A 40,497-nucleotide genomic window follows, 5' to 3' on the forward strand; every position below is an offset into this window, starting at 1 on the left:
CGCGCCTGGCGCCACGCTCAAGCTGCACGCCAGCACGCCTTACAAACGCTTCATGTCCTCGATCAGGTCGTAGCCTTGCCCATCATCGAATCCTGAGGCGCCGTAGTCATGACCGACGTTGGCGTTACCCGGCAGGCCAGTATCAAACGTGAACCTTGCGAGGTGTCCTGCCATACGGCCAGGTCCCTGGCCGTCCAGTTTTGATCCAGGGCGTTAGGCTCACGGTGCTGCGGTAGCGCTACAAATGCTGATGTAGAAATTCGATCACGCGTCGCAAGGCCACCCGGGTTGGATGATCGGGCGGTGCATGACCTGCCGCCGTATATTCGTACGTCAGCAAGGCGTGATGGGTGTCGCGAGTGTCGTTGGGCGGTGCGTAGGTGTAGACCACTGCACGATCGCCGAAAGCCTCCTGCAAACGTTGCACGCGCGCCGCCGCGCACAAGCGGTCATCACTGAAGCGTTGCACGAGCAGTTTCGTACCGCCGCTGCCGGCCATCAGGCTGGCGTCCTGCAGATCCTTGTCGGCAACGTTCAACTCCCTCATCCAGTCTCCCGCCCCCCTGCCCGTCAGCCAGTAACCGAAGCGGAACGGAATGGCTGGCTGCGACGCCACGGCTGCCGCCACGTTGCTCTCGAGTATCAACGGAACCACGAATGCTCCAGTGACGCACATTCCGATCACCCCCATGCGAGCATGCCCATCGCGTTCACCGAGCTCACGCACCAGCGCACGCAACCAATCGCTGACCGGTGCGCGACGCCCCGCCTTGAGGTAGGCAAACTCCCTGTTGATGCACAGGGCATAGCCGCGCAGCAAGGAGCCTTTTTCCTCAGGCTTGCCGAACAGCAAAGGTAGGTAGACACGAAACCCGGCATCAACCAGGCGATCGGTGAACCCCAGGGTCTCTCGCGTCAAGCCCGGCAGTTCATGCATCAGCAGGAGCGGTTTGCCACTGCCTTTGCTGTAGACCTTGTGACGGTAATGGCTGTCGTCGAAATCGAATACCTGGAAGCCGCTCATGTCCATGCTCGTCGCCTCCGTAATCAAGGCTGTATGCGATACGTTGAAGTGACCAGCGCGCCGATGAACGTCATCAGCTGGCAACTGTAGATGCCGCCATGACCGGTGATGATCGGCGCCTTGACCCGGACGTTGAGCACCGGGTTATAGGCCGGTGTGTTCCTCGCCTCTTTCGTTCTTTCGAAGGTGAGATCAAAGAACTTCGGCTTGCCGTCCTTGCCCACCCGGTTGGCAAAGAAACGGGTGGTCGTTGAGCCCCCACCCGAGGTCGACAATGAGGCCAACTTCATCTGCCCGCGCTGCCTGGCCAGCGGGTCGATGTATTGCTCGCAGCCACTGAACGAGCCCTCCTCGACGGCACCTTCAGACTGTAGGCTCGACGAAAGCTCATGGGTCTGGTAGGGGCGGTAATGGCCAACGGCGACCGTGTTGGCAGCAAAGCCTTCGGGTACATCGCTGGCGTATTTTTGCAAGGCGGCCCTCGGCGCGCGGGCAATCCTGAACAAGGTTCCGGTTGCCTGGTCGGTGGTGCCGGTGACGATTGCCAGTACTGGCCTTTGGTCCTGCCGGTAATGGCAGCCCACGCTCAACTTGTGCAAAGTTGCCAGGCGCATGGCTTCAAAGGCCGGATTGATAAGCACGACCAGGTCGCCCACTGTCTTGAGCGGCTCTGGCGGGTTGCTGACGCATTGGGTGGTATCCAACTGATCCGGCGCATCGAACCCAGCACTCTGGGTAAATCGCTCCAGCAAGATCGGCGCGAGCGCTGTATAGAGTACGGCCGCGCCAAAGCTATGCCCAACGAACACCAGGCGGCTCTGCGTGTCCTGGGTGGCTTGCAAGCGGCTGCCATTGCGCCGGACACGCTCTTTGTCCAGGCGCAGCAGCACTTCGGTGACCGCGCCGCTGCCTACGCTGTGGGCCGTCTGCTTGCGATCCCAGAAGGTGAAGTAGTCAAGCGGCGAGTTCCACCTCAGCACTTGACCACGCCATCCCATGTACACCCCCACCACTTCGCGGGTGCAGCCATCCATCGCGGCGATATTGCGCATTGCCAGTTTGAACTCGCGCACATCCTCATCGTCAGGAGCGGCGGAATGTCGCCAGCCGTGCAAGTAGGTGACGATCAGCAGCGGACGCTTGATATGGCGGATATCGCCCATGAGTGTTTCAAATGCCGCAGGGTTGAGCAGGTTGCCGTACTCGTCGAACTCGACGAAGCCATGCCTGAAACTGGCCACTCCGTTACCACCCGGGCAGGTGGCGAGCGGCGTGGCCAGGTCATAGGCTTTGAGCGATGGTTCGGATGGATTGTACTGCTTGAGCGGGGCGCAGCCCGCCAGCAGCACGCACAAGATGGCGATCATTGTCCGCATGACATGCTCCCCGGTTGGCTACCTGCTTTTGAGCAGCGTAGCGGGGATTAGCCGGGCATGCTGGCACGTTGTCACCTTATGGCTGTAGGCGCCAAGGCACGCCGGTCTGGCATCATGTCATATTGCCTCTGGCCACTACCCAGATCTGGCCCGATCCCGCGCCGGACACTGCGCGCGGTACAGGTTCAACGCCGTATTGATGATGCCGATATGGCTGAACGCCTGGGGAAAGTTCCCAAGCATCCGCTGCCCTACCGGGTCGTACTGTTCGGCCAGCAGCCCCACGTCGTTGCACAATCCGCTGAGCCGCTCATACAGCGCCTGCGCCTGCTGCTGCCTGCCCAGCAGCACATACACATCCGCCAGCCAGAACGAACACACCAGGAACGTCCCCTCCCCCGGCGTCAGGCCATCGCTGCAGCTATCGCTGTCGTAGCGCAACAGCAGGCCGTTGCGCAGTAGCCGTCGTTCGATCTGCTCGAGGGTACGTAGAAAACGTGGGTCCTGCGGTGGCAGGAAGCCGGTCAGTGCCAGCTGCAGCAGGCTGGCATCGAGTTCGGCGGAACCATAGGCCTGAACAAAGTACTGCCCTTCGGCATCCAGCCCGCGCACGCAGACCTCACGGTGTATCTCGTCCGCCACCTGGCGATAATGCTGCCCGCGCTCGCGGTCTTCCTCGGTGGTCTCGGCCAGGCTTGCGGCGCGGTCGAACGCCACCCAGGCCATGACTTTGGAATGCACGAAATGCTGGCGGCCGCCACGCACCTCCCAGATGCCTTCATCTGGTTCGCGCCAGATGCTTTCCAGGTACGGCAATATCGACCGGGCGATGGCCGAGCCGCGTGGATGCCGCGGCAGGCCGCCCTTGATGGCCTGGGTCATGGCATCGGCCAGCTCGCCATAGATATCCAGTTGCCGCTGTTCGGAGGCCGCATTGCCGACCCGCACCGGTTGCGAGCGCTCATAGCCGGGCAACCACGGCAAGGTGAATTCCGGCAGGTCACGCTCTCCGGCCAGCCCGTACATGATCTGCATCTGCTCGGGGTTGCCCGCCACCGAGCGCAGCAGCCATTCGCGCCAGGCCTGGGCTTCGTCGAAGTAGCCGAGGTTCATCAGCGCCAGCAAGGTCATGGTGGCGTCACGCAGCCAGCAGTAGCGGTAATCCCAGTTGCGTTCACCGCCAACGCGCTCGGGCAGCGAGGTGGTCACGGCGGCGACCATGCCGCCGGTGGGCGCGTAGGTCATGGCCTTGAGCGTGAGCAGCGAACGGCGTACCAGCCCGGTATAGGGGCCGACCTCGGGGCAGCGGGCGGCGAAGGCCTGCCATTGGTCGATGGTTTGCTGCAGGTCGTGGTCGACATCGCAGCCGGGCTGCACCGGCAGATGGGAGGCCTGGTGGCACAGGCTGAACACCTGGCGCTCGCCTGCGCGCAGGCGAAAGCGGGCGACGCTGTGGTGGTCGCGGCCGTGGGTTTCGGTGCTGCTGCGCAGGATCAGGCGGTCGGGGCCGGCGACGGCGCTGAGGGTCAGGGGTTCGAGCTTTTCGACCCAGGGCACGCTGCGGCCGTAGTCGAAGCGCAGCACCAGATCCATTTCGAACGCGGTCTCACCGGCGAGGCCTTCGACGATGCGCAGCACAGCGTTGTGTTCGCCCAGGGGCATGCAATCGAGCACCCGGGCGCGGCCGCTGGCGGTGGTCCAGGTGGTTTCCAGCACCAGGGTGTCGTCGAGGTACCGACGGGTACTGTGCTCGACCGGATCGCTGGGAGCGATACGCCAGCGGCCGTTCTCCTCATTGCCCAGCAAGGCGGCGAACACCGCGGGGGCGTCGAAGCGCGGCAGGCACAGCCAGTCGATGGCGCCGTCGCGGTTGACCAGAGCGGCGCTGCGGCAGTTGCCGATGAGGGCATAGTCTTCGATATGGGCGGGCATCAGAGGTCCTCGGGCGGGGGCTTGAGGTTGGATGCCGAGGCGGGATTGCTGGTTCAATTGAGGCACCCGGTGCTGGTTGTTGTTGCCGTTGCCGTTGCCGTTGCCGTTGCCGTTGCCGTTGCCGTTGCCGATCAAGAGGCTATCGCCAAACCCCGCGAGCGACAGCTGCGCCAGCCCAGGCGCCGCCCGTACCTTCGCGACTTCAGGAGGCCGAACGCAGGCCTTGCGGAGGGAGGTGACGGGCATGGATGCCCGTCAAGCGCTGCGCCCCAGGATGGGGCGTTCAGCGCGGTCCTCCCGGGAGCAAGGCCGGAGTGAGGGGACCCGGAGCGTAGCGGAGGGCCGGATGAATGGAGCGCAGCGTTTTTTGGTTACTTTTTGTCGCGTTTGACAAAAAGTGACTCGCCGTTGAACTGACCCCCGAAAGTTGGACGCCTGACCCCAAGCGGAGGGTGTTCCATGACGAAATACGACCTAGCGCTCAAGCAAGCACTCATCGAGGAGTGTCTTTCTGCCCGGAGTGTTCATGAGGTGGCACTGAGGCATAGCCTGAGTGCATCGCTGCTGCGCCGTTGGATAAAGGGCTATGAGCAACACGGTGCTGCAGGTCTGGCTACCAAGTACAGCCACTACGACGCCCAGTTCAAGTTGAAGGTTTTGCAGTGCATCGAGCAAGACGGACTGTCAGCCCAGCAAGCCTGCATACAGTTTGATATTCGTGGCCCGAGTAGCATCAGGCAATGGAAAAGGTTGTACGATGAAGGCGGACTAGAAGCACTTCACCCGCATCGTGCCCGAGAATCCAGTATGCCCCGCAAAGCATCAGAACAACCCAACGTAAGCCCTGCTAAGCCTGCAGATGCTGAGTTGACACCTAAGCAAATGCTCGAAGAGCTGGAGTATTTACGTGCGGAGAATGCCTATCTAAAAAAGCTCGATGCCTTGATCCAAGCGGATCCACGCACTGCGCAACCAAGAAAGCGCAGGCTGTCCAAGGATTGAGGCATGAACATCGACTGGCTCTGCTGTTACGTGCTGCAGGGCTGGCACGCAGTACCTTCTATTACCAAAGCAAAGCCTTGGTGGCCGACAAGCATGCGGCCCTCAAAGAACGCATCAAGAGTGTCTATCACAGGCATAAGGGGCGGTACGGCTATCGCCGCATCACCGCCGTGCTTGGGTGCCATGGCGAGGTGATCAATCACAAGAAGGTGCAGCGGTTGATGCAGTTAATGGATCTGAAATCGCTGGTAAAAGTGAAGAAATATCGCTCCTACCGAGGTTCCGAAGGGCTTGTTGCATCTGATCTGCTCAAGCGTGAGTTCAAGGCGGAAGCCCCTAATCAGAAATGGGTAACCGATGTGACAGAGTTCAAGGTGAAAGGGCAGAAGCTGTTTCTTTCGCCTGTGATGGACCTGTACAACGGCGAAATTCTTGCCTATCAGATCAATCCGCGCCCTGAGTTCAAGATGGTGTCGGCGATGTTGGAGCAAGCTTTCGAGCGGCTGAACCCAGATGACAAACCGATATTGCACTCCGATCAGGGCTGGCAATACCGACAGCCCGCTTATCGACATATGCTGGGCAGAAAGAAAATACAACAGAGTATGTCGCGTAAGGGTAACTGCCTGGACAATGCCGCGATGGAAAGCTTCTTTGGCACACTCAAGAGCGAGTTTTTCTATTTGCAATCGTTTGAGAGTGTTGAACAACTGGCGTCAGGCCTTGAGGACTACATCGCCTACTACAACCAAGAGCGTATAAGTCTAAGACTGAATGGCTTGAGTCCGGTACAATTTCGGACCCAAGCGCTGAACCCATAGCGTACCCCGTCCAACTTTCGGGGGTCAGTTCACGTAAGGGCGAAAAGGTGACTATGCGTCGGCATCGTAAATGAATGCGCTTACATCTGTAGAAACCCACGCCGACCGACTTTGACTTTCAGAGCGTGGGTTTTGAAAGTTATACGCTCATTCATTGGCGATGGCGACGCATAGTCACCTTTCCGCCCTTACGGCGGGTAACTTTTTGAAGGATCAAAAAGTCACCAAAAAATCCTCGCTCCATTCATCCGGCCCCTACGCTTCGCTCCGGGGTCCCCTCGCTCCGTTCTTGCTCCCGGGAGGACCGCGCTGAACGCCCCATCCTGGGGCGCAGCGCTTGACGGGCATCCATGCCCGTCACCTCCCTCCGCAAGAACTCCGCTCGGCCTCGTGAAGTCGCAATTGGCGGCGCCTGAAATATCGCGCGCTTAGAAGCAAAAGCAAAAGCAAAAACAAGAGCAAAGAGCCAAAAGCTAGAAACTAGAAGCTAGAAGCTAGAAGCTAGAAGCTAGAAGCCCTGTGACAAATAATCACATTTAAAACTTGAACCAACAAAACCCATCCAAATGACAACTTAACGAAACAACCACACCCCTCAGCCTAGGCAAGCAAATTCAGGCATCTTGATCCAGATCAACAAACAGCCTCACACCCTTGATTCGCCACTTACCTGTGCTAGAAGTACTGGGCCAGTGGCTACTTACAAGGATGAGCAAACCACTGCCAGCACGCAAAAACGTATTTAATAAATACCCAAAGACAAGGATGTCATTATGAAAATCATCGGACTCTCCGGAATACTGCCATCACGCCGCGTCAGCAACCAGGACGTACTCAACCTGGTCGAGGAGCATTCCAAACACACCTTCCAGGATGACCTGCCAAAAATCTTGAAAACCATCGGCAAGTTACTGGAAAAAAGCGGCAGCGACACACGCCATTGGCTGGCAGCCGACGAGAAACCCATGCAATTGATGGAAACCGCATTCCACGCCGCCCTGGCACAGGCCAATATCAGCAAGGCCGACCTGGACCTACTGGTCTACCCCAACGTCACCCGTGGTTTCATCGAACCCGCCAACAGCACCTTCATCGCCAAGGCCCTGGGCCTGAACTGCCGAAACTTTGATGTAGTCGACGCCTGCAACGGCTGGGTAACGGCCATGGACGTCATCAACAGCAAGATGCAAGCCGGTGAAATCCGCTACGCCGCCATCGTCAACATGGAGTTCGGCATGTCGGCGGGCGGGCCGGTCATGCCCAAGAACTTCTCATTGCAGTCACCCGCCGAGCTAGCCTACAAGTTCCCCAGCTTTACCATTGGCGAAGCGGTCACGGTCACCCTCCTCAGCCACGAAGCCCCCGGTAACTTCAAGTTCTCCTACATCAACAGGCCTGACCTCAGTGACTTGTCGACGATCTCGTTGCCGGACTGGAAACTATTCTGCAACGAGGCGGACATCGAACGTATTGCCCCAACTGGCGGCCAGTACCAATTCAATTCCTATGCCGCCGCCCTGCATGAAGATGGTCGCAATGAAGCGATAAAAGTGTTCAACATGCAAAAACTCTCAGCGGAGGATGTGCATAAAGTATTCATTCATACCGGCTCGCCCAAAATGTGGGAGCACATTGGCCAGATGATCGGCATCGATCACAAGTTGCACCACGTCGGGCACAAGACCGGCAACATCATTACCGCCTCCATTCCCTTTGGCATTTTTGATGCCATGAGCCGGGGTGAAGCCGAGCCAGGGCAGTTCTGCATGGGTTGGGCGGGCAGTGGCGGGATGGTGTTCTCAGCCTTGTCATTCACGTTGTAGGGTTTATCCAAACACCTGCCGTCGTACTTGCAACGGCGGCAGGGAGTTTCTGCGACGCTCGACATCACCCCAGCGTATGCCACTCTCGCTTGTCTCGCGCCAGCAATTCATCACCAGCCTCGGGACCATCCTCGCCTGCCGGGTACTCGTGCACCACGCCTTCCCCCGTCGCCCAGGCATCGAGGAACGGCTGCACCGCGCGCCAGCCGTTCTCGATGTTGTCGGCTCGCTGGAACAGCGTCTGGTCGCCGGTGAGGCAGTCGTAGATCAGCGTCTCGTACCCCGTCGCCGGGGTCATCTTGAAGAAGTCCTTGTAGGCAAAGCCCAGCTCGACATTCTCCATCACCAGCTCCGGCCCCGGGCGCTTGGCCTGCAAGTCGAACCACATGCCCTCGTTGGGCTGGATCTGGATCTTCAGGTAGTTGGGCTTGGGCCGCTCCAACTCGCTTTCACGAAACTGCGCGTAGGGAGCCGGCTTGAAACAGATGGCGATCTCGGTATCGCGAACGCTCATGCGCTTGCCGGTGCGCAAGTAGAACGGCACCCCGGCCCAGCGCCAGTTGTCGATCATCACCTTGAGCGCGACGTAGGTTTCGGTACGGCTGTCGGCCGCGACATTCGGCTCGTCGCGATAGCCAGCCAACGACTTGCGGCCTTGCTTGCCCGCGCGGTATTGGCCACGCACGGAGTTCTTCAAGGCCATTTTCTGCGACCAGGGGCGGATGGCGCCGATCACCTTGGCCTTTTCACCGCGCACGGCGTCGGCGCCAAAGGCCGCCGGCGGTTCCATGGCGACCATGGCCAGCAACTGGAACAGATGGTTGGGCACCATGTCGCGCAGCGCCCCGGTGTTGTCGTAGAACGCCCCGCGCGTCTCGACGCCGACGGTTTCGGCGGCAGTGATCTGCACGTGGTCGATGTAATGGTTGTTCCAGAACGATTCGAACAGGCCGTTGGAAAAACGACTGACCAGAATGTTCTGCACGGTTTCCTTGCCCAGGTAATGGTCGATGCGGTAGATCTGCCGTTCGCTCATCACCTTGAGCAGGCAGGCGTTGAGCGCCTCGGCACTGGCAAGATCGGTACCGAAGGGCTTTTCCACCACCACCCGGCGAAAACCACCGGCCGACTCGTCGAGCAGGCCGGCATCGCCCAGGCGCTGGGCCACCTCGGGGAAGAAACGTGGCGAGGTGGCCAGATAGAAGATGGCATTGCCATGGCTGGTTTTATCGATGCGCCGAGCCAGGGCTTTGTATGTCTCAGGGTCGAGAAAATCGCCGGTCTGGTAGTCCAGGCGCTTGGCCAGTCGGGCCCAGAGCTTGTCGTCCAGGCACTTGGCGCTACCTTCCGCGCCCTTGTCCCGCGCCTGCATGAATGCCTGCAGACGCGCGGCAAAGTCCTCGGCCGTGGCTGGGTTGTGATCGACCCCGACGATACGCAGGTTACGGTCGAGCAGGCCGTCACGGCTGAGGTTGTAGAGCGCCGGCATCAGCAGGCGCTTGACCAGGTCGCCGTTGGCGCCGAACAGGAACAAGGTGCATGGCGGCGCTGCGGCGATGGTCGATTTGCTCATTTAGTCCTTCTTTTTCTCGACGTGACCGCCAAAGCCCAGGCGCATGGCGGAGAGGATCTTGTCACCGTAGGTGCCCTGCTGCTGGCGCGAACGGAACCGGGCGAACAGCGCGCTGGACAGCACCGGCACCGGCACCGCCTGCTCGACGGCGGCGTCGATGGTCCAGCGGCCTTCGCCGCTGTCGGATACCGAGCCACTGAACTCGCTGAGCTGCGGGTCGGCGACCAGCGCATCGGCGGTCAGGTCCAGCAGCCAGGAGGTGACCACGCTGCCACGGCGCCAGACTTCGGCGATCTCGGCGACATTGAGGTCGAAGCGCTGCTCTTCCGGCAGTTCCGGGCCGCCCTTGCTGCGCAGCAGGTCGAAGCCTTCGGCGTAGGCCTGCATCAGGCCGTACTCGATGCCGTTGTGCACCATCTTCACGTAGTGCCCGGCACCGGGCGGGCCAGCATGGATGTAGCCGTGTTCGGCACGGTCGTGCTCGCCGCTGCGACCCTGGGTCCGCGGAATATCGCCAACGCCCGGGGCCAGGGCCTTGAACAGCGGCTCGAGGCGTTCGAACACAGCCTTCTCGCCACCGATCATCATGCAGTAGCCACGGTCCAGGCCCCATACGCCGCCGGAGGTGCCGACGTCCAGGTAGTGCAGGCCACGCTTGCCCAGTTCGGCGGCGCGACGCACATCGTCCTTGTAGAAGGTATTGCCACCGTCGATGATGGCATCGCCCGGCTCGAGCAGGTCGGCCAGCTGCGCGATGGTCTGCTCGGTGATTTCGCCGGCCGGCAGCATGACCCATACCGCGCGCGGCGCCTTGAGTTTCTGCACCAGCGCACCCAGGTCGTGGGCGCCCACGGCACCTTCGCCTTCCAGGGTGGTGATGGCTTCGCGGTTGCGATCGTGGACCACAGTGCTGTGACCTGCGCGCATCAGGCGCCTTGCGATATTGCCGCCCATGCGGCCAAGCCCGATGATTCCCAGTTGCATGTGACGACGCTCCCGTAGGTTTTGCTTTACAACAGTTGAAGATTTCAGATTAGTCCAGCGTTCTTGCGCAGGGTTCAGCGACGAACGGGGCGACAACGATAAACAAAAAAGTTCCCAAGGGCCTGCAAAGAATTCAGAATGCGCGCCGCGTGAAGCGACTACGCTTCAAATTGTCACCAGCCAGCCCCGCGAGGTGTGCTCATGGGTACCCTGATGCCTGCCACTCCCACCCAGACCCTTTACGTCACCGTGCGCCGCGACGAGTTGCGCCAGTTGAAGGACGAGCGCGACCAACTGCGCCAGCAGATCGCCCAACTGCACCTGCAACTGGAGCAGGCCCGCCTGCAAGGCAAAGCCGCCAGCCACTGATTGGACGCCCCGCCGACGGGAGCTGAACGGCTCCCGCGCTCGCCGCAATGCTCCGCTTTGCGGCCCCTGTCGCCACGGTGACAGGGCAAAGCCGCCACCTTCCGCCGCAAACCCTCATATTTTGCAACATCTCGCCAACGTTTGCGCGGGCAAACGTCCCCGACAAAAATGACCAACGGGTCACTTTTTTGCCGTTTCGTCTCCTACACTGCGGTTTCGGCCCGCGTTTTGCTCGGAAATCGTGACGTAAAAAAGTCGAACTTTCCGAAATACGGGCCGGTCAGGAGCTAAGTAGGCCAACGCAAAAGGACATCCTCACGCCAGGCCCACCCACCCCAACCCGTCCACACGCCATTCGGCCAGGAACGCCGAGCGTGCCGTGCCTGCGCGCACGAATAACGGGCAAGGACCGCACCACGAAGATGCACCCACGCACAGAGAGCCAAACACACGCACCAACATCAAACACGCCAGAGCAAGGGACGGAGAGAAGTATGATCAGTGCCGCTGTCGAACCTCACGCAGAGTCATTCCATCCGGATAACCGCGAGCCGCTGCCGCCGAGCCTCGCCCCGACAGTCCCAGCACCCGGCGCGCGGCGCCAGCACAACCCGAACCGGCGCAAGATTCTCTTCGTCACCTCGGAGATCGCCGACCTGGTCAAGACCGGCGGCCTGGGCGACGTGTCCTCGGCCCTGCCCCGCGCCCTGGCCCACCTGCACGATGTGCGGGTGCTGATCCCCGGTTACCGCCAGGTGGTCGAGAGCGACAACCCCATCCACATCGTCGGTGAACTGGGCGGCCACGCCGCGCTGCCGCCGTGCAAGATCGGCCGCATGGACCTGGCCGACGGCCTGGTGATCTACGTGCTGCTGTGCCCCGAACTCTACCTGCGCGATGGCACGCCCTATGGCGCCAACAATGGCCGCGACTGGCCGGACAACCATATCCGCTTCGCCCGTCTGGGCCTGGCCGCCGCGGAAATCGCCGCCGGCGAGGGCATGGCCCACTGGCGCCCCGACCTGGTCCACGCCCACGACTGGCCCGCCGGCCTGGCTCCGGCCTACATGCACTGGCGCGGCCTGCGCACGCCGACTCTGTTCACCATCCACAACCTGGCCTACCAGGGTGTGTACAGCCGGGGCTGCAGCCCGGAACTGGCGATCCCCGACCATGCCATGCAGCAAGAAGGCATGGAGTTCTACGGCAAGCTGTCGTTCCTCAAGGCCGGCCTGGCCTACGCCAGCCATATCACCACGGTGAGCGCCACCTATGCCCGGGAAATCACCACCCCCGAATTCGGCTGCGGCCTGGATGGCTTTCTCGCCAGCAAGGCCCAGCAAGGCTTGCTCGGTGGCATTCCCAACGGCATCGACGAAAGCTGGGACTCGGCCACCGACAAACACCTGAACCACAACTTCAGCCTCAACGACTGGGACGGCAAGGCGCGCAACGCCCAACAGGTGCGCGAACTGTTCGGCCTGCAAGCCACTGACGGGCCGCTGTTCGCGGTGGTCTCGCGGCTGGTCTACCAGAAAGGCCTGGACCTGACCCTGGGCGTGGCCGACGACATCGTCGCGCAAGGCGGCCAGATCGCCATCATCGGTCGCGGCGAGCCCGAGGAAGAACAGGCCATGCGCGAGCTGGCCCTGCGGCACCCCGGGCGCATCGGCGTGCGCATTGGCTTCAACGAAACCGACGCGCGGCGCATGTTCGCCGGCTCCGATTTCCTGCTGATGCCTTCGCGCTACGAGCCCTGCGGCCTGAGCCAGATGTACGCGCAGCGCTTCGGCTCGCTGCCGGTGGCGCGCAACACCGGCGGGTTGGCCGACACCATCGAGGATGGCGTCACGGGTTTTCTGTTCGACGACTCCAGCGTGGACAGTTATCGCCAGGCACTGCGCCGGGCCTTCTATGTGTATGGCAAGAAGGACCTGCTCAACGCCATGCGCTGTTTGTCGATGACCCAACCGTTCAACTGGTGCCAGGCGGTGGAACCTTACGCACGGCTGTACGAGAACCTGGTCAGGCAGGCACAGGTGGCCCACTACTGAGGGAGCCCGAAGATGCACAGGCATGGCGCACACTTGCTGGACGCCACGTCGGCGCGCTTCGCCCTCTGGGCACCGGATGCGCGCAGCGTGGCCGTAGAGATCGAGCAGCAGCCAGCGGTGAAGCTGCTGCCCGAGGAAGATGGCTGGTACACCGGCGTCGCCCCCTGCGTGGCCGGCGCTCGCTATCACTTGCGTATCGACGATGAGCTGAAGGTGGCCGACCCAGCCTCGCGCCACCAGCCCGAGGGCGTGCATGGCCCCAGCGCAGTGCTGGACCTGAGCAGCTACCCATGGCGCCATCCATGGCAGGGTCGGCCTTGGCACGAGGCGGTCATCCAGGAGCTGCATGTCGGCCTGCTCGGCGGCTACGACGGCGTGGCCAAACTGCTTCCACGCCTGGCCGAGATCGGAGTCAGCGCCATCGAGCTGATGCCCCTTGGGCAGTTCCCCGGCGAACGCAACTGGGGCTACGACGGCGTGCTGCCGTTCGCCCCACAGCACAGCTACGGCACGCCGCAAGGCTTGTGCGCACTGGTCGACCAGGCCCATGGCCAGGGCCTGATGGTGCTGGTGGATGTGGTCTACAACCACTTTGGCCCCGACGGCAATTACTTGCCGCAGTACGCCGGCCCGTTCTTTCGCCAGGACCGGCAGACGCCCTGGGGCGCCGCCATCGATTTCCGCCAGCCGCAGGTGCGCGAGTATTTCATTCAGAACGCGCTGATGTGGCTGTGCGACTACCGCTGCGACGGCCTGCGCCTGGACGCGGTGCATGCCATCGACCAGCCGGACTTCCTTATCGAACTGGCGGCCCGGGTGCGTGCCGCGGTCGAGCCGGGCCGGCACATCTGGCTGATCCTGGAAAACGAGCACAACCAGGCCGCGCTGCTCGAGCAAGGCTTCGACGCGCAATGGAACGATGACGGCCACAACGCCCTGCACGTGCTGCTCACAGGTGAAACCGAGGGCTATTACGCGGATTACCAGGACCGACCGATTGACCAACTGGCGCGCTGCCTGGCCGAAGGTTTCGTGTTCCAGGGGCAGCCCAACCGCCACGGCAAGCCCCGCGGCGAGCCCAGCGGGCATTTGCCGCCCACCGCGTTCGTGCTGTTCCTGCAGAATCACGACCAGGTCGGCAATCGCGCCCTGGGCGAACGCCTCACCGGCCTGTGCCCGCCGCCAGCGCTGAAGGCCGCCACCGTCCTGCTGCTGCTGGCGCCGATGATTCCGCTGCTGTTCATGGGCGACGATGACGGCAGCCGCCAGCCGTTCCTGTTCTTCACCGACTTCCATGACCAGTTGGCCGACGCCGTGCGCGAGGGCCGACGTGGCGAATTCGCCCAATTCGCCACCTTTGCCGATCCGCGCAAGCGCGAGCAGATCCCCGACCCCAACGCCGAGACCACCTTCCAGGTCTCAAAGCCCCGACAGCAGAACGTGCTGGCCGGCTGGCACGGGCTGTATCAGCAGTTGCTCGACCTGCGCAGGCGCCATGTGACCCCACACCTGCCCGGTACCCGCGCCTTGGGCGCCGAGGTGCTCGCTGCCAAGGCCTTGACCGCGCGCTGGCGCCTTGGCGATGGCCAAGAGCTGCGCATCGACCTCAACCTCGACGCCAAGCCCCAGCCGGCGACGCTACCCGCCCCCGCGCAGCGCCTGTACGACAGCAGCGACAACGCCCACTCCGACTCGACCCTGGCCGCCCACAGTTGCGTGGTCAGCCTGCTGCCCCTCACCCAGGAGACGCCATGAGCGAACACCTCCTTCATCGCCTGGCCGCCCGGGTTGGCCTGGCTCGCGACTGGGTCGACGCCAACGACCGCCCGCAGCAAGTCAGCGACGCGGTGCTGCGCCGGGTGCTCGAAGGCCTCGGCCACCCCGCCGGCGACGCCGCCGCCATCAGCGCCAGCCTGCAGGCCGTCGAGCAGGCCGACTCCGCTGTGCGTTTGCCGCCACTGCTGACTGCCGATCTCGGCCAAGCGCTGGACCTGCACCGCTACTTCAATGCCGCCAGCCCTGTGCGCTGCGAGCTGGAGGATGGCAGCACGCGCGAGCTGGCCCTCGACGCCGGCGCCCGCCTGCCTGGCGAACTGCCGATGGGCTATCACCAACTGGTCATCGCCGGTCACGTCTTCAGCGTGGCCGTGGCCCCTGCTCGTTGCCACGCCTTGCAGGACGCGGTGGACCAATCGCCGCCGCGCTGCTGGGGTCTGTCAGTGCAACTGTACAGCCTGCGCCGTCCCGGCGACGGTGGCTACGGCGACTGCCTGGCCCTGGAGCAACTGGCGCGCAGCGCCGCCGAGCGTGGCGCCGACGCTCTGGCGATCAGCCCGATGCATGCTTTGTCGGCGTTCGACCAGCAACATTTCAGCCCCTACTCACCGTCCAGCCGCCTGCTGCTCAACACGCTCTATGCCAGCCCCTCGACCTTGCTGGGCGAGCGCGCAGTGCGCATGGCCGCAAAGGCCTGCGGGCTCGAGCCGATACTCGAAACACTGGAGCAACCGGCCCTGGTCGACTGGCCGCGCGCGGCCGACGCCCGCCATCGTCTGCTCGAGGCGCTGTACCAGGATTTCAGCCAGCGTGAGCACCCGCTGCGCGAGGACTTTGCCAGTTTCCGCGATGCCGCCGGTGAAAAGCTTGAGCACCATTGTCGGTTCGCCGTGCTGCAAGCCGAGGCGGTCGGCCAGGGGCTGGGCGCCGATTGGCGCAACTGGCCGCCCGCCTGGCAAGACCCCTATAACCCGGAAGTTGAAGCCCTGGCCAACAGCTACCCAGCGCGCATCGAGTTCCACGCCTTTTGCCAGTGGCTCACCGAGCGCAGCCTGCAACGGGCCCAGGACGCGGCGCGCGGTAACGGCATGGCGGTGGGCCTGATCGCCGACCTGGCCGTGGGCGCCGATGGCGCCGGCAGCCAGGCCTGGAGCCGCCAGGACGAACTGCTGGCCGAGCTCAAGGTTGGCGCGCCACCCGATATCCTCAACCGCGCCGGGCAAGACTGGGGCATCTGCGCCTTCTCTCCCGAGGGCCTCAAGCGCAATGGCTACCGCGCCTTCATCGAAATGCTGCGAGCCAACCTGGCCCATGCCGGTGGCCTGCGCATCGACCATGTGATGGGCCTGCGCCGGCTGTGGCTGATCCCCCGTGGCGCGGCGCCCAGCGAAGGCGCCTACCTGGAATACCCTCTGGACGACCTGCTGCGCCTGCTGGCCCTGGAGTCGGCGCGACACCAGGCGATCATCCTCGGCGAAGACCTCGGCACCGTGCCGGTCGGCCTGCGCGAACGCCTGGCCGACAAGGCGGTGCTGGGCATGCGTGTATTGCCGTTCGAACAACAGCCGCCCGGGCAGTTCAGGCCGATCCTCGACTGGCCAGACAACGCCCTGGCCACTACCGGCACCCACGACCTTGCCCCGCTGGCCGGGTGGCTGAAGAGCCGCGACATTGACTGGAGCCACCGACTCCATCTGCTCGACGCAACCAGCGAACTGCACTGGCGCCATGCCCGGGCGCTCGAACGCGATGGCCTGCGCCGCGCCCTGGAACAAAACTACGGGCCACAGCAGGACGATACGGCGCTGATCGACGCAGCGATCCGCTACATCGGCCATACCCGCGCGCCATTGGTGCTGGTGCCCCTGGAAGACCTGCTCGGCTGCGACGAGCAAGCCAACCTGCCCGGCACCACCGAGGGCCACCCCAACTGGCGACGGCGCTTCAAGGCCCCGGCCGACGCACTGCTCGACGACGAGGACGCCGCCCGCCGCCTGGAGCTGCTGGCCCAGGCCCGCGAACAGGCGTGGGAGCGTGACCGATGAAATCGTTGACCGCCACCGTGCGCCTGCAACTGCACAGTGATTTCACCCTCGACGACGCCGCGGCGCTGGTGCCTTATTTCGCGGCGCTGGGCATCAGCCATGTGTATGCCTCGCCGATTCTCACCGCCCGTGCTGGCTCGCGCCATGGCTACGATGTGGTCGACCCGATGCGGATCAACCCGGAGCTTGGCGGTGAGCCTGCGCTGCAGCGCCTGGTCGGCGCCCTGCGCCAGCACGGCATGGGCCTGATCCTCGACACCGTGTCCAACCACATGGCCGTGGGCGGCGCCGACAACCCCTGGTGGCAGAGCCTTCTGGCCTGGGGCAGGCGCAGCCCCTACGCCGAGTTCTTCGATATCCAGTGGCACTCCAACGACCCATTGCTGGCCGGGCAACTGCTGCTGCCGTTCCTGGGCAGCGATTACGGCCAAGCCTTGCAGTCCGGCGAGATCCCACTGACCTTCGACGGCCGGCACGGCGTGTTCGAAGTGGCCCATCATGACCACCGTTTCCCTATCTGCCCGCTGGATTACGGCCGCATCCTCGGCCAGGCCGAGAATCCGCGACTGCAAGCCCTGGCCCAGCACTTCGGCGCCCTGCACGAGGCCGCCGATCCGCTGGCCGACGCATTGCCCCTGCACCGCGAACTCGCGCGGCTGGTGGCCGGCGGGGCGCAACTGGACGCTGCCCTCGCCGCCTTCGACAGCCGCGAACCCGCCGGTTTCAAGCGCCTGCACCTGTTGCTCGAGCGCCAGACTTACCGCCTGGCCAGCTGGCGCACCGCCGCCGACGACATCAACTGGCGGCGCTTTTTCGACATCAACGAGCTTGGAGGCTTGCGCGTGGAGCGTGCGGCGGTGTTCGAGGCCACCCACGCCAAGCTGTTCGAGCTGATCGAACGGGGGCTGGTGGACGGCCTGCGCATCGATCATATCGACGGCCTGGCCGACCCGCGCCGCTATTGCCGCAACCTGCGCCGCCGGGTCGACCGGCTGTTGGCCAAGCGGCCCTTGAGCGCGGCGCTGGAGCACTTCCCGATTTATGTGGAGAAGATCCTCGGCCCCGGTGAACAGCTGCACCGCGACTGGCTCACCGACGGCAGCACCGGGTACGAATTCATGGACCAGGTGTCGCTGCTGCAGCATGACCCAGCTGGCGAGGCGCCGCTGAGCGAGCTGTGGCGCAGCGTCAGCGAACGGCCCGACTTCGCAGAGGAAGTGCGCAGTGCTCGCCACCTGGTGCTCAACGCCAGCCTGGCCGGCGACTGCGAGTCGGTGGCCCAGGCCTTGTTGCAGGTAGCACGTGACGACCTGATGACCCGCGACCTGACCCTCGGCGCGATCCGCCGAGCGTTGCAAGCACTGGTCGAGCATTACCCGGTGTACCGCACCTATATCAATGCCTGCGGCCGCCCCGCCGGGGACGAGGCGTTTTTCCAGCAAGCGCTTGCCGGGGCCAAGCAAACCCTGGCCGAGGCCGACTGGCCACTGCTCGACCAGTTCGAGCGCTGGTTGGGCGGCCAGCCCTGGCGCCAATTGCCACCGGGGCGCCCACGCAAGCACCTGCGCCATGCCTGCGTGCGCTTCCAGCAGCTCACCGCGCCGTGCGCCGCCAAGGCAGTGGAAGACACCGTGTTCTACCGTTCGGCCCGGCTGCTATCGCGCAACGACGTGGGCTTCGAGGCCGAGCGTTTCAGCACTGGCCCGGGCTGGTTCCACAACCAGGCCCAACAGCGCCTGCGCAAGTTCCCCGACAACCTGCTGGCCACCGCCACCCATGACCACAAGCGCGGCGAGGATTGCCGCGCCAGGCTGGCGGTGCTGAGTGAGCGCGGCTCCTGGCTGGCCGGCCGGGTCGAACACTGGCGCGAACTGGCCTCGCCCTTGCGCGAAGGATTGGACGATGGCCAGGCGCCCAGCCCTGGCGATGAGTGGCTGCTGTGGCAGACCCTACTCGGCAGCTGGCCGCTGGAGCTTGACCTGCGCGACCGCCAGGCCCTGGGCAGCTATGCCCAACGCATCCGCCAATGGCAGCAGAAAGCCCTGCGCGAAGCCAAGCTGCGCAGCAGTTGGACCGCACCGAACGAACGCTATGAGCAGGTCTGCGCCGCCTATGTCGATGGCTTGCTGCTGGACGCCAGGAACCAGCAGTTGCGCCAGGCCCTGCACGAAGCCGCAGGCCAACTGGCCTGCCCCGGCGCGCTCAATGCCTTGGCGCAATGCCTGCTGCGCATGACCACGCCCGGCGTGCCGGACCTGTACCAGGGCAACGAATACTGGGACTTCTCGCTGGTCGACCCGGACAACCGCCGCCCGGTGGACTATGCCGCCCGCCGCGCCAGCCTGCACGAATGCACGTCGCTGAACGAACTGCTCACCCATTGGCGAGACGGACGCGTCAAACAGGCGCTGGTGGCGCAGGTCCTGGACTGCCGCCAGGCCCGCGCGGAACTGTTCCGCCGCGGAGCCTACCTGCCCCTCGACGTACAAGGCAGGCACGCCGACAAGGTACTGGCCTTCGCCCGCCTGGGCGAAAGCGAACGCGCCATCGTCGTCGTGCCACGCCTGGCCAGCGCCCTGCTGGGCAACGCCGTCACCCCCTTGATCCCGGCGCAGAACTGGGACGATACCCGGCTGATCCTGCCGTTTGCCTTGTCGCCTGCCAACTGTTCGGGACTTTTCGGTGACGCTGCGGTCAGCCCTTCAAGGGAGCTGATGTTGAGCACCGTGCTGCGGGAGTTTCCGGTCAATGTGTTGATTGAACATGCCTAACTGCATTCAGGAGCGTCGTGATGAGTGTCGAAGAAAAGCGTATTCGCGAGTTCGCCTACCAGATCTGGGAGTCCGAAGGTAAACCGACGGGCCAGGAGCACCGTCATTGGGAGATGGCGCGCAAGCTGGCCGAGGCCGAGGCGCTGGCGCCCAAGGCAGCGCCGCGCAAGAAGGCGGCGGCCAAGCCCAAGGTGGCGACGGAGAAGCCGGTTACGGTCAAGAAGCCGCGAACCCTGAAGAAGCCCGCTGCCGGCTGATCGGCCCAGCGGTCTTTTCGCGGGTAAACCCGCTCCCACAGGGGAGCAGCCTGCACCCGCGAAGAGGCCAGCATTGCCACCCAAGCATTCCCCTGCCCCATGAGGACTGCCATGAGCCCCCACGCCCCGAAGAAAACCCGCTCCGTCGCCCCGTCGCGCATCCGCGAAGGCCTGCCCTTCCCCCTCGGCGCCACCTGGGACGGCCTGGGGGTCAACTTCGCCCTGTTCTCGGCCAACGCCAGCAAGGTCGAACTGTGCCTGTTCGATGCCAGCGGCGAAACCGAACTCGAGCGCATCGAGCTGCCCGAGTACACTGACGAGATCTTCCACGGCTACCTGCCCGACGCACACCCTGGCCTGGTCTATGGTTACCGCGTGCACGGCCCCTACGACCCGGCGAACGGCCACCGCTTCAACCCCAACAAGCTGCTGATCGACCCCTACGCCAAGCAGTTGGTGGGCACCTTGAAATGGTCCGAAGCCTTGTTCGGCTACACCATCGGCCACCCCGACGGCGATCTGTCGTTCGACGAACGCGACAGCGCGCCCTTCGTGCCCAAGTGCAAGGTGATCGACCCAGCCTTCACCTGGGGGCGCGACCAGCGCGTGCTGATCCCCTGGGAACGCACCATCCTCTACGAGGCCCACGTGCGCGGCATCAGCATGCGCCACCCAGCCGTGCCCGAACACCTGCGCGGCACCTTCGCCGGCCTGGCCAACGACGAGCTGCTGGGGCATATCAAGGCGCTGGGGGTGTCGAGCATCGAGCTGTTGCCGATCCATGCCTTCGTCAACGACCAGCACCTGCTGGACAAAGGCCTGAACAACTACTGGGGCTACAACAGCATCGCCTTCTTCGCCCCGCACCCGCGCTACCTGGCCAGCGGCAAGATCGCCGAGTTCAAGGAGATGGTCGCGCACCTGCACGATGCCGGGCTGGAGGTGATCCTCGACGTGGTCTACAACCACACCGCCGAGGGCAACGAACGCGGCCCGACCCTGTCGATGCGCGGTATCGACAACGCCTCGTACTACCGCCTGATGCCAGATGACAAGCGCTTCTACATCAACGATTCCGGCACCGGCAACACCCTGGACCTCAGCCACCCCCGGGTGCTGCAACTGGTCACCGACTCGTTGCGCTACTGGGCCGGCGAGATGCACGTGGATGGCTTTCGCTTCGACCTGGCCACCATCCTCGGTCGTTACCACGATGGCTACAGCGAGCGCCACGGCTTTCTCGTCGCCTGCCGCCAGGACCCGATGCTCAGCCAGGTCAAGCTGATCGCCGAGCCGTGGGACTGTGGCCCCGGCGGCTACCAGGTGGGCAACTTCGCCCCCGGCTGGGCCGAGTGGAACGACCGCTTCCGCGACACCGTGCGCGGCTTCTGGAAAGGCGACGAAGGCATGCTCGCCGACTTCGCCGCGCGCATCACCGCCTCGGGCGACCTGTTCAACAACCGTGGCCGGCGCCCCTATGCCTCGGTCAACTTCGTCACCGCCCACGATGGCTTCACCCTGCGCGACCTGGTGTCGTACAACGACAAGCACAACGAGGACAACGACGAGAACAACCAGGACGGCACCGACAACAACCTGTCGTGGAACTGCGGTGTCGAAGGCCCCACCGACGACCCGGCCATCAACGCCCTGCGCATGCGCCAGATGCGCAACTACTTCGCTACCTTGCTGCTGGCCCAGGGCACGCCGATGATCGTCGCCGGCGACGAATTCAGCCGCACCCAGCACGGCAACAACAATGCCTACTGCCAGGACAGCGAGATCGGTTGGGTGAACTGGGCGCTGGACGAAGATGGCACGGCGCTGCTGGCCTTCGTCAAACGCCTGACCCGGCTGCGCCTGGCCTACCCGATCCTGCGCCGTTCGCGCTTCCTGGTGGGCGACTACAACGAGGCGATCGGCGTTAAGGATGTCACCTGGCTGGCCCCGAACGGCGGCGAGATGAGCGTCGAGCAATGGCAAGATCCGCATGGCCGTTGCCTGGGCATGCTGATGGACGGTCGCGCCCAGGTCAGCGGCATCGCTCGCCCCGGCGCCGAGGCGACCCTGCTGCTGATCGTCAACGCCTACCATGACGTCGTGCCCTTCCAGTTGCCAGCCGTCCCGCAAGGCGACTACTGGAGCTGCCTGGTGGACACCGACCGGCCGGACATGCGCAAGCCGCAACACCTGGCGTTCGACACGGTGTTCGAGGTCAAGGGACGGTCGTTGCTGTTGCTGGTGTTGCAGCGTGAGGAGGAGTGAACCCCAAAGGGCAAGGCCTGTCCTAGACTGTGTTGTGTCAGTAAAAATCTGGGGCTGCTGCGCAGCCCATCGCGACACAAGGCCGCTCCCACAGAGGCCACGATCTGCTGTGGCAGCAGCCTTGGTCGCGATGGACCGCAAGGCGGCCCACTGTCCCCAGGAGCACTCGTGAATCTCGAAGCCGGCAGTCCAGGTTTCGCCAACGTCAACCAGGCCCCTGCCGTGCACCGGGTCAAGGTGCTGACGGTCAATACCCACAAGGGCTTCACCGCCTTCAACCGGCGCTTCATCCTGCCGGAGTTGCGCGAGGCAGTGCGCAGCACCCAAGCCGATATCGTGTTCCTCCAGGAAGTGCTCGGCAGCCACGACCGTCACGCTGCCCGCTACCCCGGCTGGCCGCGAACCTCGCAATACGAGTTCCTCGCCGACAGCATGTGGAGCGACTTCGCCTACGGCCGCAACGCGGTCTACCCCGACGGCCACCACGGCAATGCCCTGCTGTCGAAATACCCGATCCTCGAACACCGCAACCTCGACGTCTCGATTACCGGCCCCGAGCGCCGCGGCCTGCTGCATTGCGTGCTGGACGTCCCCGGGCAACGCCAGGTACATGCGATCTGCGTGCACCTGTCGCTGCTCGAGCGCCACCGGCAGAAACAGCTGCAACTGCTGCGCCGACTGCTCGATGCCCTGCCCAGCGACGCCCCGGTGATCATCGCCGGCGACTTCAACGACTGGCAGTTGCGCGGCAACCACACCCTGGGCCTGCAACACGACCTGCACGAAGCCTTCGAGCGCCACCACGGCCTGCTCGCCCGCACCTACCCGGCCCGCCTGCCACTGTTGCGCCTGGACCGCATCTACCTGCGCAACGCCGACAGCCATGCCCCCAGGATCCTCGGCCACAGGCCCTGGACCCACCTTTCCGACCACTTGCCGCTGGCGGTGGAAGTGCGGCTCTAACAACGATTTTTCATAGCTGCACGGCGGGCAATCGCCATTGCTGATATCTTCACAAGTAATTCAAACTAATTCAGTTACTTGAGAGCCAAGACAAGACCTTATCAAACATTTCACGTTTTCTTGACGCAAGCCTCGACCTCTCCTTAGCTGAACAGTAATCAACAGACGTAAAGACTCGTGCCGAGCCTCTAGCTCGCGCCTTCGTGCGCGCTCCAAGAGGCAGGCGCGCTGGTTTGGGTCGCCCCCTGTTCTTGTCGTACAGCTCGTGACATCAGGCCAGGTTCCTCGGCTGTGCAACGCGCTGTCCAACACACAACAACAGGAGAACCGCCATGAAAAGCACCTCGCATCCTCTGCGCTTCGATGCGATTTTCTGTGCGGTTTCCACGTCGCTGCTCCTGGCAACCCCGGTGGAAACCTTTGCCTATGACCTGCAGGAGGACGAGCCCTTCGCCCGCTTCCTGGAAACCCCCGAGGCGCCGCGCCTGGCGCTGGAGCCGCTGAGTGTCAGCGGCCTCAACCAGGGCATGCTCAACGCCTTTTCCCAATACATGGGCGAACGCCACGGCCCCGCGGCCCCCGACCTGGTCGCCAGCCAGTGGGCGCAATTCTTCCCCGGCGCGCCACGCCCCGGCGGCCAGGCACCGGCGCAGCTGGAGGCGCCCAGCCAGCAGTTGATGATCGGCCCCGACCTGTTCGTACGTGAAACCGCCTCCGGCAGCGTGCACCGGGCCGGGATCTTCGTCGGCCACAACAACCTGCAGAGCAGCTTCAACGGCATGCGCCCGCTGCTCGGCGACAAACAGCGCAACGCGGTGAACCTCAGCGGCGAGAGCCTGGGCGTGTACTGGAGCATGACCCATGATCAAGGCTGGCACCTGGATGCCGTGGCCATGGGCACACGTATCGATGTCAACGGCCGCTCCCAGGCTGGTCAGCGGGTCGACGACAGCGGCCATGCGATGACCTTCTCGGTGGAGGGCGGCTTCCCCATCAGCCTGGGCGGCGGCTGGGTAATCGAACCCCAGGCGCAGTTGATCAACCAGCAGTTCTTCCCCGGCAGCCAGGCGCAGGAAGAAACCCTGCAGGCCTTCGACAGCCAGCCCAGCTGGAGTGGCCGGGTCGGCGCCAAGCTGTCGGCGCGCTACGAAGTCAAGGGCATGCCCATCGAGCCCTATGTGCGCACCAACGTCTGGTACGACTTCAGCAACGCCGACACGGTGAAGCTCGATCAGGTGGACAAGATCTCCAGCTCGCGCAGCTCAACGTCAGTCGACCTGGGCCTGGGCCTGGTGGCGCGGGTCACGCCGAACGTGGCTCTGTTCGTCAGCGCCGACTACAGCAGCGATGTGGATGACAATGACCTCAACGGTTTGATTGGCAGCCTTGGGGTGCGGATGCGTTGGTAAGCAGGCAAGGTGGTGCCTGGCGCAGGCTACGTCGGTGTTCGCGGGTGAACCGGCTCCCACAGGCATAGCGCATGGTTTGAGCCAAGCGTTCTGCTGTAGGAGCCAGCCTTGCTGGCGAACCAGGCGACGCGGTGCCTGGCACCGGCTATGCCGGTGTTCGCGGGTAAACCCGCTCCCAAAGGAATAGAGCGGGATTGAAGTGTTCCTGTTGCGCACTGCGCTCACGACCAGATCGACGCCTCGCTCCAGCCCAGCTCGGCAAAGTCATGCGCTCGCAGCAGCGCTTCTTCCTCGCAGAAAAACTCATCCAGTTGCGGTGGCTTGACCACAGTGTCGCTGAGCATCACATGCACTTGCCCGCGATGGTGGATCTGGTGCTCGAACAGGTGCGAAAGCAAGCGCAACCGCTGCTCGCGCTGTACCCGCTCCGGTCGCACGATGCTCACGTAACGCGCCAGCTGATCATCGCGCAGCTGTCGGCAATAAGCGATCAAGCGCTGGTCGGCCTGGGCCTGCTGGGCTTGCAGGTCGGTGCAGGTAGTGAATGGCTGTTCCGGCTGGAAGAAGCGCTCGCCATCAGGGGCGGGAGCCTCGCCGCGCTGCTCGCACTCCAACGCGTCAAGGTAGAACCAGTCCACTGTCAGCAGGTGATTGAGGGTGGCCTTGATCGAGGGAAAGAAGCTGCAACGGGGGGCGACGAACTCGTCCTGGGTCAGTTGCAGGCAGGCCTTGTACAGGCGGTGGTTGGCCCAGCCATTGTTATAGGCCTGGGTTAGCAGGTGATGCGACAGCGGCTCCATGGTCGGCTCCTTCAGGCGAAGCGTTGCAGTTGCATCTCCCGTAGTCGGCTGAGGGTCCGCTGGTACGGGAACGCCAGATACCCTTGAGTGTAGAGTGCTTCCAGCGGCACCTCGGCTTCCAGGTACAGCGCCACGCGCCGGTCGTAGCATTCGTCGACCAGGGCGATGAAACGTCGCACGCTGTCATCCTTGGGCGCCAGGGTCGGCAACACACGGTCGCCGGCCGCGACCCGGGCGGCACCATCTTCGGTGCCGCGGGCGATGCGGCCTTCGCGCTGCTCGCCGCTCAAGCGCGGAATACCATCGACCAGGATCGCGCCGAAACGATCGCACAGGGCCATGAAGTCCATCGCCGCCAGCGGCTGTTCGCACAGGTCGGCAAAGCGACACCACACCGCCTGTTCGCAATAGCGCACCACCCGCAACTGCCGAGTCCCCAGTTGCAAGGGCTGGGTACTCCCCGGCGCCTGCCCGCTCAGTTGCTGGAACACCGCCTCCAGCGCACCTGGGCGTCCGGGCTCGGCGACCCAGTAGCGCTGATGCTGCACGCTGGGATGCAGGCGATGGTCCTGCTCACCGGCCACCGCCAGCACCTCCATATGCCGCTCGATGGCGGCGATGGCCGGCAGGAAGCGCTCGCGGTTGAAGCCGTCGCGGTACAACTGGTCGGGGGGCTGATTGGAGGTAGCGACAATCACCACGCCTTGGTCGAACAGCACCTGGAACAGGCGCCCGAGGATGATCGCATCGCCGATGTCGCTGACGAACAGCTCGTCGAAACACAGCACGCGGATCTCGCCGGCAAGTTCCCGGGCCAGGGCCTTGAGCGGATCGGCGGTGCCCCCCAGCTGGAACAGGCGGCGATGCACCCAGGCCATGAAATGATGAAAATGCTGGCGCCGGGATGGGATCGTCAGGCACCTGTGGAACAGGTCCATCAGCCAGGTCTTGCCACGCCCGACTGGGCCCCAGAGGTACAGGCCTTGAGGTGACTGGCCCTGGTTCAGAGCATCGAAGCAGGCCTGCAGCGCGCTGACCGCGACCGCCTGGGCGGGGTCAGGAACGAAACCGTGTTCGCCAATAGCCTGATGGTAGAGGGATTCGGGAGTCATGGATGGGGCTACGGATGAAAACAGTATGGTACGACAGTACCGGCCCTTCGCGGGTAAACCCGCTCCCACAGTGACCGCGCCGACTTCAGGCCATGCACTACACCTGTCCCGCGAAGTAAGCAACGCGGCGCCTGGCACCGGCTATGCCGGTGTTCGCGGCTGAAGCCGCTCCCACAGGGATCGCGCTAGCTTTAGCTTTAGCAGTTGAGCAAGACAGTTGCTCCCACAGCGACCGCGCGGACCTGTGGGAGCGGGCTTACCCGCGAAGGGGCCATTGCAGGCCGGGAGAAAGCGCTAGCCTTCCTGCAACCCAACCTTGAGCAACATTCCGTCCTTTTCATCCGTCAGCACGTACAGGTAGCCATCCGGCCCCACCCGCACATCGCGGATCCGCGCCTTCAGCTCGCCTAGCAGACGCTCTTCATGCACCACCTTGTCGCCCTCGAGTTGCAGACGAATCAGCTCCTGGGTGGCCAGGGCGCCAATGAACAGGTTGTGGTCCCAGGCCTTGAACGTCGGGCTGTCGTAGAACGCCATGCCACTGATGCCCGGCGACTTCTCCCACACATGGTGCGGGTCGACCATGCCCTGGACATGCTTGCCCTTGGCCTCGGGAATCGGCAGCAACGAGTAGTTGATGCCATGGGTGGCGATCGGCCAACCGTAGTTCTTGCCAGGCTCGGGAATATTGATTTCGTCGCCACCGCGCGGGCCGTGCTCATGAGTCCAGAGCTTGCCAGTCCAGGGATTGAGCGCCGCCCCCTGCTGGTTGCGATGGCCGAACGACCAGATCTCGGGGCGCACATTGTCGCGGCCGACGAAGGGGTTGTCCTTGGGTACCTCGCCGTCAGGGAGGATCCGCACGATCTTGCCCTGCAGCTTGTCCAGGTCCTGGGCGGTGGCACGCTGGTTGTTCTCGCCCAGGGCGATGAACAGGTAGCCATCACGGTCGAACACCAGACGCGAGCCAAAATGGTTGCCTTCGGAAAGCTTGGGTAGCTGGCGGAAGATCACCGTGAAGTTCTCCAGCCGCGCCTGGTCCTGGGACAACTGCCCTCGACCGACCGCGGTCCCGGCCTTGCCATCCTCGCCCGCCTCGGCGAACGACAGGTAGACCGTGCGGTCCTTGGCGAACTCCGGTGACAACACCACATCGAGCAGGCCGCCCTGCCCCTCGGCCCACACCTTGGGCACGCCGGACAATGGCGGGCCGACCTTGCCCTCGGGGCTGACGATGCGCAGGTTGCCCGGGCGCTCGGTTACCAGGATCGACTTGCCATCCGGCAGGAATGCCAAGGCCCAGGGATTGCGCAGGCCATTGGCGAGGGTGCTGACGCTCAGTTGCCCTTCCTCGCTGGGGAAGGTCTGCTCGGGCGCGGCCTGGGCCAGCAGCGGAAACAGGCTGGCGGCGGCCAGGGTGATCAACCAGGTGCGTGGCGTCATGCTCGGGTCCTTCGCAGGGGCTCACGGCACGCGTTGCGAGTCGCGCGGTGGGCGGGTGGGTTCCAGGTTCGGGGTCTGTTGCTCGCGGCGCAGGTTGTCGCCGTTGCCGATGCCGCGGTTGTCCAGGGTTGGCGGGCGCGGATTGGGCTGGGTGGATGGGCCACGCACCGGCGGCGTGGCCGGCACGCTGCCCTGGCGGCTGTTGGGGTTGGCACGCATGATCGGGCTGTTGTAGGGGTTGTTGCTGTCATTGGCGGCCACCGGCGGCACCGACAACGGCGCGGCCTGGAGCGGCAGGGCCAGCAACAGGCCAAGGGCCAGGGTTGGCAATGCGGGGTTCATGCTTCACCTCCGGTTCGAAAAGGCGCGCTCCAGGGTTGGATAGCCTAAGGCGCGCAGGGTTCGATACAACAGTGGGAATCGCCCCGGAGATGATTCCTGATGTTTCAGTATGGACCCCAGCCCAGCCTGCCCGGTGACCGGCCAGCTGCGGACACCGCGCTGTCTGGGTTGTCACTGGCGGCTTCGGAAAGCAGTCCACAGGCGGTTGCGCTGGCGCAGGTCGGCCAGGGCCATGCTGCGGTCGGCGAACAGCCGCTGGCGCACCTCGGCCGGCGGATAGATGTCCGGGTCGTTGCGGATCGCTTGGTCCACCAGCGGCGTGGCGGCCCGGTTGGCGTTGGCGAAGAACAGCGTATTGGTCAGCGCCGCCACGGACTCAGGACGCAGCATGAAGGCAATGAACGCGCGGGCCGCCTCGGGGTGCGGGGCGTCCTTGGGGATCACCAGGTTGTCCTGCCACACCAGGGTGCCCTCGCGGGGGATCCGGTAGATCAGCTCGAACGACTTACCCGCACGTCGCGCCTGGTCGGCGGCCATGGCGGCGTCGCCGTTGTAGGTCAAGGCCAGGCACACACTGCCGTTGGCCAGATCGTTGATCTGCCGGCCATTGGCCACGTAGCTGATCGACGGCTGCAATTGCAGCAACAACTGCTGCGCCGCGTCCAGGTCAGCCTTGTTATGGCTGTAGGGATCCTTGCCCAGGTAGTTGAGGGCGACACCGATCACCTCCTGGGGCGAGTCGGGCATGGCGATGCCGCAGTCCTTGAGGCGGCCGGCGTATTCCGGCTTGAACAGCAGGTCGAGGCTGTCCAGCGGCACATCGCCCAGGCGCTGGCTCACCGCCTCGACATTCACCCCCAGGCCCAGGGTGCCCCAGGTGTAGGGTACGGCATGGCGATTGCCCGGATCGGCTTCAGCCAGCTTGGCCAGCAGGTCCGGGTCAAGGTTGGCATAGCCCGGCATCGCCTGCGCTTGCAAAGGCTGCAAGGCGCCAGCCTTGAGCGCTCGGGCCAGCACCGTGGTCGAGGGCACCACCACGTCATAGCCGCTGCCGCCGGTCAGCAGCTTGGTTTCCAGCACCTCGGTGGTGTCGAAGGTGTCGTAGCGGACCCTGTAGCCGGACTCCTTCTCGAAACGCTCGAGGATCTGCGGGGCGACATAATCGGCCCAGCTATACAGGTTGACGACCTTCTCCTCGGCCTGCAGCGGCAGGACGATCAGCAGTGACAGCAGGCACAACGTGCGACGCATGGCGGACACCTCGGCTTGGGGGTGGATGCCGCCAGCATGCCGGCCGGGCTACATTGCAACAATGTGACGCCCGGACAGCTGCACGATCTCGCCCTGCACCTGCGGCGGCTGTTCGTCACTGTAGAGCAAGGCACCTACCCTCGCCAAACCCGCCCATGATCAGTAGGCCAGGCTCCAGGTCAGCGTGTAGGTCCGCCCACGCCCTTGGTAGTCGTACAGGTACGCCGGCCCGTAGGTCGGCGCGTAGAACAGCGTCGCCCGCTGCCCCCACACGGTGCTGTATTGCTTGTCGAGCAGGTTCTGCACACCGGCGCTGAAGGTGCCGAATGCGGTGTCCTGGCTGCCCAGCAAGTCGAAAGTGGTGTAGCCGTCGATCTGGTGATGGGCATCGTCGCGCAGGGTGAAGGCATGATTGGCCTGTAGCCGCGCGGTGCGGCCATCGCCCTTCCAGCCGACAAAGGCCGTTGCCTTGGACAGCGAGGCATAGCGAGCATCGCGCTTGATCCAGCCACCATCGGCGTCCTCCTCTTCGGAACGCACCAGGTGCAAGGTACCGCCGGTTTCCCAGCCGTTCTGGAAATAGCGGCTCAGTGCGCCCTCGAAGCCGAAGTCGCGGCGTTTCTGCTCCTCGACATCGATGGTCAGCGTGGCCGAATCGACGTTGATGACCTTGTCCGACCAGATGTAATACAGCGCCGCCTGGGCATTCCAGTCGAGGTCCGCAAAGCGCCAGCCCAGTTCCACCTGGCGGCTCTTGATCCCCGCCAGCGGGTTGTCGCCCACCGACAGGCCCGGCTTGCCGTAGTACTTGGCCGGGTCCGGCAGTTCGAAGCCTTCGCCGTAGTTGCTCCACACCTGGTGACCGTTCTTGAAGTCGTAGATGGCGCCGAGGTTGTATAGGTTCACCTGGTAGTCGTTGCTGCCACCGGGTACGGTCTTGAAGTCGCTGACCTCGACATCCATCTGCTGGCGCCGGGCGCCGCCGGACAGGGTCAGGTTATCGGTGACGTGCCAGTCCAGCTGGCTGTAGAACGACAGGCCATCGACCCGGTAGCTGGGGTAGCGCGGCGCCTTGCTCGCCTTGTCCAGGTCCAGGCCGCCGCTACCGGACGAAACCCGCGCATCGAAGGTGGTCTGCTCGGCGTTGAAGCGCTCACGGTCGAGGTCGACGCCGTAGGTCAGCTTGAGGCTGTCCCACTGCTTGGCGAACAGGGCCTTGAGGCTGGAGACCTCGAAATTCTGCTGCGACGCGGCGAAGTACACGCCGCGCGACCCGGTGGGCTTGCCGGGGTTGTAATAAGGGAACGGGTAGAAGTTGTCGTTTTCCTTGCGGTACGAGGCCTGCAGGTAGAAATCCTGGCCGAGCACAGCGCGGTGGTGGTAGTTGGCGTTCAGCAGCAGCCGCCGGGTACGTGGCTGCAGGTCGGATGAATAACCGCCGCGCAGCTCGGCGTCCTCAAGATCCGAGGGCGCGTTGTGGCGCAGGTTGGGGAAGTAGATACCGGTGCTGCCTTGGTTGCCGGAATCGTAGTACTGGGCCAGCAGGTCCAGGCTCTGCGCCTCGTTCAGGGCCAGGCCAAGGGTGCCGAGCACATCGACGCTGCGGTTGTACTGCAGGTCGGTCTGGGTGTTGTCGATGAAGATCTGCTCGCCGGCACCGTCATAGAATGCCTCGTTCTGCTCACCGGAAACCCCCAGGCGGGCGTTGACCCGTTCGTTGCCGCCACTGATCGACTGGGCAATACGGGTCGACAGGTCGTCACTGTTATTGAAGCCGCTGCTGGCGCCGAGCTGGGTTTCAAAGCGCAACGGCCCCGCCTCGCCTTTCTTGGTGACGATGTTGATGATGCCACCGGTGGCGCCGCCACCGTAGATGGCGCTGGCCCCGGACAGTACCTCGACCCGCTCGACGTTGAACGGCGAGATACTGTCGAACTGCCGTGACAGGCCGCGGGAGCTGTTCTGGCTGACGCCGTCGATCATCACCAGCACTTCGCGGCCACGCATGTTCTGGCCGTAGTTGGTGCGCCCTTCCGGCGCCAGGTCCAGGCCCGGCACCAGCTTGCCGATAGCCTCCTTGAGGCTCACGCCACTGTCGATCTGCTCGCGCAACTGCTGCTGGTCGACCACCCAGACAGTCCCAGGGATCTCGCTGATCGCGGTGCTGGTGCGCGAGGCCACGCTGACTTCGATGGGTTTGAGGCTGACACTTTGCGGCGCTTGCGTCCGGCGCAGAGTGACCGTGCGCGCGTCGTCGAACTGATAGCTGACCCCGGTGCCGCCCAGCAGCAATTGCAACGCCTGCTCCAGGCTGTAGTGGCCGCTGAGCGCCGGCGCCTGCAGGTCGGCGACATCTGCGGTGGTGTACAGCAAGTGCAGCCCGGCCTGGTCGGCGAACGCGGTCAGGGCTTGGTCCAGCGGCTGGGCCGGCAGGTCGAGCGTCACCTGGCGGGCCTGAGCGTTGCCAACCGGGGCATCGGTGGCGGCCTCGACCAGCAACGGGCCGGCCAGCGTGGCCAGGGCGGTGCAGGACAGCAAGGCGTGTTTGAAGCGGTGCGGGAGCGTAGCTTTCACAAAAGAGCTTCCAGACAGTCGTAGGCGTTAGGGGTTGGCTGATCAGTGCCCCTACGACGATCTGGCTGCGACGATCTTGCAGTGATGAATGAAAAAAATTTCGATTGCGCTTTACCGGCTTAATAAACCACTGCCAGGAATGGCAGGTAGGTGACCTTCAGCCCATAGCGCTGCTCGAGGGTACGCAACAGCGCATGGGGGTCGTCGAGGTCGAACACACCACTGACTTCAAGTGCGGCAAGCTGGGAGTCGGGAATGACGATGCGCCCATGCTGGTAGCGCTCAAGCTCGGCCAACACCTGGCCCAGCGGCTTGCCATTGAAGATCAGCTTGCCGCGCTGCCAGGCGGTGCGGGTACGGGCGTCCGCCGCCGGCTGCAGCGCCTGCCCATCAACCTGGGCCTGGCCTTCGGCCAACAGCACCTGATCGCCTCCGGACACGCGACGCACGCTGAACACTGCCGCATTGCCAGTCACCGCCGCGCCGCTCGCCTGCACCACGAACGGACGCGGGTCGGCGACTGTCTCGAACAAGGCCTCCCCCGCCTCCAGCACTACTTTGCGCTCATGATCGCTATACACCACCGACAAGGCGCTGGCGCTATTGAGGGTGACCCGCGAGCCATCGGCCAAGGTCAGGCTCTGCCGTTGGCCAACGCTGGTGTGGTAATCCGCGCGCCAGGCCGGCAGCTGCTGCCAGGCGCCATAACCGGCCATGCACAACACCAGCGACGCGGCGAGCGCCGACAGCCGACGCCACCTGCGCGGCGTCAGCGGGGTCGCCTGGGCCGTTGGCGTATGGCCCAGGTCACGCCACAGCGCCTCGGCCTCGGTCGCCGCCTCGGCATGGGCAGGGCTCAGCCGGCACCAACGCTGGTAACGCGCGCGATCGGCAGCCGTGGCATTGCCTGAGTGCAGCAACACCTGCCAGTCAAGGGCATCGTCGGACAGCACGCTGAGGGGGGGACAGGTAGGCATGGCGTGGGCTTCAGTCATGGTTGTGCTTGAGCCAGTCACGGCAGTGGCGCAGGGCCTGGCCGATGTATTTTGCCACCATGCTCTCGGAAACGCCCAGCCGTTGCGCGATCTGCGCCTGGGTCAGGCCTTCGACCCGGTTGAGCAACAGCGCCTGGCGTGCGTTGCTGGATAGCTGCAGCAGCGCCTCGTCAAGGATCCGCAAGCGCTCGCGGGCCAGCAGGGCGGTCTCCGGAGGTGGTGCCGGGCAGGCTACCGGCGTGTCGCCATCGCTGTCCTCGTGGCTGGCCGCCAGGCGCTGCTCGCGGCGCAAGGCATCGATGGCCAGGTTGCCGGCAACGCGAAAGATGTAACTGCGCGCGTGTAGCACCTGCACCGCCTGGCCATCGACCTTCACCAGCTTGAGGTAGGTTTCCTGGGCGACATCGGCGGCGCGCTGACGATCGCTCATGCGCCGGGTCAGGAACTGCAGCAGGTCATCGTAGTGCTCCTGGAAACTGGCCAGCAGCCCGGACACGGGAGAAGTCGCCATGGAAAGAGGAAAGCCATCAGGAAGAATTATCGGGCGTTAATGAGAAACAGTATCTTTCATAACGCCCGTCACTTTCAACGCCCTCGCGGATTTGCCACACTGCCGCTTCGCCCGCGACCCGAGGCCTTCGCCGCCATGCTCGTCCGCTGCTGCCTGATCCTGTTGTTGTGCCTGGGCTTGAACGCCTGTGCCCTGTTCCAGAACCGCGACCCACTGAACATCAGTGTGATCGGCATCGAACCGCTCCCCGGCCAGGACCTGGAGCTGCGCATGGCGGTGAAAATCCGGGTGCAGAACCCCAACGAAACGTCCGTGGACTTCAATGGCATCGCCTTGAACCTGGAGGTCAACGACCAGCCCTTGGCGGCTGGGGTAAGCGACCAGCGCGGGCATATCGGCCGCTACGACGAGGCGGTGATCGTGGTGCCAGTGAGCATCACCGCGTTCGCCTTCCTGCGCCAGGCTTATGGCCTGGGCCGGGTCGAATCGCTGCAAGGCTTGCCCTATGTGCTGCGTGGCAAGCTTGCCGGTGGTCCGCTGGGCACCGTGCGCTTCTCCGACAAAGGCAAGCTCGACCTGCCCAACCCGGCGCGGACTGGTTGGTAATGGTCAGTCCGCGACGCAACGCACGCCCAGTTCGAAGACACCCAGCCGCGGATAATCGAAATCGTTTTGCCTGACTCAGCGATTGTTGCTGGCGGCCGCCATCATCTTGTTGACCTCGCTGCGCACCAGGTTGGAGAACTCCGGTGGCGACATGCCTTCGAGCTCAGCGCGCACCCACTCCGCCCATTTGCTCTTGCGCCGTGGTTTTTCGGCGATAAGCCGTGCCGCCTCACCCTTGGCCTTGCCCAGGTTGCTCTGCCAGAACTCGAACAAACGGGATTTTTCCGCCTCGATCTGCGCCCGTTCCTGGAAGCTCAAATTGGCCAGATTGAAACTCATGGGGTAATACCTGCCGCTGGAAAATGGCCGCTATCTTACACGCTATGGCCAGCCCGCCGGAACGCCGCTGCAACTTTCCCGGCGCCCTGGCATCCACTGTTCAACGCCCTAACCCTCACGAGGATATGTACATGGCCAGGAAAACCGCCGCGCAAGTCGACAGCGAGCAGATCAAAGACCAGGTGTTCAGCGAGCTGCAGGTCTTGATCGAGGAGTCGGAACGGCTACTCAGCGACAGCGCCTCATTGGTCGGCGAGGACGCCGATACCCTGCGCGCGCAACTGGGCCTGAAGTTGCGCCAGGCCCGCGATGCCACCAGCAGACTGGGGCAGAAGGCCCAGCCGGTGGTCGAGGCTACCCAGGACTACATTGGCGGGCACCCTTGGCAGACGGTGGCGGTTTCCGCCGGCTTCGGCCTGGTGGTGGGCTTGCTGTTGGGACGGCGCCAGTAATCGACTAGGCGGCCAGGGCCTGCGGAATACCGCTGTGAAAACGCAGTTCCTGGTCGGGCGAGGTGATCAGTTGCGCCTCCGCTTCACGTACCTGCTCGACGACCCGGGCAATATCCGCCGCTTCACCATACTGGTGGGCCAACTTCAGGTAGCCCTGGTAGTGCCGTGCCTCGCTCTTGAGCAGACCATGGTAGAAGGTGCCGAGCTCTTCGTCCAGGTGCGGTACCAGAGCAGCGAAGCGCTCGCAACTGCGCGCCTCGATGAAGGCCCCCACCACCAAGGTATCCACCAGCTTGACCGGCTCGTGGGCCCGCACCAGGCGTCGCAATCCCGACGCGTAGCGCCCGGCCGAGACCGGCCGTAGCGGCACGCCACGGCGCTTCATCAGGCGCAGCACCTGCTCATGGTGCACCAACTCTTCACGAGCCAGGCGCGACATCATGTTGATCAAGTCGAGGTGAGTGTTGTATTTGGCGATCAGGCTCAGCGCCGTGCTGGCGGCCTTGAATTCGCAGTTCTTGTGATCGATCAGCAGGGTTTCCTGGTCGGCCAGCGCTGCCTCGATCCAGGCATCAGGGGTACGGCAACCGAGGAAGGCGTCGATTTCAGGAATCAGGGACATGGCACTCACTATTACACAAGACATCGGCAGGGCCGGCGATTATACCGGCGACCGTGCCAAGTGCCAGTGACTATGCTTGATACATATCAAGCGGCGGCGGGAGCGGCGCCGTCTATAGTCAGGCATTGGCCGCCAATCTGAAGGGAGTTCATGCCCATGCAAGCCGTACGCAGCATTCTTGTCGTGCTCGATCCCGAGCACGCCCACAGCCGTGCCCTGACCCGGGCCAAGCTGATTGCCGGGGTGACCGGCGCGCGCCTGCACTTGCTGATGTGCGACAAGAAGCAGGACCATGATGCGCTGCTCAGCTTGCTCAGCAGCCAGTTGCACGATGACGGCTACGACAATGTCACCCACGAACAGCACTGGAAGGACAATCTGCACAAGTCGATCATCCATGTGCAGCAGGCCGAAGGCTGCGAGCTGGTGATCAAGGAGCATCGACCAGACAATCCGCTGCGCAAGGCATTGCTCACCCCCAGCGACTGGAAGCTGCTGCGCGAGTGCCCGTGCGCGGTGCTGATGGTCAAGAGCGAGCGGCCCTGGACTGGAGGCAAGATCCTGGCCGCCGTGGATGTCGGCAACCAGGACGAAGCCCATCGCCTGTTGCATGCCAGTATCATCGACCATGGCTATGACATTGCCAGCCTGGCCAAGGGCGAACTGCATGTGATCAGTGCCCACCCCTCGCCTATGCTGTCGGCCGCGGACCCGGTCTACCAGCTCACGCAGACCATTGAGCAACGCTATCGGGAAGCCTGCAACGCGTTCCAGGCGGAGTTCGATATCACCGATGACCGCCTGCATATCGCCGAAGGGCCGGCGGATGTGTTGATTCCCTATACCGAGAAGAAACTCGATGCCGCGGTGACCATTGTCGGTACCGTGGCACGGACCGGGATCTCCGGGGCGCTGATCGGCAATACCGCAGAGGTGGTGCTGGACTCGCTGGAAAGCGATGTGCTGGTGCTCAAGAGCGAAGAGGCAAAGGCGCATCTGGCCGAGTTGGCGCGGGGCTGAAAGTCACGACGCGATCCCCTGTAGGAGCGGCCTTGTGCCGCGAAAGGGCTGTGTAGCAGCCCCACGGTCTCAGCATTGACGCAAAGATCGCCGGGACTGCTACGCAGCCCATTCCGACCGGTCCGACGCCTCGGCGAGGCCGCTCTTACAGGGGGGGACGTGTTTGTTTTTGGAGTGCAGAAAAGACAAAACCCCTACCTGCTCGCGCAGATAGGGGTTTTGCGAAATGAATCTTGACGATGACCTACTCTCACATGGGGAAGCCCCACACTACCATCGGCGATGCATCGTTTCACTACTGAGTTCGGGATGGGATCAGGTGGTTCCAATGCTCTATGGTCGTCAAGAAATTCTGTTGCCGTGAATGCCTTGCAGCACCCTCAGCCAATTCGGATATGTGATTTGTGAAGTTGCGAACTTTCGGGTCTTTCGTCTTCACCACCACAATCTGCTTTCGTGCGCAGATTGCTTGGGTGTTATATGGTCAAGCCTCACGGGCAATTAGTATTGGTTAGCTCAACGCCTCACAGCGCTTACACACCCAACCTATCAACGTCGTAGTCTTCGACGGCCCTTCAGGGGATTCAAGATCCCAGTGAGATCTCATCTTGAGGCAAGTTTCCCGCTTAGATGCTTTCAGCGGTTATCTCTTCCGAACATAGCTACCCGGCAATGCCACTGGCGTGACAACCGGAACACCAGAGGTTCGTCCACTCCGGTCCTCTCGTACTAGGAGCAGCCCCTCTCAAATCTCAAACGTCCACGGCAGATAGGGACCGAACTGTCTCACGACGTTCTAAACCCAGCTCGCGTACCACTTTAAATGGCGAACAGCCATACCCTTGGGACCGGCTTCAGCCCCAGGATGTGATGAGCCGACATCGAGGTGCCAAACACCGCCGTCGATATGAACTCTTGGGCGGTATCAGCCTGTTATCCCCGGAGTACCTTTTATCCGTTGAGCGATGGCCCTTCCATACAGAACCACCGGATCACTAAGACCTACTTTCGTACCTGCTCGACGTGTTTGTCTCGCAGTCAAGCGCGCTTTTGCCTTTATACTCTACGACCGATTTCCGACCGGTCTGAGCGCACCTTCGTACTCCTCCGTTACTCTTTGGGAGGAGACCGCCCCAGTCAAACTACCCACCATACACTGTCCTCGATCCGGATAACGGACCTGAGTTAGAACCTCAAGGTTGCCAGGGTGGTATTTCAAGGATGGCTCCATGAGAACTGGCGTCCCCACTTCAAAGCCTCCCACCTATCCTACACAAGCAAGCTCAAAGTCCAGTGCAAAGCTATAGTAAAGGTTCACGGGGTCTTTCCGTCTAGCCGCGGATACACTGCATCTTCACAGCGATTTCAATTTCACTGAGTCTCGGGTGGAGACAGCGCCGCCATCGTTACGCCATTCGTGCAGGTCGGAACTTACCCGACAAGGAATTTCGCTACCTTAGGACCGTTATAGTTACGGCCGCCGTTTACCGGGGCTTCGATCAAGAGCTTCGCTTGCGCTAACCCCATCAATTAACCTTCCGGCACCGGGCAGGCGTCACACCCTATACGTCCACTTTCGTGTTTGCAGAGTGCTGTGTTTTTAATAAACAGTCGCAGCGGCCTGGTATCTTCGACCGGCGTGGGCTTACGCAGCAAGTGCTTCACCCTCACCGGCGCACCTTCTCCCGAAGTTACGGTGCCATTTTGCCTAGTTCCTTCACCCGAGTTCTCTCAAGCGCCTTGGTATTCTCTACCTAACCACCTGTGTCGGTTTGGGGTACGGTTCCCAGTTATCTGAAGCTTAGGAGCTTTTCTTGGAAGCATGGCATCAACCACTTCGCGCTCTAATGAGCACTCGTCATCAGCTCTCGGCCTTGAAATCCCGGATTTGCCTAAGATCTCAGCCTACCACCTTAAACTTGGACAACCAACGCCAAGCTGGCCTAGCCTTCTCCGTCCCTCCATCGCAATAACTGGAAGTACAGGAATATTAACCTGTTTTCCATCGACTACGCTTTTCAGCCTCGCCTTAGGGACCGACTAACCCTGCGTCGATTAACGTTGCGCAGGAAACCTTGGTCTTTCGGCGTGCGAGTTTTTCACTCGCATTGTCGTTACTCATGTCAGCATTCGCACTTCTGATACCTCCAGCAAGCTTCTCAACTCACCTTCACAGGCTTACAGAACGCTCCTCTACCGCGTCACCAGAGGTGACACCCGTAGCTTCGGTGCATGGTTTGAGCCCCGTTACATCTTCCGCGCAGGCCGACTCGACTAGTGAGCTATTACGCTTTCTTTAAAGGATGGCTGCTTCTAAGCCAACCTCCTAGCTGTCTAAGCCTTCCCACATCGTTTCCCACTTAACCATGACTTTGGGACCTTAGCTGACGGTCTGGGTTGTTTCCCTTTTCACGACGGACGTTAGCACCCGCCGTGTGTCTCCCATGCTCGGCACTTGTAGGTATTCGGAGTTTGCATCGGTTTGGTAAGTCGGGATGACCCCCTAGCCGAAACAGTGCTCTACCCCCTACAGTGATACATGAGGCGCTACCTAAATAGCTTTCGAGGAGAACCAGCTATCTCCGAGCTTGATTAGCCTTTCACTCCGATCCACAGGTCATCCGCTAACTTTTCAACGGTAGTCGGTTCGGTCCTCCAGTCAGTGTTACCTAACCTTCAACCTGCCCATGGATAGATCGCCCGGTTTCGGGTCTATACCCAGCGACTAAAGCGCCCTATTAAGACTCGCTTTCGCTACGCCTCCCCTATTCGGTTAAGCTCGCCACTGAATATAAGTCGCTGACCCATTATACAAAAGGTACGCAGTCACCTAACAAAGTAGGCTCCCACTGCTTGTACGCATACGGTTTCAGGTTCTATTTCACTCCCCTCTCCGGGGTTCTTTTCGCCTTTCCCTCACGGTACTGGTTCACTATCGGTCAGTCAGTAGTATTTAGCCTTGGAGGATGGTCCCCCCATGTTCAGACAAAGTTTCTCGTGCTCCGTCCTACTCGATTTCACTGGCAAGAGATTTTCGTGTACGGGGCTATCACCCACTATGGCCGCACTTTCCAGAGCGTTCCACTAATCTCAAACCAGCTTAAGGGCTGGTCCCCGTTCGCTCGCCACTACTAAGGGAATCTCGGTTGATTTCTTTTCCTCAGGGTACTTAGATGTTTCAGTTCCCCTGGTTCGCCTCTTGCACCTATGTATTCAGTACAAGATACTCAGCTTATGCTGAGTGGGTTCCCCCATTCAGAGATCTCTGGATCACAGTCTGTTTGCCGACTCCCCAAAGCTTATCGCAGGCTACCACGTCTTTCATCGCCTCTGACTGCCAAGGCATCCACCGTATGCGCTTCTTCACTTGACCATATAACCCCAAGCAATCTGGTTATACTGTGAAGACGACATTCGCCGAAAATTCGCATTTCGCTCATTACTGAGCAGAACTCACAAATTTTACCTTAGCCTGAATAACCAGCAGTGAAACTGGCATTCAGTCTATCTATCACATATCCGAATTTTTAAAGAACGATCTGACAAAAGTCAGAAATCAACATTCACATTGGAATGCTCATTTCTAAGTTCTGAGCAGTGCTGCGAAACCTGAAAGAGTGGTGGAGCCAAGCGGGATCGAACCGCTGACCTCCTGCGTGCAAGGCAGGCGCTCTCCCAGCTGAGCTATGGCCCCATTTGACCAGCCGCACCAAGTAATTGGTAGGTCTGGGCAGATTTGAACTGCCGACCTCACCCTTATCAGGGGTGCGCTCTAACCAACTGAGCTACAGACCTATAACAGGGTCGCGTTACAGCATCGTCTTTACACAATGAATCAAGCAATTCGTGTGGGAGCTCATCAGCAGGCTGATGTCTTCGATTAAGGAGGTGATCCAGCCGCAGGTTCCCCTACGGCTACCTTGTTACGACTTCACCCCAGTCATGAATCACACCGTGGTAACCGTCCTCCCGAAGGTTAGACTAGC

Annotated in this window: 29 protein-coding genes, 2 tRNA genes, 3 rRNA genes and 1 pseudogene (1 of these 35 only partly in view); 14 read left to right on the forward strand and 21 right to left on the reverse strand. The window is 62.8% G+C overall.

The features are described 5' to 3' along the window. Window positions 1–39 precede the first annotated feature (39 nt). The 4 genes from HU772_RS25085 to HU772_RS15700 all read right to left on the reverse strand — a co-directional run bounded on the left by HU772_RS25085 (window position 40) and on the right by HU772_RS15700 (window position 4,332). Window positions 40–174, reverse strand: a complete 135-nt coding sequence (locus HU772_RS25085) for a hypothetical protein (protein WP_264082539.1) — start codon at window positions 172–174, stop codon at window positions 40–42. A gap of 64 nt (window positions 175–238) precedes the next feature. Further along, window positions 239–1,030, reverse strand: a complete 792-nt coding sequence (locus HU772_RS15690; RefSeq protein WP_186659569.1) for a dienelactone hydrolase family protein — start codon at window positions 1,028–1,030, stop codon at window positions 239–241. A gap of 17 nt (window positions 1,031–1,047) precedes the next feature. Next, on the reverse strand, window positions 1,048–2,400 hold the full coding sequence (locus tag HU772_RS15695; protein ID WP_186659567.1) for an alpha/beta hydrolase: 1,353 nt from the start codon (window positions 2,398–2,400) through the stop codon (window positions 1,048–1,050). Between the two features lie 135 nt (window positions 2,401–2,535). Then, window positions 2,536–4,332 carry a glycoside hydrolase family 15 protein gene (locus HU772_RS15700; protein ID WP_186659778.1) on the reverse strand — a complete coding sequence of 599 codons (1,797 nt, stop codon included), beginning with the start codon at window positions 4,330–4,332 and terminating at the stop codon, window positions 2,536–2,538. 459 nt (window positions 4,333–4,791) lie between these two features. Here HU772_RS15700 and HU772_RS15705 point away from each other — a divergent pair. Together HU772_RS15705 and HU772_RS15710 are read left to right on the forward strand one after the other, a co-directional pair. After that, a protein-coding gene (locus HU772_RS15705) for an IS3 family transposase (RefSeq protein ID WP_437182400.1) occupies window positions 4,792–6,155 on the forward strand; the annotation gives its coding sequence in 2 pieces (ribosomal slippage) (window positions 4,792–5,257 and window positions 5,257–6,155; 1,365 coding nt in all). Between the two features lie 773 nt (window positions 6,156–6,928). Next, the gene (locus tag HU772_RS15710) at window positions 6,929–7,978 is read left to right on the forward strand and encodes a 3-oxoacyl-[acyl-carrier-protein] synthase III C-terminal domain-containing protein (protein ID WP_186662459.1); all 1,050 of its coding nucleotides are present in this window, start codon (window positions 6,929–6,931) and stop codon (window positions 7,976–7,978) included. A 64-nt stretch (window positions 7,979–8,042) separates the two neighbouring features. Here HU772_RS15710 and zwf read toward each other — a convergent pair whose 3' ends face one another. Both zwf and gnd read right to left on the reverse strand, forming a co-directional pair. Beyond that, complete coding sequence (zwf, locus tag HU772_RS15715; protein ID WP_186662460.1) at window positions 8,043–9,551, reverse strand: glucose-6-phosphate dehydrogenase; 1,509 nt, start codon at window positions 9,549–9,551, stop codon at window positions 8,043–8,045. Then, window positions 9,552–10,535, reverse strand: a complete 984-nt coding sequence (gene gnd, locus HU772_RS15720; RefSeq protein ID WP_186662461.1) for a phosphogluconate dehydrogenase (NAD(+)-dependent, decarboxylating) — start codon at window positions 10,533–10,535, stop codon at window positions 9,552–9,554. 201 nt (window positions 10,536–10,736) lie between these two features. Between gnd and HU772_RS15725 the strand changes: the two genes are divergently transcribed. The 9 genes from HU772_RS15725 to HU772_RS15765 all read left to right on the forward strand — a co-directional run bounded on the left by HU772_RS15725 (window position 10,737) and on the right by HU772_RS15765 (window position 24,444). Beyond that, a complete protein-coding gene (locus HU772_RS15725; RefSeq protein WP_186662462.1) occupies window positions 10,737–10,904 on the forward strand; it encodes a DUF6026 family protein in 168 nt (55 codons plus the stop codon). Window positions 10,905–11,398: 494 nt separating this feature from the next. Further along, window positions 11,399–12,958, forward strand: coding sequence for a glycogen synthase GlgA (gene glgA / locus HU772_RS15730; protein ID WP_186662463.1), 1,560 nt, complete (start codon window positions 11,399–11,401; stop codon window positions 12,956–12,958). 12 nt (window positions 12,959–12,970) lie between these two features. Then, window positions 12,971–14,713, forward strand: coding sequence for a malto-oligosyltrehalose trehalohydrolase (gene treZ / locus HU772_RS15735; protein ID WP_186662464.1), 1,743 nt, complete (start codon window positions 12,971–12,973; stop codon window positions 14,711–14,713). After that, the gene (gene malQ, locus HU772_RS15740; protein ID WP_186662465.1) at window positions 14,710–16,779 is read left to right on the forward strand and encodes a 4-alpha-glucanotransferase; all 2,070 of its coding nucleotides are present in this window, start codon (window positions 14,710–14,712) and stop codon (window positions 16,777–16,779) included. The genes treZ and malQ overlap by 4 nt, the downstream gene beginning before the upstream one ends. Beyond that, window positions 16,776–19,550 carry a malto-oligosyltrehalose synthase gene (locus HU772_RS15745; protein WP_186662466.1) on the forward strand — a complete coding sequence of 925 codons (2,775 nt, stop codon included), beginning with the start codon at window positions 16,776–16,778 and terminating at the stop codon, window positions 19,548–19,550. Before malQ ends, HU772_RS15745 begins: the two co-directional genes overlap by 4 nt. 20 nt (window positions 19,551–19,570) lie before the next feature. Next, window positions 19,571–19,807, forward strand: a complete 237-nt coding sequence (locus HU772_RS15750) for a DUF2934 domain-containing protein (protein ID WP_189665139.1) — start codon at window positions 19,571–19,573, stop codon at window positions 19,805–19,807. A 111-nt stretch (window positions 19,808–19,918) separates the two neighbouring features. Further along, window positions 19,919–22,072 (forward strand): glycogen debranching protein GlgX, encoded by a 2,154-nt coding sequence (gene glgX, locus HU772_RS15755; RefSeq protein ID WP_186662468.1) that lies wholly within the window; start codon window positions 19,919–19,921, stop codon window positions 22,070–22,072. A 168-nt stretch (window positions 22,073–22,240) separates the two neighbouring features. Next, a complete protein-coding gene (locus tag HU772_RS15760; RefSeq protein WP_186662469.1) occupies window positions 22,241–23,035 on the forward strand; it encodes an endonuclease/exonuclease/phosphatase family protein in 795 nt (264 codons plus the stop codon). A gap of 332 nt (window positions 23,036–23,367) precedes the next feature. Then, window positions 23,368–24,444 (forward strand): autotransporter domain-containing protein, encoded by a 1,077-nt coding sequence (locus HU772_RS15765; RefSeq protein WP_186662470.1) that lies wholly within the window; start codon window positions 23,368–23,370, stop codon window positions 24,442–24,444. A gap of 221 nt (window positions 24,445–24,665) precedes the next feature. On the opposite strand, the gene HU772_RS15770 is transcribed toward HU772_RS15765, so the two are convergent. From HU772_RS15770 to HU772_RS15805, 8 genes and pseudogenes are all read right to left on the reverse strand, one after another. Continuing rightward, window positions 24,666–25,244: a DinB family protein gene (locus HU772_RS15770; RefSeq protein WP_186662471.1), complete on the reverse strand. Its 579-nt coding sequence runs from the start codon at window positions 25,242–25,244 to the stop codon at window positions 24,666–24,668. Window positions 25,245–25,255: 11 nt separating this feature from the next. Then, window positions 25,256–26,356: a cell division protein ZapE gene (gene zapE / locus HU772_RS15775; protein WP_186662472.1), complete on the reverse strand. Its 1,101-nt coding sequence runs from the start codon at window positions 26,354–26,356 to the stop codon at window positions 25,256–25,258. Between the two features lie 294 nt (window positions 26,357–26,650). Further along, entirely contained in the window at window positions 26,651–27,799 is a 1,149-nt protein-coding gene (locus tag HU772_RS15780; RefSeq protein ID WP_186662473.1) for a PQQ-dependent sugar dehydrogenase, read from the reverse strand. A 21-nt stretch (window positions 27,800–27,820) separates the two neighbouring features. After that, complete coding sequence (locus tag HU772_RS15785; protein ID WP_186662474.1) at window positions 27,821–28,141, reverse strand: hypothetical protein; 321 nt, start codon at window positions 28,139–28,141, stop codon at window positions 27,821–27,823. Between the two features lie 171 nt (window positions 28,142–28,312). Next, a complete protein-coding gene (locus tag HU772_RS15790; RefSeq protein ID WP_186662475.1) occupies window positions 28,313–29,392 on the reverse strand; it encodes an extracellular solute-binding protein in 1,080 nt (359 codons plus the stop codon). Window positions 29,393–29,551: 159 nt separating this feature from the next. Then, window positions 29,552–31,966, reverse strand: coding sequence for a TonB-dependent receptor (locus HU772_RS15795; protein ID WP_225923032.1), 2,415 nt, complete (start codon window positions 31,964–31,966; stop codon window positions 29,552–29,554). A 119-nt stretch (window positions 31,967–32,085) separates the two neighbouring features. Then, window positions 32,086–32,961 carry a FecR family protein gene (locus tag HU772_RS15800; protein WP_367617140.1) on the reverse strand — a complete coding sequence of 292 codons (876 nt, stop codon included), beginning with the start codon at window positions 32,959–32,961 and terminating at the stop codon, window positions 32,086–32,088. A gap of 4 nt (window positions 32,962–32,965) precedes the next feature. Continuing rightward, window positions 32,966–33,472, reverse strand: a pseudogene (locus tag HU772_RS15805) (RNA polymerase sigma factor); the annotation flags it as partial. Between the two features lie 135 nt (window positions 33,473–33,607). Between HU772_RS15805 and HU772_RS15810 the strand changes: the two are divergent. Continuing rightward, window positions 33,608–34,078: an LEA/WHy family protein gene (locus HU772_RS15810; RefSeq protein ID WP_186662478.1), complete on the forward strand. Its 471-nt coding sequence runs from the start codon at window positions 33,608–33,610 to the stop codon at window positions 34,076–34,078. Between the two features lie 75 nt (window positions 34,079–34,153). On the opposite strand, the gene HU772_RS15815 is transcribed toward HU772_RS15810, so the two are convergent. Further along, window positions 34,154–34,417, reverse strand: coding sequence for a hypothetical protein (locus HU772_RS15815; protein WP_186662479.1), 264 nt, complete (start codon window positions 34,415–34,417; stop codon window positions 34,154–34,156). Between the two features lie 131 nt (window positions 34,418–34,548). On the opposite strand from HU772_RS15815, the gene HU772_RS15820 reads away from it, so the two are divergent. After that, window positions 34,549–34,869, forward strand: coding sequence for an ElaB/YgaM/YqjD family protein (locus tag HU772_RS15820; protein ID WP_186662480.1), 321 nt, complete (start codon window positions 34,549–34,551; stop codon window positions 34,867–34,869). Window positions 34,870–34,873: 4 nt separating this feature from the next. Here the strand turns inward: HU772_RS15820 and HU772_RS15825 are convergent, their stop codons facing one another. Then, window positions 34,874–35,491 (reverse strand): MiaE family protein, encoded by a 618-nt coding sequence (locus HU772_RS15825; protein WP_186662481.1) that lies wholly within the window; start codon window positions 35,489–35,491, stop codon window positions 34,874–34,876. Between the two features lie 156 nt (window positions 35,492–35,647). On the opposite strand from HU772_RS15825, the gene HU772_RS15830 reads away from it, so the two are divergent. Beyond that, on the forward strand, window positions 35,648–36,511 hold the full coding sequence (locus tag HU772_RS15830; RefSeq protein ID WP_186662482.1) for a universal stress protein: 864 nt from the start codon (window positions 35,648–35,650) through the stop codon (window positions 36,509–36,511). A gap of 231 nt (window positions 36,512–36,742) precedes the next feature. On the opposite strand, the gene rrf is transcribed toward HU772_RS15830, so the two are convergent. The 5 genes from rrf to HU772_RS15855 form a co-directional block, all read right to left on the reverse strand. Continuing rightward, window positions 36,743–36,858 (reverse strand): 5S ribosomal RNA (rrf, locus tag HU772_RS15835). A 133-nt stretch (window positions 36,859–36,991) separates the two neighbouring features. Next, window positions 36,992–39,884: ribosomal RNA gene (locus tag HU772_RS15840) — 23S ribosomal RNA — on the reverse strand. Window positions 39,885–40,129: 245 nt separating this feature from the next. Next, window positions 40,130–40,205, reverse strand: a tRNA-Ala gene (locus HU772_RS15845). A 24-nt stretch (window positions 40,206–40,229) separates the two neighbouring features. Further along, window positions 40,230–40,306: transfer RNA gene (locus HU772_RS15850), tRNA-Ile, on the reverse strand. Between the two features lie 86 nt (window positions 40,307–40,392). Next, window positions 40,393–40,497: ribosomal RNA gene (locus HU772_RS15855) — 16S ribosomal RNA — on the reverse strand; it runs 1,432 nt beyond the window's last position. The 16S, 23S and 5S rRNA genes sit together here with 2 tRNA genes alongside, the layout of an rRNA operon.

This window comes from Pseudomonas xantholysinigenes, assembly GCF_014268885.2.
GTDB classification, from domain to species: domain Bacteria; phylum Pseudomonadota; class Gammaproteobacteria; order Pseudomonadales; family Pseudomonadaceae; genus Aquipseudomonas; species Aquipseudomonas xantholysinigenes.

Coding starts and splice junctions, on each gene's coding strand:
- HU772_RS15820 (WP_186662480.1), top strand. CDS start 34,549: ATGGCCAGGAAAACCGCCGCGCAAGTCGACAGCGAGCAGATCAAAGAC.
- HU772_RS15810 (WP_186662478.1), top strand. CDS start 33,608: ATGCTCGTCCGCTGCTGCCTGATCCTGTTGTTGTGCCTGGGCTTGAAC.
- HU772_RS15825 (WP_186662481.1), bottom strand. CDS start 35,491: ATGTCCCTGATTCCTGAAATCGACGCCTTCCTCGGTTGCCGTACCCCT.
- HU772_RS15690 (WP_186659569.1), bottom strand. CDS start 1,030: ATGGACATGAGCGGCTTCCAGGTATTCGATTTCGACGACAGCCATTAC.
- HU772_RS15770 (WP_186662471.1), bottom strand. CDS start 25,244: ATGGAGCCGCTGTCGCATCACCTGCTAACCCAGGCCTATAACAATGGC.
- zwf (WP_186662460.1), bottom strand. CDS start 9,551: ATGAGCAAATCGACCATCGCCGCAGCGCCGCCATGCACCTTGTTCCTG.
- glgX (WP_186662468.1), top strand. CDS start 19,919: ATGAGCCCCCACGCCCCGAAGAAAACCCGCTCCGTCGCCCCGTCGCGC.
- HU772_RS15695 (WP_186659567.1), bottom strand. CDS start 2,400: ATGCGGACAATGATCGCCATCTTGTGCGTGCTGCTGGCGGGCTGCGCC.
- HU772_RS15785 (WP_186662474.1), bottom strand. CDS start 28,141: ATGAACCCCGCATTGCCAACCCTGGCCCTTGGCCTGTTGCTGGCCCTG.
- HU772_RS15725 (WP_186662462.1), top strand. CDS start 10,737: ATGGGTACCCTGATGCCTGCCACTCCCACCCAGACCCTTTACGTCACC.
- glgA (WP_186662463.1), top strand. CDS start 11,399: ATGATCAGTGCCGCTGTCGAACCTCACGCAGAGTCATTCCATCCGGAT.
- HU772_RS15800 (WP_367617140.1), bottom strand. CDS start 32,961: ATGACTGAAGCCCACGCCATGCCTACCTGTCCCCCCCTCAGCGTGCTG.
- treZ (WP_186662464.1), top strand. CDS start 12,971: ATGCACAGGCATGGCGCACACTTGCTGGACGCCACGTCGGCGCGCTTC.
- HU772_RS15780 (WP_186662473.1), bottom strand. CDS start 27,799: ATGACGCCACGCACCTGGTTGATCACCCTGGCCGCCGCCAGCCTGTTT.
- HU772_RS15830 (WP_186662482.1), top strand. CDS start 35,648: ATGCAAGCCGTACGCAGCATTCTTGTCGTGCTCGATCCCGAGCACGCC.
- HU772_RS15815 (WP_186662479.1), bottom strand. CDS start 34,417: ATGAGTTTCAATCTGGCCAATTTGAGCTTCCAGGAACGGGCGCAGATC.
- gnd (WP_186662461.1), bottom strand. CDS start 10,535: ATGCAACTGGGAATCATCGGGCTTGGCCGCATGGGCGGCAATATCGCA.
- malQ (WP_186662465.1), top strand. CDS start 14,710: ATGAGCGAACACCTCCTTCATCGCCTGGCCGCCCGGGTTGGCCTGGCT.
- HU772_RS15750 (WP_189665139.1), top strand. CDS start 19,571: ATGAGTGTCGAAGAAAAGCGTATTCGCGAGTTCGCCTACCAGATCTGG.
- HU772_RS15745 (WP_186662466.1), top strand. CDS start 16,776: ATGAAATCGTTGACCGCCACCGTGCGCCTGCAACTGCACAGTGATTTC.
- HU772_RS15710 (WP_186662459.1), top strand. CDS start 6,929: ATGAAAATCATCGGACTCTCCGGAATACTGCCATCACGCCGCGTCAGC.
- zapE (WP_186662472.1), bottom strand. CDS start 26,356: ATGACTCCCGAATCCCTCTACCATCAGGCTATTGGCGAACACGGTTTC.
- HU772_RS25085 (WP_264082539.1), bottom strand. CDS start 174: ATGGCAGGACACCTCGCAAGGTTCACGTTTGATACTGGCCTGCCGGGT.
- HU772_RS15790 (WP_186662475.1), bottom strand. CDS start 29,392: ATGCGTCGCACGTTGTGCCTGCTGTCACTGCTGATCGTCCTGCCGCTG.
- HU772_RS15765 (WP_186662470.1), top strand. CDS start 23,368: ATGAAAAGCACCTCGCATCCTCTGCGCTTCGATGCGATTTTCTGTGCG.
- HU772_RS15700 (WP_186659778.1), bottom strand. CDS start 4,332: ATGCCCGCCCATATCGAAGACTATGCCCTCATCGGCAACTGCCGCAGC.